Below are 57,671 nucleotides of genomic sequence, written 5' to 3'. Positions count from 1 at the left end.
GGTTTGGCCCGTCGCGGTGAATGCTTGTGTAAGGCATGCGCCACCAATTCTTTACCCGTACCGGATTCACCATTAATCAGGACAGTAATATGTGATTGCGACAAACGACCGATGGCACGGAACACTTCCTGCATGGCAGGCGATTCACCGATGATTTCGGTCGACTGCAATGGTGAAGCGGCTTTGGTGGCTTCTTGTTGCTGTAATTTATTAATGTGCAAAATGGCACGATTAACCAGCGCTAAGGCTTCATCAATATCAAAAGGCTTAGGTAAGTATTCAAATGCACCAGTTTGGTAACTTGAGACAGCAGACTCTAGATCTGAGTGTGCAGTCATGATAATGACGGGTAAGTCAGGATGGGTATTTTTAACCTTCGATAAGAAGGTTAGACCATCAATCCCTGGCATGCGAATGTCGGTCAAAATGACATCTGGCGCATCGTCATGTAAGCGTTCAAGTGCAGTTTGGGCTTCTTCAAAGTTGGTGACATCGAAACCTTCCTCTTTAAAGGTTTTCTCCAGTACCCAACGCATGGCACGATCGTCATCTATTACCCAAATTTTATTTCGTGACATGGTTTAACTCCCAAGGTAGATATAGGCTAAATACGGTTTTTCCTGGAACTGACTGACACTCAATCATTCCGTTGTGTTGATGCATAATATTTTGAGCAATACTGAGTCCCAGTCCTGTCCCTTTAGCACGCCCTGTGACTAATGGATAGAAAACCGATTCCAGAATACTTTCGGGTACTCCAGGGCCATTGTCTTCAATATCAATACGTACGGTTGAGCGATTGAGGACGCCGTTAATCGTGACTAGACGCTGGATGCGGGTTCTCAGCAGCAGTTCTGGTTCTGAGTCAGTAAAAAAGTCTTTATTTTCGGTCATGGCCTGTACGGCATTGACGCTAATATTCAGCATGACCTGAATCAGCTGATCACGATCAGCCATTACATCGGGTAAAGACAGGTCATAATCGCGGGTAATCTTGATTTTCTTTTTGGTCTGGTTGGCAATCAGCGAGCGAACACGTTCCAGAGGTTCATGTACATTGACATGTTCATAGCTCGGTAATTGACGTGAACCGAGCATGGTGTCTGCCAGATTGGTCAAACGATCGACTTCACTAATAATAATGTCAGTAAATTCGCCGTAACGGTCATCATTTAAGCTGCGTGCCAGTAACTGGGTTGCACCGCGGATGCCCGCTAATGGATTTTTGATCTCGTGCGCCACGCCACGGACCAGTTGACGTGCTACCTGATGTTGTTGTACCAGATTTTCTTCTTTGGAAATCTTTAACATGCGGTCAATCGGATTCAGTTCAATCAATAAAAGCGGGTGATAGCTTTTGCCTGCATTCAGTTGAGAAGCGGTATAATCCACATGAATCGCTTTAAAGTTTACATTGATGACAGCCTCACGTCGGGTATAGTGTTGGCCGCTTTCTAAAGTGTTTAATAACGCTTCATGTGTGTTGAAGGTATCGTCGTGTGCATGTAACAAGTTAAGAACAGGCTGGCCTGATGCGCGCAGCAGACTGATATCAAATAATGCTTCACAAGCAGAATTTAAATAAAAAATATTCAGCTGACTATCGACCAGTAAAATGGCAGTGCTCAAATTATCTACTAAGAGCCGATAGTCGATAATGTTCTGTTGATCCATTTGTGAATCATCCTGTTTTAAAATGGCGCAATAAATATAAATTTTAATGAATAGCCATTAACTTCTAAAATGTACTTTATGCAAAATACAAGCCAACTTTGTATTAATGAAATTTCAACAACTTAATTCTAGAAAAAGGGATTTATGCAGTATTTTTCACATACATGCAGTGATTTCAATAAATTATTATGTTCCAAAATAGTGCGCTTGTGGATTTTATTTAAAATTTTGGTCGTATTTTGGTGCATTACACAAAGAGATGGCTTTGCAGCTATGCGTAAGCCAAGAAAAGTCATACAATACGCCGATTCAAGTGGAGCGCAGATTCATGAAGACCCCCAAAGTCGGTTTTGTATCTTTAGGTTGTCCTAAGGCATTGGTAGATTCTGAACGAATTTTAACTCAGTTAAAGACTGAAGGTTATCAAGTTGCATCAGATTATGATGGTGCGGATCTGGTAGTTGTAAATACCTGTGGTTTTATTGAATCTGCAGTACAAGAGTCTTTAGACGCGATTGGCGAAGCCATGAGCGAAAATGGTCGAGTCATCGTTACAGGCTGTTTAGGTAAAGACGAAGATAAAATTCGCCAGATGCACCCAAATGTTCTTAAAGTTACAGGTGCAGCAGCCTATCAAGATGTAATGGAAGCGGTACATGAATATGTACCAGCACCCCCAAAACACAACCCATTTATTGACTTAGTCCCTGAGCAAGGTGTTCGTTTAACACCGAAGCATTATGCTTATTTAAAAATCTCGGAAGGCTGTAATCATCGTTGTACATTCTGCATTATCCCAAGTATGCGTGGCGACCTTGTGTCTCGTCCAGTCGGAAAAGTGCTGGATGAAGCTGCTGCATTAAAACGTGCTGGTGTAAAAGAAATTCTGGTCATTTCTCAGGATACCTCTGCTTATGGTGTAGATACCAAATATAAGCTGGATTTCTGGAATGGTCAGCCTGTTAAAACCAAATTCTATGACATGTGTGAAGCCCTAGGTCAGTTAGGCATCTGGGTGCGTTTACATTACGTTTATCCGTATCCACACGTTGATGCTGCGATTGATTTGATGGCGCAGGGCAAAATCCTGCCATATTTAGATATTCCTTTTCAGCATGCCAGTTCGCGCATCTTAAAATTGATGAAGCGACCAGCGCATAGTGAAAATACCTTAGAGCGCCTTAAATTGTGGCGTGAAAAATGCCCTGAATTGGTGATTCGTTCTACATTCGTGGTGGGTTTCCCGGGGGAAACTGAAGAAGATTTCCAAATCTTGCTGGAATGGTTAAAAGAAGCGCAGTTAGATCGTGTCGGCTGCTTTACCTATTCGCCAGTTGAAGGTGCAACCGCAAACGATCTTCCTGATCATGTACCAGAAGAGATCAAGCAAGAGCGTTATGAACGCTTCATGGAAGTGCAACAGGCCATTTCAGCAGCAAAGCTGCAAAAACGTATTGGTCAGAAAATGACAGTACTGGTGGATAGTCTGGAAGATGAGTTTCCAGTTGCAGTTGCCCGTTCTTATGCAGATGCCCCGGAAATTGATGGCAACGTTTTTGTTGAAGATATTGATAAGAGTGTGATTAAAGCAGGTGATCTGCTTGAAGTCGAAATTACCGATGCAGATGAATACGATTTATTTGCAAAGTTAATCCAGATTAAATCTGCTTGATGTTGAATTAAATTTAAGAAAATTTTGAGATTGGTCGGTTTGGAGTAAAAGTATGTCAGCTTCTAAAAATCCACGTTATGCACGAATCTTGCTCAAGCTTTCTGGTGAAGCTTTAGCAGGTAATAAAGATATGGGTATTGATGCCCAAGTATTAGATCAGATGTCACTTTCAATTGCGCACCTGGTTGGTTTGGGCGTGCAGGTCGGTATCGTTGTCGGCGGTGGTAACTTATACCGTGGTAGCCAGCTTCAAAAAGACGGTCTGGTTGGACGTGTAACTGGTGACCAGATGGGTATGTTGGCAACTGTGATGAACGGTTTGGCAATGCGTGACGCATTGGTGCGTCGCAATATCAAAACTCGTTTAATGTCGGCGTTATCCATTGGTACAGTGGTTGAGCCATACTCAAGCCGTGACGCAATTCGTCATTTAAGCCAGGGTGAAGTGTGTGTGTTTGTTGCGGGTACAGGCAATCCATTCTTTACCACAGATACTGCAGCATGTTTGCGTGGTATCGAGATTGAAGCGAACCTGATCTTGAAAGCGACTAAAGTTGATGGCGTTTATAATAAAGATCCAAGCAAATACGATGATGCAGTTAAATATGACAATTTAACTTTCGACCAGGTGCTTGATGAAAAACTTGGTGTAATGGATCTTACGGCAATTTGTTTGTGCCGTGACCACAATGTGCCATTACAAGTTTTTGATATGAACAAATCTGGCGCATTACTTTCTGTCGTCATGGGCGAAAAAGAGGGTACTCACGTAACGAATTAATGTACGTGAGCCAGAAAGCTCTTTATACTATTGTTTAAATATTTTGTAATACCTAATGAATAAGTAAGGAAGATCATATGATTAACGATCTCAAACAAGATAGCGAACAGCGCATGCAGAAGTCGCTTGACTCTCTAGAGTTAGGCTTTGCCAAAGTTCGTACAGGTCGTGCGCACCCATCTATTTTAAATGGTGTGATGGTTTCTTACTACGGCTCTGATGTTCCATTGAATCAAGTGGCAAATATCGGGCTTGAAGATTCACGTACACTGTTGGTTCAACCATTTGAACGTTCAATGGTTGCTGCGATAGATAAAGCGATTCGTGAAGCAGGTTTGGGCTTGAATCCTATTACTGCTGATGCAATCCGTGTACCAATGGCTGCGTTAACAGAAGAAACTCGCCGTGATATGCAGAAAGTTGCGCGCGCCGAAGCTGAAAATGCCAAAGTTGCGATTCGTAATATTCGTCGCGATGTATTAGGTGATCTCAAAGCATTGTTGAAAGAAAAAGAAATTTCTGAAGATGATGATCGCCGTGCATCGGATGATATCCAGAAAATTACTGATAAATATGTTGCAGAAGTTGATAAACGTCTTGCAGCAAAAGAAGCAGAATTGATGAAGGTCTGATTTTATGACCTCGCAAGAAGAACAGCTTCTTCCTCAACATGTTGCCATCATCATGGATGGCAACAATCGTTTTGCCAAAAAAAATCAAATGCAAAAAGGCGATGGGCATCGTGAAGGCAAGAATGTCTTGGATCCGATTGTCGAGCATTGCAAGAAAGTTGGCATTCGCGCTTTAACCGTTTTTGCATTTTCAAGTGAAAACTGGAACCGTCCTCAATACGAAGTAGATTTGTTAATGAAATTGTTGGAAGAAACAATTCATGAGCAACTGCCGCGTATGGAAAAGTTCAATATTGCACTGCGCTTTATTGGTGACCGTTCTCGGTTATCCAGCCAACTACGTGATCTGATGCAATATGCTGAGCAAAAAACTGCAGCCTATGGCTCCATGACCCTGACCATTGCGATTAGTTATGGTGGAATGTGGGATATGGCGCAAGCTGCGAAAATGATTGCTCAGGATGCGCTTGCAGGAAAGCTTCAAGCAGATCAGATAAATGTTGATTTATTTGATAAATATGTCAGTCTAAATGATCTTCCAGCGGTGGATTTATTGATCCGTACCGGTGGGGATTATCGTTTGTCTAACTTCTTACTCTGGCAAGCTGCTTATGCAGAACTGTATTTTACCGATACTTTATGGCCAGAATTTAGCATAGAAGAGCTAGATCATGCCTTTCGTGTTTTTTCAGGACGTGAACGACGCTTTGGCAAGACATCAGAACAGATTCAACAAGCGAAAATAGAGAATTAATAATGTTAGAGCGGATTATTACCGCATTGGTGTTAGTTGCTGTTGTTTTAAGTTGCATGTTTGCAACGCAATCACATTATCCAATGTTTATGCTTATGATTTTAGCTGCAGGGGTTGCAGGCTACGAATGGTTTAAGCTTATGCCACGTAGTGTAACCGCTGTTTCAAAGCCGAAGGCTTGGGTATATGGGGGCTGTGTTGCAGCAGTATCAACACTGGCATTATTTTTTGATGATGTTGCGCTTTTACTTTGGGCAGCATCGATTCTCACATGGCTGGGAAGCATCTATTGGGTCAAGAACTATCCTGAATCGGATAACTGGTACAACCCGTCTCTACATCTGATTGGATTTATCCTGATTTCTGCTGCCGTCACTTCACTCTATGCAGTCTGGCATAGTTCGCCTTGGTGGCTCATGTATCTATTCCTGCTGGTATGGGGTGCGGACAGTGGTGCTTACTTTGTTGGACGTAAGTTTGGCAAGAAAAAACTTGCTCCTTCTGTGAGCCCGAATAAATCGGTTGAAGGCTTTTATGGTGGTGTGGCAACAACCGTGATTATTATGCTGGTTGTGCAATATTTCTATTTAAACTTAACCGCAATACAGCTAATCTTATTCTTAATTCTTTCGATCATTACCGTGTTCGCATCTGTGCTGGGCGATTTGTTTGAGTCCATGATTAAGCGCCGCGCTGGAATTAAAGATTCTGGTCGCGTACTTCCAGGACATGGTGGTGTGCTTGATCGTATTGATTCTTTACTTGCTGCTGCACCGATCTTTGCAACAGGTATGTATATATTAAAACTTATTGGTGTAGATCTTTAAATGACTCAAGCTGTTTGTATATTGGGTGTTACTGGTTCAATTGGTCAAAGTACGTTAAAGGTGTTGGAACAGCACCCAGACCAATACACCGTATTTGCAGTCTCTGCATATAGTCGTTTAGATGAACTTTTAGAAATTTGTAAAAAATATCATCCAAAAATTGTTGTTGTGCCCAATGAAAAAGCACTGGAGTTGCAACAACGTCTCAAACAAGAAAAATTAAACCATATTGAAATCCTCACAGATGAGGCTGGCCTAATCGCAATTGCCGAACATGCTGATGTTGATATCGTCATGGCTGCTATTGTAGGTGCGGCCGGTTTGTTACCGACGTTGGCAGCAGTAAAAGCGGGTAAACGTGTCTTATTGGCCAATAAAGAATCATTGGTGATGTCGGGTGACATCATGATGCAGGCAGCACGTGAGCATAATGCGCTATTGTTGCCGGTGGATTCTGAACATAATGCGATTTTCCAGTCTCTACCGCATGACTATCTCAATGCAGAACGGACGGGGCAGCCACAATTAGGCGTGTCCCGTATTTTATTGACGGCATCAGGCGGACCTTTTCTCAATCATTCTTTGGCACAATTGCATGAGGTTACACCACAACAGGCATGCAAGCACCCAAACTGGTCAATGGGACAAAAAATCTCGGTTGATTCGGCGACCTTAATGAATAAAGGTCTGGAATTGATCGAAGCTTGCCATTTGTTTTCAATATCAGAACATTTTGTTACAGTTGTTGTTCACCCACAAAGTATCATTCATTCCATGGTGCAATATGTGGATGGATCAACTTTGGCACAAATGGGTAACCCAGATATGTGTACGCCGATTGCACATGCATTGGCATGGCCAAAACGGTTGGCAACAGATGTGCCTGCACTCGATTTATTTGAGACGGCTCAACTGAATTTTCAGCAACCGGATATTGTCAAGTTTCCGGCATTGGACCTGGCGCGTCAGGCTATGCGGGCCGGTGGTTTGGCACCGACGGTATTAAATGCGGCCAATGAAATTGCAGTTGCTGCATTCTTGCAACAACAGATCCGATTCACTGAGATTCCTCAAGTGGTGGATCATACTTTGCAAGCTGTACAAAATGCTAAAGCAGAAAACATAGACATCATTTTACAGACTGATATGATCGCTAGACAGATTGCAGAAAAGTATATTGTGAGTAAGGGAGGCTAAATCGTATGAATGCACTATTTATGATTGTTGCAGCGATTTTATTGCTTGGTCCTTTAATTGCAATTCACGAATTTGGTCATTATTGGGTGGCACGTAAACTTGGTGTCAAGGTTCTGGTCTATTCAATTGGTTTTGGTCCAACTTTATTAAAATGGCAGTCTAAAAAATCAGGGATTCAATACCAGCTTTCTGCTTTGCCACTTGGTGGCTATGTCAAGATGCTGGATGAGCGTGAAGGTAATGTTGCTGAGCAAGATTTACCTTATGCCTTTAACCGGCAGTCTCCGTGGAAACGCATCGCCATTGTTGCTGCGGGCCCATTAATTAATCTGTTTTTTGCAGTGTTCCTGTATTGGATTTTATTTTTGCCGGCACAAGAGCAGCTGAACACCCGTATTGGTAAAATTATGCCAAATACACCGGCTGCTCAAGTTGATTTGAAGGTGGGTGACAAGATTGTCAATGTTGATGGACAAACAACGCCAACATGGGAAAAACTGAATTATGCGCTGGTAAATCGTGTCGGTGAAACCGGGCGAGTTTCGATCATCGTTGATCGTGCGGGCTCTGAAAAGCAGGTGAGTCTACCGATTAAAGATTTCCTGAAAGATCAAAGTCAGTCTCCTTTGGATGTGCTAGGTTTGTTGCCTTACCGTCCGGTTATCCCGGCTAAAGTCAAAGAACTGAGTGCAGATGGTGCAGCAGTACGTCAAGGCATGAAAGTGGGTGATCAGATCGTTGCAATCGATAATGTTGCAATGAAAGACTGGTTTGATGTGGTGAATGTGGTGCAAAAATCACCAGAGAAGCTTTTAAATATTGAGGTGATGCGTCAAGGTCAATTGGTCCATCTACAAGTGATGCCTCAAGGGCAACGCGATAATATGGGCAATACCACGGGTGTACTGGGTGTGAAGAGTGATGCAGGCAAGATCACGATTCCAGCTGAATATAAACAAACCATTCAATACTCACCGATTGAAGCTTTAGGTGTTGCCGTCGATAAGACCACTCAGCTCTCAGGCATGATTTTTAATTCAATTATCAAGATGCTACGTGGCTTAATTGGATTGGATAATCTATCTGGCCCGGTTACGATCGCAAAAATGGCTGGTCAAAGTGCGGAAATGGGATGGCAGACCTTTATCTCGTTTATGGCGTTGATGAGTGTCAGTCTGGGAATCCTGAATTTGTTGCCGATTCCGATGCTGGATGGTGGTCACCTCGTGTATTACTTTATCGAAGCAATTCGTGGTAAACCTGTTTCTGAACAAATACAGATGTTTGGTCTAAAAGTTGGTATGGTACTGCTCGGTAGCATGATGCTTTTGGCTTTATTTAACGACTTCATGCGTTTATAACAACGCAAATGGAATTTAACTTACTGGAAAATATATGGGCATGCGTCACACACATTTATTAATGCCTTTGGCACTGGTTAGTGCGATGGCAGTGGTACAACAAGCATACGCTGCAGATGAGTTTCTTGCGCAAGATATACGAATTGATGGCTTAGTGCGTTTAACACCTGCAAGTATCTATTCTATGTTACCAATAAATAGTGGCGATAGAGTAAGTGATCCGATGATTGCTGAGGCAATTCGCACTTTGTATGCTTCTGGTTTATTTGATGACATTAAAACTTATAAAGAAAATAATGTTTTAGTCTTTAAAGTTGTTGAACGTCCAGTAATTTCAAAGCTGGAGTTCAAAGGCAATAAACTGATTCCTAAAGAAGCCTTGGAACAAGGCTTGAAGAAAATGGGAATCGCGGAAGGTGAAGTCTTCAAAAAATCTGCCTTACAGATTATTGAAACTGAGCTGGAGCAGCAATACACCCAGCAAGGTCGTTATGATGCTGACGTCACCGTTGAAACAGTTGCACGTCCAAATAACCGTGTCGAGTTGAAGTTAAACTTTAACGAAGGTACTGCGGCAAAAGTTTTTGATATTAACATCATCGGTAATACCGTATTTAGCGACAGTGATATCAAGCAGGCTTTTGCAGTGAAAGAAAGCGGCTGGGCTTCTGTCGTGACCCGTAATGACCGTTATGCACGTGAGAAAATGGCTGCCAGTCTGGAAGCTTTACGTGCTTTATACCTAAATAAAGGTTATATCAACTTTAATATTATCAATTCACAACTCAACATCAGCGAAGATAAAAAACATATCTTTATCGAAGTATCCGTTGATGAAGGTAGTCAGTTCAAGTTTGGTGAAACCAAATTCTTGGGTGATGCACTTTATAAACCAGAAGAGCTCACGGCACTTAAACTGTATAAAGATGGTGAAACCTATTCACAAGAAAAAGTAAATGCGGTTAAACAGCTTCTGCTGCGTAAATATGGTAATGCGGGTTATTACTATGCAGAAGTCAATGTTGTACCTGAAATCAATAATGAAACAGGTATTGTTAACCTGAATTATTATATCAACCCAGGTCAGCAAGTGACGGTACGTCGTATCAACTTCACAGGTAACAGCAAAACTGCAGATGAAGTGTTGCGTCGTGAAATGCGTCAAATGGAAGGTGCGTTGGCGAGCAATGAGAAAATTGATCTTTCTAAAGTTCGTTTAGAACGTACCGGCTTCTTTAAAACGGTTGATGTCAAACCTGTTCGTGTACCAAACTCTCCTGACGAAGTCGATTTAAACGTCAATGTTGAAGAGCAACATTCTGGTACAACAACGTTGGCAGTTGGTTACTCACAAAATGGTGGTGTAACATTCCAGGCAGGTTTGAGTCAAACCAACTTTATGGGTACAGGTAATCGTGTCGCGATTGATCTGTCTCGTTCAGAAACTCAAGATTACTATAACTTAAGTGTGACAGATCCTTACTTCACCATTGATGGGGTGAGTCGTGGTTATAACGTCTATTATCGTAAAACCAAGTTAAATGAAGACTATAACGTTAATAACTATGTAACGGATAGTATTGGTGGTAGTTTAAGTTTCGGTTACCCGATTGATGAAAACCAAAGTTTAAGTGCATCTCTAGGGGTTGATCAGACTAAAGTTCGGACAGGTCCAAGCGTTTCGACTTATATTCGTGATTATTTGTTGGCTAATGGTGGTAAAGAGACACACCGTTCAGCAGATCGCTGTAAAGTAGATTTAGTTCCAATTACAGATCCAGAAACTGGTGATGTTACGGGTTATGAACCATGCCCTGAAGATCAGGTTTACTCATTTGGAGATCAGTTTGAAGGTAAATATCTTACTTATAACCTAAACTTAGGTTGGTCTTATAATACCTTAAACCGTCCAATTTTCCCAACGTCGGGTATGTCACATCGTGTGGGTCTAGAAATTGGTCTACCGGGTAGTGATGTTGACTATCAAAAGATGACTTATGATGCGCAAGCCTTTAAATCACTTGGTGCAGGCTTCGTACTGCGTGGTTATGGTAAGCTCGGCTATGGTAATGACCTACCGTTCTATAAAAACTTCTATGCGGGTGGTTATGGTTCGGTCCGTGGTTATGACAACAGTACCCTAGGTCCGAAATATCCAAGCGTTATTTTCCAGGAAACTGGACAGAATGATCCAGATCCTGAAGAAGTCGGTGGTAATGCACTGGTTCAGTTCGGTACGGAATTGGCGTTGCCTTTACCATTTAAAGGCGATTGGGCACGTCAGGTTCGTCCAGTGTTATTTGCCGAAGGTGCACAGGTCTTCGATACACAATGTGATGTGCCAAAAGGTAAGGTCCGTATTGATGGTCAAGATGTAGATATCAAACAATATTGTAAAGATAACTATAATTTTGATTTCGGCAATATGCGTTATAGCGTCGGTGTCGGTTTTACCTGGATTACCATGATTGGACCATTGTCGCTTAGCTATGCATATCCGCTGAATGATAAGAAAGGCGACGACACTAAATCGATCCAATTTGAAATCGGTCGTACTTTCTAAGTACGGCCTCGCTTACGCTGTAAAATATATAAAGGATGCAATAATGAAAACATTAACAAAGCTGATCTTAGGTTTGGGATTAACGGTTTCTGCAACAGTAAATGCTGCAGGATTGGCTGTAGTTGATTTGGCTAAGGTTGTAGAAAGTAGTACTTATCTTAAGCAACAAAATGCAAGTTTGAGCCAGTCGGTCAAACCGACCTCAACTCGTCTTGAGCAATTGGGTAAAGAGCTGGAGTCTTTACAACAAAAAGCACAGACTGAAGGCCAAAAAATGAATCAGGCTGATATTCAGAAGTTAACTGCTCAATATCAGTCAAAATTAAGTGAATTCAATTCAACTCAGCAAGGTTTGCAAACCAAAGTTCAGTCGAGTTTGCAGGCGATGAACACAACTTTTGAAACACGTGTGAAGCAAGCTGCTGAACAATTGCGTAAAGAGAACAACTTAGACTTTATTTTGAATAAAAATTCTACGATTGCCTCTGACGCTCAGTATGATTTAACTGATAAAATGATTCAAAAGGTTAATTCAATTAAATAATCAATGAATAGACGTAGTTATCGTTTAGAAGAAATTGCTCACCTTGTCAAAGGTGAGTATTTCGGTGCACAAGATTTTCAGATCTCGGGCTTGGCAAGTTTAGAACATGCGCAAGAAAATCAGATCTGTTTCGTGAATGGCGAAAAATATCTCGTACAGGCAGAAGCCAGTCAAGCGGGTGCCTATATCGTCACAGCCTCGCTGAAATCACAACTGATCGATAAACAAAACTTTATTGTTGTCGATAATCCTTATCTCGCATTTGCGACTTTAACGCATATATTTGAAAAAAAGATTGCTCTACGTGGTATTGAAAGTACTGCCAAAATTCATCCCTCTGCAATGATTGCCGATGATGTATATATTGGCCACTATGTTGTAATTGGTGAGAACTGTGTGGTGGGTAACAATACGATTATTCAGGCACATGCTTTTATTGATGATGAAGTCGAGATTGGGCAAGACTGTTTTATTGATGCACATGTCACCATTACCGGTGCTGCAAAACTGAAAGATCGCGTGCGTATTCATGCCAATACGGTGATTGGTACAGAAGGTTTTGGCTTTGCACCGTATCAAGGTAAGTGGCATCGTATTGCACAACTGGGTTCGGTTCGGATCGGAAATGATGTACGAATCGGTTCAAATTGCAGTATTGATCGTGGTGCACTGGATGATACAGTCCTCGAAGATGGTGTCATTATTGATAACCTTGTGCAAGTTGCTCACAATGTGCATATTGGTGAAAATACCGCCATCGCAGCGAACTGTGGAATCGCAGGCAGTGCACGGATTGGCAAAAACTGTATCATGGGCGGCGCCTCAGGGGTGGTTGGACACCTTACAATTGCAGATAATGTGACACTTACTGCAATGTCAATGGTCACAAGAAATATTTCTGAGCCTGGAACGTATTCTTCTGGCATGGGACTTTTTGAAAATAGTCACTGGAAAAAGACGATTGTGCGTCTCAGACAATTAGCAGATGTGCCATTGACCCAAATCACTAAAAGGCTTGATCATATGCAAGCTCAATTAGAGTCCCTTGAATCAACCTTTAAGTTACGTAAATAATTTATTATGACTGAGTCTACATCTCCAGCATTTACGATGCCTGAATTACCCATGGATATTCTTACCATTCGTGAATATTTACCCCATCGTTATCCATTTTTATTAGTTGATCGCGTTACGGAAATAACTGAGAACAGTATTGTCGGTTATAAGAACGTCTCGATTAATGAAGAGTTTTTCCAAGGGCATTTCCCGACTTATCCAATTATGCCTGGTGTTCTAATGATTGAAGCATTAGCACAGGTTTCTGGAATCTTGGGTTTTGTCTTAACTAATCAAAAGCCGAAAGCAGGTTCACTGTTTTTATTCGCAGGTGCAGAAAAAATCAGATTTAAAAAACAGGTTGTTGCAGGTGACCAGCTTGTCTTAAAATCTGAACTTGTGATGCAAAAACGTGGCATTTACAAGTACAATTGTACTGCTAGCGTTGATGGCATTGTTGCTGCAACGGCAGAGATTATTATTTCACACCAGAAAATAGAGCAGACATGAGTAGTCAAAATTTAATACATCCCACAGCAATTATTGACCCGTCTGCAGAAATCGCATCTGATGTACAAATTGGTCCGTATTGCGTTGTGGGTCCAAATGTAAGTATTGACTCTGGTACAAAATTACATTCACACGTTGTTATTGGCGGTTTTACGAGAATTGGTAAAAATAACGATATTTTCCAGTTCTCGAGTATTGGGGAAATTTGTCAGGATTTAAAATATCAGGGCGAAGAAACCTGGTTAGAAATCGGTGACCATAACTCGATTCGCGAACATTGTACCTTGCATCGCGGTACGGCTCAGGATCATGGCCTGACCAAAATTGGTAGCCATAACCTGTTAATGGTAAACACGCATATCGCGCATGACTGTGTGATTGGTAACCATAATATTTTTGCCAATAATGTTGGTGTTGCCGGACATGTCCATGTTGGTGATCATGTGATTGTCGGCGGTAATGCGGGCATTCACCAATTCTGCAAAATCGATTCATATAGCATGATCGGCGGCGCAGCGCTCATTCTTAAAGATGTACCGGCTTATATCATGGCTTCTGGTAATCCAGCGCGTGCTTACGGTATGAATATCGAAGGAATGCGTCGTAAAGGATGGTCTCGTGATACGATTCAGGGTTTACGAGAAGCTTATAAACTGATTTATAAATCGGGCTTAACCACTGAACAGGCGATTGAACAGATTCGTAATGAAATTCTGCTCAAAACACCTGAAGCCCAGCTGTTCATTGATTCATTGGAACAATCCACACGCGGTATCGTGCGTTAATCAATGATGAGAAGGAAAAAAGACACATGAGTGTCTTTTTTTATGCCTGATTTTCTTCCTCAACAAATAACTGCCGATACTGTTTTGGCGAATGTTCGAAAGTACGTTTAAAGGCCTGACTAAACGCAGTTTCTGAGGAGTAACCGACTTTATTGGCAATCTGCTGAATTGAGTAGTTACTTTTACGTAGGTATTGGCTGGCTAGACGCATACGATGTTGCTGCAAATAGGCCAGAGGTGATTCACCAATTACCTCATGGAATAAGCTGGCAAACTTGGAACGTGACATACAGCATTGTTCTGCCAGTGATTCCACTGTCCAGGCATCCTCAGGATGGTTGTGGATTGCCGCCAGACTATTACTGAGTTCTGGGTGATTTAATGCACTAAGCCAGCCATGCTGGCTTGAGATTTGCTGGATATGATCGCGGATACATTTAATGAGCAGTATATTGACTAGGTGATCGATAATAATATCGCGACCGGCCTGAATATTCTGTGTTTCTAAAGCCAGGAAATGTAAGCCAATTTGTAGCCATTCCGGTGCATTGGTATCTCCATGTTGCAGATGGATGATTGGAGGTAAAGCCTGAATAAAAGGACGTGCCATGATGGTATCAATCTGGCAGCGTACTGTCAGAATGAGATTTTTCTCAGATGAATGAGTACCGAATTCAATCGCTTCTTCTTGATGCCCATCAAACAATTTTGAAATATCTACCGCATCAACCAGTTTGGTAATCGCATTGTCTGCACCGGTATGGGCTTTTCCGGATGGAATAACCACAATTTCGCCTGCATGGGCAGTTAAACTATTTTGTGCATCAATTTGAATAAAAACAGAACCTACCAGAACAATATGAACAAGCAAAGCCGTTTGATCTTGGCAAATGAAACTCCATTCTCCTTGAGTTTTCAAGTAGATATATTCAGTGTGGTTTAAATGAATATCCGCGAATATTTTACTTAAAGCGTCCATATGAGTTTTTAACGATGTATTCATTTAAATTATAGTGAGCTGTGCCAATAACTCAATATGTGTTTATAGGACAAAAACAGGGGGGATGATGCCAAAGACTTTGACATAGCTTTTTTGGACGCTTGCAACTGTCATGAATTCCATAATTCATCAAAATATACTTATATATACAAAGACATGGATAAGATGATGAATGCGCCAGTAAATGTTGAGCAAGAACTTACGCCAGTAAGCATTCCAAAGTCAAAAACTCAGTTGGATCGTAAACGTTATTTATGGGCGATTAGCCCGGCTCTACCTGCCATTGGGATTGGTATTTTAGCAGGTTATCAATTTGCACCACGTCCATTGAAAAAAATCTTTGCTTTAGGTGGTCCAATTGTTTTACACATTGTGATTCCAACGATTGATACGATTATTGGAAAAGATGCAAATAATCCAACAGATGAAGATATTAAACTGCTGGAAAAAGACCCGTATTATTCTCGTTTGGTGAAAAGCTTTATTCCCTTACAATATGCCGCCAATGTCTATGCCTGTTATTTAACCAGCCGTAAAGAAACTTCCTTCTTAGACAAAATCTTATTGGGCATCTCAATGGGAGCCGTCAACGGGATTGCAATTAATACCGCACATGAGCTGAGTCATAAACATGATCGTATTGATCATATCTTGTCACATCTTGCATTGGTGCCAACGGGTTACAACCATTTCCGTATTGAACATCCTTATGGTCACCATAAGCGTGCTGCTACGCCTGAGGATCCAGCATCTTCACAAATGGGTGAAACCTTCTATGAGTTTTGGCCGCGTACCGTAATCGGATCTTTCAAATCGGCAATCGAGATTGAAACCACACGTTTAAAACGTAAGGGCAAAGAATTCTGGTCAACTGAAAATGAATTGCTCCAAGGCTGGGGCATGAGTGCTGCATTTCATGGTTCAATGATTGGTTTGTTTGGTAAGGGGGTAATTCCTTATCTGGCAGCCCAGTCTTTCTATGGGATTAGCTTGTTCGAGATTATTAACTATATTGAACACTACGGTCTAAAACGCCAAAAAGACAAGAATGGTAAATATGAACGTACCATGCCTGAGCATAGCTGGAACAATAATAATATTGTGACCAACCTGTTCCTGTATCAATTGCAGCGTCATTCAGATCATCATGCTTATCCAACCCGTCCATTCCAAGCGTTACGTCATTTTGATGAGGCCCCAGAGTTGCCAAGTGGTTATGCGAGTATGCTATTGCCTGCTTTGATTCCACCACTATGGTCAAAAATGATGGATAAGCGCGTATTTGATCATTATAAAGGTGATTTGAATAAAGCGAATATTTATCCAAAGCGTCGTGCCAAACTGTTTAAAAAATTTGGTGTAGTGGATCAATCTCTACAACAAACTTCGGTTGCGACTGAAACGACTGAATAATTTATAAAAGCATGTTCAAAGCAGGGCACTGGTGAGTCATCATCAGTGCCTTTTTATTTTCTTGTATTAAAACTTTAAACAAGTACGGATTTTGCATATTCTTGCTGTATATCTATGTATAACTTAAAAATAATCTTATCAGCGATGTATGAGGCAAAGATGACAAAACATTATGATTATATTGCGATTGGTGCTGGAAGTGGCGGAATTGCCTCGGTAAATCGTGCGGCCATGTACGGAAAAAAATGTGCCTTAATTGAAAAAGCCGAGCTTGGGGGAACCTGTGTCAATGTAGGCTGTGTACCTAAAAAAGTGATGTGGTATGCGGCGCATGTAGCTGAGGCCATTCATAAATATGGTCCAGATTACGGTTTTAACAGTAAGGTTGAATCTTTCGACTGGCACACCTTAATTAAAAATAGACAAGCGTATATCGATCGTATTCATCAATCCTATCAAAATAGCCTAAGCAAGAATAAGGTTGATCTTATTCATGGCACGGCCCAATTTGTTGATAAAAATACCATTGAAGTCAACGGTGAGCGATTTACTGCCGATCATATCCTGATTGCAACAGGCACTCAGCCATCATTACCCAATATTGAAGGGGTTGAATATGGTATTGATTCCAATGGATTCTTCGAACTGACCGCTTTACCAAAGACCACTGCGGTGATCGGTTCGGGCTATATTGCGGTTGAGCTGGCAGGTGTACTCAATGCTTTGGGCTCACACGTCGGATTGTTTATTCGTAAGGATTTACCCGTAAGACGTTTTGATGCATTTGTGAGTGAAACCCTGATCGAAGTTATGCAAACAGATGGCATTGCGGTTCATACCCAAGCTGTGCCAACGAAAATCACAAAAAATGCCGATGATTCCGTTACCTTATATTTAGAAAATGGTGAAAGCCATACGGTGGATTGCTTGATCTGGGCAACTGGACGGGAACCGAATACGACCAGTTTGAATCTGGAGAATGCCAATGTGCTGCTGGATGATCGCGGCTATATTCAAGTCGACAAATACCAGAATACCTCACAGCAAGGAATTTATGCGGTGGGTGATATTACGGGGAAAATGGAGCTGACTCCGGTTGCTGTGGCTGCGGGGCGTAGATTGTCTGAACGGTTATTCAATCATAAACCGGATGAGCACTTAGATTATGACAATATTCCGACCGTGGTGTTTAGCCATCCACCCATCGGCACAGTAGGAATGACTGAAAAAGAGGCGATTGAACAATACGGTCAACAAGCGGTTAAAGTGTACAATTCATCTTTCACTGCGATGTACAGTGCCATTACCCAGCATCGTCAGCCAACCAGAATGAAACTGGTTTGTGTCGGTGACAATGAAAAAATTGTCGGTATTCACGGGATCGGCTTTGGCATGGATGAGATTTTACAAGGTTTTGCTGTGGCTTTAAAAATGGGTGCCACCAAGCAAGATTTTGATAATACGGTTGCGATCCATCCTACCTCGGCAGAAGAGTTTGTGACGATGCGGTAATAGAAATCTTATTCATTAAAATAAAAAGGACATGATCAACATGTCCTTTTTATTTTGATTATTTAGATGAAACAGCAATTACTTCAATTCACTGGATGATTTACCTAATTCACGACGGGCAATGATCAATTGCTGGATCTGTTGTGTACCTTCAAAAATATCCAGAATTTTTGAGTCACGTGCCCATTTTTCCAGCAATTCATCTTCGCCATAACCGACACTGGCAGCCAACTCGACACATTTCAGCGTAATTTCATTGCCTACACGGCCTGCTTTGGCTTTGGCAATCGATGCTTCCTTGGAATTTGGCTTTTTATTGTCTGCCATCCAGGTTGCCTTGATCATCAATAAGCGCGCAGCTTCCCACTCGGCTTCCATACGATAGATTTGTGCAGCCAAGTTTGAGGTTTGTAAGTAGGGTGTTGCATAGTCAGGATCAAGCTGATCTTTAAAAATTTCCTTGATACGCTCTAAAGAGGCTTTGGCACATCCTATTGCCATTGCAGCGACCAGTGGGCGGGTATTGTCAAAGGTTTCCATGACGCCTGCAAAACCTTTAGCCACGTCAATTTCTGGATTCCCCAATAAATTGGCAGCAGGAACACGGCAGTCAATAAAGCTGATCACCGCAGTATCAGAGGCTTTAATGCCCAGTTTATGTTCCAGACGCTCGACCTTCATTCCTGGCGTACCTTTGGGTACCACGAAAGATTTAATGGCAGCACGCCCTAACTTTTTATCTAATGTTGCCCACACCACCACAGAGTCAGCACGTTCTCCTGAGGTGACAAAGATTTTTTCACCATTCAGGATATAGTCATTGCCATCTTTGGTCGCCGTGGTCCGGATCGCAGCAGAGTCAGAACCACAACCCGGCTCGGTAATCGCCATTGCTGCCCAGGTTCCTTTGAAGCGTTCAAGTTGTTCATCATTGGCGACTGCCGCGATAGCAGAGTTCCCCAAGCCTTGACGCGGCATACTCAGTAACAGGCCTGTATCGCCATAGCACATTTCAATAATGCCGAGCGCTGCTGACATATTGCCGCCATTCACCACCGTATCCGGGTTTACCGTACCACGTTTGCTGGCATTGGCTGCACCGACACCTTCACCACTTTCATTCATACCATCCAGTAAAGCCGCCAGCATATCCAGCTCTTGGGGATAGGCGTGTTCAGCTTTGTCATATTTACGTGAAATAGGGCGTAAAACATTCAGCGCAGTTTCGTGTGCCTGATCCACCAGCATTTTGAATTTTTTCGGATTTTGTAAATTCATTATTGTTCTCCAAAATTAAGCATGTAAGCCAGAATGCAGGATTGCAGTCGCACGCAGGTCACGATACCAACGTTCAACAGGATGCTCTTTGGTAAAGCCATGACCCCCCAGAATTTGTACGCCATCCGTTCCGATTTTCATTGATTTTTCAGCACAGAGCAGACGTGCCAGGTAGGCTTCACGATGGAAGGGCTGTCCGGCTTCTGCCAAGCTTGCAGCATTGAGCACCAGCATGCGCATGGCATCAATTTCTATCGCCATATCTGCGATCATAAAGGCCACACTTTGACGATGCGAAATAGGTTCGCCAAAAGCTGTACGTTCATTGGCATATTTAATACAGTACGCTTTAATCGCTTCGCATGTGCCAATCGCCATGGCACACCACATCAGGTTGCCCAAATCGACAAAAGCAGTGTAATCAAAATCAGCATCGCCTAAGCGTAAGGCTGGCGTTTGATTAAATTGAAGGGTCACCGTTTCAGCGGCTTTTAGGCCCATCGCTGGATTGGCTTTGATGGCAATACTTTCATTGGATTGCACCACGAAAATATCAGGCTGACCGTTAAATTCTGCACTAACCAGAAAGACATCCGCGGTATCGCCTAAAATTACTAAGGTTTTTTCACCAGTAATATAGAATTGTCCATTGGCTTCAGTGGCTTTGGTCTTTAACTGAAAAGGGTTAAAGGCGGGTGTTGCTTCCTGAAATGCGAAAGTTGCCGTAACATCAGTATCTTCTGCAAACACAGGTAAGTACATCGATTGCACTTGGGTTGAGCCCCAGCGTGTCATTGCATTGATAACACTAAAAGTACTGAGCAAACCTGCGGTTAAACTGAAATCACCTTTAGCCAGATTTTCTGCGATCAGGATATTGCTGACAATATTTTGTTCTGCTGCCACACCGCCCAATGCCTCTGGCAAAGCATAATAGTTAAGTCCCAAATCAACCAGATGTTGCCATAACTGTTCAGGGAGCTGGGCCTGATGATCCGCATCGTGTGCCAAGCTGTATAGGACCTCTTCAGCAAATTGTGACATCGCGTCAACCGTCATTTGTTGTTCTTCAGTCAGACTCAGATCAAACAGATTCTTGTTGGTCTGGGTGGGAAGACGCTGTTTGTCGATCGGTTGTGGCTTAAATGCTTTTTGTGTTTTATTCAGTACCTTAAAGCCTGTTTTTGAACCCTGATATAATGATTTTTCTACAAATTTTCTTAATTTGAGTTGATCAAGCATTTCGCTTCCTGCGAGTTTGGTGATCAAAGATAGCCCAAACCCTTGAGCCTTATTCATCATGTTTGACATGGTTATATCCTGGAGGATGGTTGTAAATTTATGCTGACATGCTCCTGATCAAAAGACTATGTCCTGTTTGACATGCAGAATGGAGAAAGATAAAGGGTAAAATGCCTATTTAAAGTTTTATAGGTTTTTGTTTTTTATGTATTTAAAAAAATATCAAAAAAATAATTTTTTAAAAAATTGACCAAAATGACAAAGTTTAAGTTTAGCTGATTGAAAGTTGGCAAAAGTTCCAGTCTGGAATCATTTAGTTAGATGGATTCGCCAGTCAAATTTTTTATTCAGATTTAGAAATATGTTATTCCAGATAGCGTTTTTATTTGAGCACTTAGATTCAAGCCTTCCTTAAACTACAAATAAGAAAGGCTTGAACTAGACTGTTTTAATTCAGTTTTTCAAGCAGGATGCTTTCCCGATAATATTTGCATCCTTTAAACAGCAAGAAAACACCAATTATTCCTGCAATCGCATTCACAATCGAAATGGAGTTTCCAACCATCAGTGTATTTTCAAAATATTTATCAGTTAATAACGCGACTGCTGTTGTGCCAACACCTAATGCAATTAGATTAGAGATAAGCAAAAATTTGGCTGAAACCTGAGCGCGTAATTGATTTGGAGTGAGCATTTGGGTGGCCGCTGCCGAGGCGGGAATTGGAAAAGTTGAGAAGAACATGGCGATAAAAATTAGGCCAAAGGATAGATACATATTGTCAACTTGAGTGAATATAACACTTGGTAGTACAAGCGCGGCACAGCCGATCATACCTGCTCGAATGGCAGCATCGCTATATCCTTTTTTAGAAAAGTAATCGATGAGCCATCCACAAAATAATGCGCCCGCAGTGTTGGCAATTAAAATGATACTCCCGAGAATATAACCTGTTTGGCTGGCATCTAAACCAAAGTGGCGCATATAGAATGCAGGCGCCCAGCCAAGCAGTGAGTACAGCATCATGGTATAGAAAGAAAAACCAATAAAATGACAAAAGAAGGTTTTTTTGTGAGTTTTAATAAATGCAATGGAGTTTTTAAAGGACGCCTGTATGACCTGTCCATTCTGATCCAGCTTTAAACCTTTACGTTTAGGTTCTTTCACCGTCAGAATCATGACTAAAGCCAGTAAAACACCTGGTAATCCTACAATGAAAAAGGTGAGTTGCCATGTTTTTAATTGTCCGATCACAGGCAAAACCACCATATCTATATTTTTTAATAGGCTAATCACATAACCGCCAATCAGAAAGGCCAGACCTGAACCAATGAATGCCCCAATCGCATATAAACCTAGAGCACGTCCCAGTTTTTCCTTGGGGAATAGGTCTGTAACAATCGAATAAAATGCTGGCGATAAAGCGGCTTCGCCCGCACCGACACTTAATCGGGCAATAAACATCTGGATAAAGTTTTTACTCAAGCCACATGCTGCTGTAGCAAGACTCCAGAAGGCGATGCCAATAGAAATAATTTTGATTCGTGATTTTTTGTCTGCAAGCGCAGCAATCGGAATGCCCATAAAAGCATAAAATAAAGAGAAAGCCAGACCTTGTAATAAGCTGAACTGCGTGTCAGTTAACATGAGATCTTGTTTAATCGGTTCGATCATCAAGGACAGAATCTGGCGATCTACAAAAGAAAGAATATACGCCACCATACAGATCACGACGACATACCATTGATAGCCGAAGCTTTCTTGAGTATGAAGTTCCTGCTCTTTCTGTACCATGTGCTCGGGTGAGTGGTTGGTTTCGTGCTCATTCCTGCCGAGCACATTCTCTAGGTTGTTATCATTCATTTGCATCTTCCTATGATGACTGGGATTTTAAACTTGATACTTTTTTATTGGATTATTTGTTTTTTAGTATCGTCTTTTTATTTATATAAAGTTTTAATTAATCAAGCAATACACAATTAGAATAAAAGTGAAAATTAATCGAAAGAATAAAGAAAATGGATAAATATTTTATAAATATGAAGGTTGAGGAAATAGTTTTATACAAAATAGAATTTATTTATTAAAGGTTTATCATAGGGTAGTGGGTTTAATACTTTGTTGTTATTATGAGTTTTAAAATAACTGTATTATGAATTTTGCTATATTTTTATTATGATGCATACAATCTAACTCCTCCCGTCTATAATAAAAGAAGGATAATTAAAAATATGATTCTATTTCTAAATTTTAGATAATTTTTTAGTTTTATAATTAAATCAGCTTAAACCTTCTGTCAAAATCACAATATATTCACCTGCCAAATCACGATGCTTTTTGGCTTGCTGATAGGCATCGCTGTGATACCAGTCCTGTGCTTCCTGCATACTGCTGAATTTAATGATGGCAACGCCGTCGCTTTCAATATTTTCCAGAGCAATCGATTGTCCATAAAAAACAATCGGTTCAGCTGAAAAACCTTGACTGGCCTGACGTGCCAAAGTGGTGTAGGTTTTCATTTCATCTTTATTTTTTAATTCTTTACGAATCAGAATGATATAAGCGCTCATGGATTTTCCTGCATTAAACTGAGGGTAAACACAGCCTATTTTGAATGGGCTTGATGGATCGTTAAGGGTATCCATCAAGCATTAATTTTAAGCTGCGCGGGCAACCAAAGTTAAAATATCATAGGTTGCCACCAATTCATCTCGTTGATTTTTTACCTTAATATCCCAAACCACCACACCGTGTTCAGGTTGAGATGGGTCTTTTTGCGGTTTAGGTGTTTTCTGCTTACAGGTCAGTTCAACACGAATCGAATCACCAATTTTAACCGGCTCAACAAAACGTAAGTTGTCCATACCATAATTGGCAATCACAGGGCCTTGGGCTGCATCGACAAATAATCCCGCTGCTGCCGAGACAATGAAATAACCATGGGCGACACGCTCACCAAAGAACGAATCAGCTGCAGCGATTTTATCGGTATGCGCATAAAAATAGTCACCGCTGAGGCAGGCAAAATTGACAATATCTGCCTCGGTCACGGTACGGCGTGCAGTCAGTAAACGCTCACCAATGACCAACTCATCAAATGATTTTTTAAATGGATGAACGCGGTCTTGATTGATATTTGCACCTGCAGTCCATGAATGGGTGACTTGCGTCAGGCTGTTGGGAGAACCTTGAATTGCGGTACGTTGCATATAGTGTTTGACTGCACGAATGCCACCCAGTTCTTCACCACCACCGGCACGACCAGGTCCACCGTGAACGAGATGCGGCAGTGGAGAACCATGTCCGGTACTTTCTTTGGCAGATTCTTCATCCAGAATATGGACACGACCGTGCCAAGGGGCAATTTTCTGGATGATCTGTTCAATATTTTCATCCGCATTTTTCACCACGGAGGCCACCAGACTACCTTCACCTCGTGCCACCAGATCAGCCAGTTCATCGATGGATTGATAAGGCATCAAGGTACATACCGGGCCGAATGCTTCCGTGGTATGCACTGAGACGGCTTTTAATGGTTTTTCGCATCGTAAAAGTGTTGGTGGAAAGAAGGCACCTTTTTCTGGATGGTCCGCATTAAATTTGAATGCGCTATCTCCACCAAATACAATTTGGGCTTCTTTTGCCAGTTCAGCTACTTTGGCGGCCACATCCAGCTTTTGTTTTGGGCTGGCCAATGCGCCCATCGTCGTATCCGGTTTTTGTGGATCACCCACCACGACTTTTGCCAGTTTAGCGCTCAGTTTTTGCTGGACCTGTTCAAGTAACGCCTGAGGTACAAAGGCACGGCGAATGGAGGTACATTTTTGTCCAGCTTTGGTAGTCATTTCACGGAACACTTCGCGTACAAACAGGTCTAGGGTTGCTTCATTCGCTTCTGGACTGAGAATCGCGCTATTGACTGAATCCGCTTCCATGCTGAATGGAATTGAATATTTGTTTAAATGCGGATGATTACGCAGCTTTTGCCCGGTATAGGCCGAGCCGGTAAAGGTCACACAGTCCTGCGGACCTAAATAATCAAGCAGATCATTAATTTGACCACAGATCAGTTGTAGTGAACCTTTCGGTAAGATACCTGTTGCAACAATCGCCTCAACAACCGCTTGGGTCAGTTGGGCACCCTCAGTCGCGGGTTTGACAATACATGGCACGCCAGCCAATAAGGTTGGTGCAATTTTTTCCAGCATGCCCCAGATCGGGAAGTTAAAGGCATCGATATGCACAGCAACACCAGCTTTAGGGCTTAAAATATGCTTGGCACCAAAAGTGCCGTTTTTAGAGAGCTGAATCCAGCTATCTTCAGTAATGATTTTTTCATCATTGAGTTCACGGCGCACTAGGCTTGAATAGGCGAATAATGTTTGAATCCCGCCTTCGATATCAATCCAGGCATCTTTACGGGTTGCACCAGTGGCATGCGCCAGGCCGTAGAACTGTTCTTTTTGTTCAAGTAAATGCTGGGCAATTTGTTTTAAGGCATGGGCACGTTGATGAAAAGTCCAGTTGGCCAGTTCAGTACCATTTTGCTTGGCATACTTGACCACTTGCTGCATGTCGATGCCATGACTGCTGACGGTATAGATCGGCGCACCTGTAATCGCATGGACAACAGTACGCGTATCTTCATGGCTGGAATGCCAGGTTCCATAGACATAAGACGCCAGTCTGGTTAATGGCTGGCTTGAGCTTTGTTCATCAATATCCTTGGCTGTTTCTTCTTGGTGTGCTTGTTCAAGCATGATCAAACTCCATTTTTATGTGATACATCAATTCTAGAAATAGTAAAAATATGATTCATAATTTCATATTGAATGCGTTAAAAGTCAACCTTATTTTGTTTTTCAGTCGAAATAAAATTTTTAATAATTTAATTAAAATTAAATAAATCAATATTTTGTATCCTATTTTTTGGTTAATTTTAATTTGATACAAAAATATTGATTGACTTTGTTTTGTGTGTATCGAAAAATAGATTCATGGATGAAATCCTCAAGGAATTGACACATGGAAAATAATTATCAGAAATTTGAGCACAATATTGCCAATGACATCACCATCGAAGCCAAGGATGCAATGCCTGAGGCCTATCGTAAAACCTTGATTCGCCAGATTGGACAACACGGTCATTCGGAAATTGTCGGCATGCTGCCAGAAGGTAACTGGATTACTCGTGCACCGACCTTAAAACGTAAAGCGGTATTACTGGCGAAAGTTCAGGATGAGGCAGGACATGGTCTCTATCTTTACAGTGCGGCTGAAACCCTGGGTGCAGACCGTGATGAGATGATAGAAAAACTGATTGATGGGAAAATGAAATATTCATCGATCTTTAATTATCCAACGGTGAGCTGGGCTGATGTCGCGGCGATTGGCTGGTTGGTGGATGGTGCTGCAATTGTCAATCAGGTGGCCCTATGTCGTACTTCTTATGGGCCGTATGCGCGTGCCATGGTGCGAATCTGTAAAGAAGAAAGTTTCCATCAGCGTCAGGGTTTTGAAGCCATGATGGCATTGGCCGCTGGTTCACCAGAACAAAAACAAATGGCGCAAGATGCGGTGAACCGTTTCTGGTGGCCAGCTTTAATGATGTTTGGTCCAAGTGATGAGCATTCCCCAAACAGTGCGCAAAGCATGGCCTGGGGAATCAAGCGTTTCAGTAATGATGAATTGCGCCAGAAGTTTGTCGATAACACCGTGCCACAAGTATTACAGCTTGGCCTAACGGTGCCTGATCCTGACTTGAAATGGAATGAAGCAACCGGTCATTACAACTATGGCGAGATTGACTGGCAAGAATTTAATGAAGTGATTGCGGGTCGCGGGCCTTGCAACCATGAACGGATCGAGGCACGCCGCAAGGCTTGGGAAAATGGCAAGTGGGTGCGTGACGCGGCCGTGGTCTATGCCAAAAAACAGCACAGCCAAGTTGGCAAAGTCGCTTAAAACAGCATTGATGGAAAAATTTAAGGATATCGCAATGGAAAATAAGAACAACTGGTCGCTTTATGAAGTGTTTGTGCGGAGTAAACAGGGTTTGAGCCATCGTCATGTGGGCAGTTTACGTGCACCGGATGACGAGATCGCACTGCAACATGCCCGTGACGTCTATACCCGTCGCAATGAAGGCATCAGTATCTGGGTGGTTCGTTCAGAACTGATCAAATCATCACAACCGGATGAAAAAGCCGAGTTTTTTGAACCTGCACTGGACAAAGTCTATCGTCATCCGACGTTCTACCATATCCCTGATGGCATTGAGCACATGTAAGGGAGTATGCAAATGAACAATATCGCTTTATCTAAGTTTTTATTACATATCGGCGACAGCCAACTGGTGTTGGCACAACGTCTAGCCGAGTGGTGTGGTCATGCGCCAGAGCTGGAGATTGATATTGCATTGGCCAATATTGGTCTGGATTTGCTCGGTCAATCCCGAAATTTCCTGACCTTGGCAGGGCAATATGAAGCCGAAAAGCGTGATGAAGACCAGTTGGCCTATTTCCGTAATGAACGTGAGTTTCTGAACTTACTATTATGCGAACAACCGAATGGTGATTTTGCGCAAACCATCGTGCGTCAATGGTTAATGGATCATTACCATGTGCTGTTATTAACCGCTTTAGCTGAATCGGCAACGCCAGAAGTTGCTGCATTGGCGGTGAAATCCTTAAAAGAAGCCAAGTATCACATTCGTTTCTCCACCAGCTGGATGGAGCGTTTAAGTCTCAGCACAGCAGAGGCGCATCAACGTGTACAACAGGCATTAGACAACTTGTGGCGCTTTAGCGCTGAACTGTTCGAACTCACGGCGGAAGAACAGGTACTGGTTGAACAAGGCATCATTCCTGATGTATCCAGTGAAAAAGCGCAATGGGATCAGGTCGTCGCAGCGGAACTGAAGCGTTTTGAATTGAGCATTCCTGCAAATGGTGCCTACCGCCGTGGAGCCAAGCAGGGCTTGCATACCGAGCATCTGGGTTATCTATTGGCTGAAATGCAATCCATTCAACGCAGTTATCCTGAAATGACCTGGTAAGGCAAGGAGTGTCGCCATGCATATGATTCGTCATTGTATTGACCAATGTTGGGATGTTTTACACAAGGTCAGCGACCCAGAGATTCCAGTGCTGTCAGTGGTGGATTTGGGCATGATCCGTGGGGTGGAGTTGAATGAACAACAAGAAATTATTGTTCGATTGACACCAACTTATAGCGGTTGTCCAGCTACTGACCTGTTAAAAGCACAGATTGTCGAAGCACTGACAGCAGAAGATTTGCTTCCCGCAAAAGTCATCATTGATCTATCAGAAGCATGGACCACGGACTGGATGTCGGACGCCGGCAAACAGAAACTGCAAGCCTATGGCATTGCGCCACCAGAAGGTACGGCACAACAGTGCGGAACCCACGTGCATCTGAGCGATGGTGTGGTTTGTCCTCATTGCAAGAGTCGAAAAACCCGACTGTTAACCGAGTTCAGCTCCACCGCTTGCAAAGCCTTGTACAAATGTCAGGACTGCCTTGAACCCTTTGATTATTTTAAATGTATTTAAAGTCTTGGATAAGGAAATCAGCCATGAGCCAATTTATTCCATTAAAAGTAAAAACAATTACACCACAGACCGATCAGGCGATTTGCATTGCCTTTGATCTGGCCGTAGAACAACAGCAACAGTTTCAGTTTCAGCCAGGACAGCATCTCACTATTCGCCATTTAACCGAAGCAGGGGAAATTCGCCGTTGTTATTCAATCTGTAGCTATGCGCCAAAAGAAGACATCAGTATTGCGGTGAAAAAGATTGAGCAGGGTCAATTTTCCAACTGGGCCAATGAACATTTAAAAGTAGGTGATGTGCTGGAAGTGATGCCACCGCAAGGGGTGTTTTTTCAGAAAGCGGCACGAACCGGCGGTCAGGCGTATTTAGGTATTGCTGCGGGCAGTGGCATTACTCCGATCCTGTCAATTATCAAACAGGTGCTGTTCGAGCAAGACTCGGCGAATTTCACCTTGTTATATGGCAACCGTTCGTGGAAACAGACCATGTTTTCCGAGCAGATCATGGACCTGAAAGACCAGTTTAAAGAACGTTTTCAGCTCATCAATATTTTCTCTCGGGAATTCAATGACAGCGAGTTACTGAATGGCCGGATTGATGAAGACAAGCTCAAGCAGTTATTTGAACATCAGGTATTAGAATCCAACTTTGATCATGTCTTTGCCTGTGGTCCTGATGAAATGATGGACACGGTTGAACGCCTGTTACCGGATTACGGGGTGGCTAAAGAGCGCATTCATACCGAGCGTTTCAATACCGGGCATGTCCGTAAACGATCAGCGGAAGCCGATGCCAATCGTAAGGAAGAAAAAGTCAATATCGTACTCGATGGACGAGAGTTGATTGTTGCGGTTGGACAAGAAGACGAAAGTATTCTGGATGCTGCCTTACGTGCAGGTGCAGATTTGCCTTATGCCTGTAAAGGTGGCGTCTGCGCAACCTGTCGCTGCAAGGTACTGTCAGGTGAAGTAGATATGTTCCTGAATTATAGCCTTGAACAGGATGAGGTGGAAAAAGGCTATGTGCTGAGCTGCCAGACCTTACCCAAAGGCGCGAATGTGCGTTTAAGTTTTGATGAGTAGAGAAACAGCGATGCAAACATTGATTCAGGTTGAAACACCACTTGAGGGTGTCATGCTGCTGAGCTTAAACCGTCCAGAAAAACGCAATGCCTTGAACAATGCCACCTTACAGCATCTATGTGATTTGCTGGAACAGGCTGAACACCATGCTCAAGTAAAAGTGGTTGTGCTAACCGGCAATAGTAATTGCTTTGCTGCGGGTGCAGATCTGAGCGAGTTGGCGGCAATGGATGCGGTGTCCTTACAACTCGATATTCGTCCAAAGCTGTGGCAAAAAATTGACAGCTTTAGCAAACCTATCATTGCAGCAGTGAATGGTTATGCCTTGGGTGCAGGATTTGAACTGGTTCTACATTCGGACATGGTGATTTGTGGAGATAATGCCAAATTTGCCTTGCCGGAAATTGGTTTAGGCATGTTACCCGGTGCGGGCGGAACACAGCGTTTAGCCCGTCTGGTGGGACAGCAACTGACCATGCGCTGGGCCATGACGGGTGAAATGATTTCAGCTCAGCAGGCACAGCAACATGGCATCTGTAGTGAAGTGGTACCGGCTGCGCTCACCGTGGAATATGCCATTCAACTGGCAAGCAAGATTGCCAAACAGGCGCCTTTGGCAATTCGGGTGATCAAGCAATCGATCAAAAGTATCCATGAAACCACATTAAGTCAGGGCCTGAAATCCGAACGGCAAAACTTTGTCTGGTTGGCAGCCACCAAAGATCGAAATGAAGGCATTAATGCATTTTTTGAAAAAAGAAAACCAGTTTTTAGAGGTGAGTGATGGACTATAACAATATTATCGTGGAAGAAAAAAATGCGGTGGGTTACTTAACCTTTAACCGTCCACAGGCCTTGAATAGCTTTAATGTCGACATGCACCGAGAAGTCGCAGAAGTTTTGAATCTCTGGGCTAAAAAAACGGAAGTGCGCTGTATCGTGATCAGCGGCGAAGGCCGTGGTTTCTGCGCAGGACAGGATTTGAGTGATCGTGTCGTTGATCCGAACGCTGCGGCACCCGATCTGGGATATTCGATTGAAACTTACTATAACCCGTTGATTAGAACCCTTGTGAATATGCCGAAGCCCGTGATTTGTGCGGTGAACGGAGTAGCTGCAGGGGCAGGTGCCAATATTGCCTTGGCCTGTGATCTGGTGATTGCCGCCAAATCTGCCAACTTTGTGCAAGCCTTTTGCCGTTTAGGTCTGGTACCTGATTCGGGCGGAACTTGGTTCCTGCCACGTGCAGTCGGTCATGCGCGTGCTATGGGGCTCGCGTTGCTGGGTGATAAATTGCCTGCTGAAACTGCCAAAGAATGGGGCATGATCTGGGATGTGGCTGAAGATAGTGAATTGAAATCCAAGGTTACAGAACTGGCGGAACGTCTTGCCAAGCAACCGACTTTTGGTCTGTCACTGATTAAAAAAGCCCTTCATCAATCCAGTAATCATAGTTTTGATGAACAGATGCATTTAGAACGCGATTTTCAGCGTATTGCGGGCCGTTCAGAAGATTATCGTGAAGGAGTCCAAGCCTTTATGAATAAGCGCGAGCCAAACTTTCAGGGGCGTTAAGCATGATGAGTTTCGATTTATCCCATGCCAAAATCGCCGTGATTGGCTCGGGGACCATGGGAATTGGGATTGCCCAGTTGGCGATCATTAATGGTCACGCTACGATTCTGTATGATCTTGATCGTGAAAAGGCTCAGCAGGCGGTTGAGGGATTACATCAGACTTTTGCCAAACTGGTTGAAAAAGGCAAGATAACGCATGAGCAGGTTCAGCAGGCATGTTCCCGTTTAAGCATTGCCAACGGTATAGACGATTTAGCAGATGTGGATTTAGTGATTGAGGCGGTGGTTGAAAAACTGCAAGTAAAGCAGTCTTTGTTTCAACAGCTTGCAAGCATTTGTAGTGAACAAACTGTTTTTGCCACTAATACATCTTCAATCTCAGTCACTGCCATTGCAGCAGGGATTCCACAGCCTGAACGTGTGGTGGGTTTACATTTTTTCAATCCTGCACCAGTAATGAAGTTGGTCGAAATTGTCCAAGGTTTAAAAACGCCAGTTGCCTTATGTCAGGCCTTAAAAGCCTTGATGCTGGTTTGGAAAAAAATCCCTGTACTAACCAAATCGACACCTGGTTTTATTGTGAACCGGATTGCCCGTCCATTTTATGCAGAAGCGTTTCGTGCCTTGCAAGAACAGGTCACCAGCTATGATCAGCTGGACTATGCCTTAAAGCAATGTGGTGGTTTTGCCATGGGGCCATGTGAGTTAACCGATTTGATTGGGCAGGATGTGAATTTTTCTGTGACCCAAAGTGTTTATGAAGCATTCTTTTATGAGCCACGCTACCGTCCGAGTCTGGTGCAGAAGGAACTGGTCGATGCTGGCGCATGGGGACGCAAATCAAAACAAGGTTTCTATCACTATGATGCAAGAAACCAGTATTCGACATTTCAACCTCAAGCCCTGAGCACCAAGCCTTTTCAAGCACAGATACAGGTTAAAGGTACATGGTCTCAGTTACCTGAGTTACTCACACGCCTGGCACTCAATAGCAGGACTGAACATGAAGAAAATATCATTCAGATAGACGATATTGATTTGCGTTTAAGTCAGGGTGAATCTGCCCACCTGAACTATTTAAGCCGTAAAACGGTATTGATGGACTGGCATCATGATTTTGTACAGGCGCAAGCGGTGGTACTGAGTCATAACCCGTTATGCCAAGCCGATGATCTGGCAAAAGTTGAGGCATTTTTTGCCCAATATCAGATTCATGTGATCTGGATTAAAGACCATCCTGCACTATTAACCTTGAGAACTATTGTCCTGTTGATCAATGAAGCGTGTGAGGCCAGCCTGCACGGGATTGCCAGTATGGAAGATATTGATAATGCCATGCGATATGGTGTCAATTATCCTAAGGGGCCGTATCAATGGATGATGCAACTGGGCGCAGCGTATGTGCTGCAAACCCTCAATAATTTATATGCCATTTATGGCGAAGAAAAGTATCGTGCAAGCCTATATCTCAAGCAATACGTGGCAAAGCAACAAAGCATGGCGCTCGATGATTCAAAAGATTTAACCGCATGTGCATAAAAAGGAGTGATCATGGAAGACGTGTTAATTTGTGATTTTATTCGCACCCCGATTGGCCGCTATGCTGGTGCGCTCAGCTCGGTGCGAACGGATGATCTTGCGGCATTGCCTATCAAACATTTAAAAGAAAAACATGCGCATCTGCCGTGGCAAGATTTAGATGAAGTCTATTTGGGCTGTGCCAATCAGGCGGGTGAAGATAACCGTAATGTGGCACGCATGGCAACCTTGTTAGCGGGTTTACCAGAGGCAGTTCCTGCCATGACCGTGAATCGTCTTTGTGCTTCAGGGCTGGATGCAGTGGGTTTGGCGGCACGGTCGATCAAATCGGGCGAATCACAATTTGTACTGGCGGGCGGGGTCGAGTCGATGAGTCGGGCACCTTTTGTGCAAGCCAAGCCAACCGAGGCTTTTGGACGTAACCCTGAAATTTTTGATACCACCATTGGCTGGCGTTTCATTAATAAAAAGATGAAAGCTGACTATGGAACGGACAGCATGCCTGAAACCGCTGAGCATGTGGCTGAAAAGTACCAGATCAGTCGTCAGGATCAGGATGCATTTGCGCTTCGGAGTCAAAAAAAAGTGGCTGCGGCACAACAGGCCGGCTTTTTCGAGGGCGAAATACTGCCTGTAGAACTGGCCGATCGTAAAAAGAAGATCACTGTCTTTTCACAGGATGAGCATCCGCGTGCCGATACCAGTCTGGAGAGCTTGGCAAAACTGAAAGCTCCATTCCGTAAAGAAGGTGGTTCGGTGACGGCGGGTAATGCATCGGGTGTCAACGATGGCTCGGCGTGTGTGTTGCTCACCAATCGTCAGTTTGCCGATACATATGGCTTAAAGCCCTTGGCACGTGTGGTGGCGATGAGCAGTGCCGGGGTTGAACCAAAATATATGGGTATTGGACCAGTGCCTGCAGTACATAAATTGTTGAAACAAACGGGTCTGAGTCTGGATCAAATGGATGTGATTGAGCTGAACGAAGCTTTTGCTGCCCAGTCATTAGCTTGTATGCGTGAGTTAGGTCTTCAGGATGATGATATACGTGTTAACCCCAATGGTGGTGCGATTGCACTCGGCCATCCGCTTGGGATGAGTGGCACGCGTTTGGTGATGACCGCAACCAGAGAACTGAAAAGACGCCAAGGTAAATACGCGCTTTGTACCATGTGTGTCGGTGTTGGGCAAGGCGTCGCCCTGATTTTAGAAAATATAGCTTAATTCAATTGAAACGAAACGGTTCGAATAATATAACGAAATAGGAGAGACGGCAGTGGATAGCCTCATCATAGAAGACGTAGAAAAAATGACGCTTGCGGAGTTGCGAGCGCTTCAAACCCAACGCTTAAAACAGACATTGACTTATGTTTATGCCAATAGTCCGGTGTATAAGAAAAAGTTTGATGATGCAGGTGTGCATCCCGATGATTTCGTGACACTGGATGATCTGGCCAAGTTTCCATTTACCACCAAACAGGATTTACGTGACAACTATCCCTTTGGCATGTTTGCAGTTCCGCAAGAGCAGATTGTGCGTTTACACGCATCTTCAGGTACGACAGGAAAGCCAACAGTCGTGGGTTATACCCAAAAGGACATCAATACCTGGTCGGATATTGTGGCGCGTTGTTTGCGTATGGCGGGCTTGAGTGCCAAGGACATGATTCAGGTGGCGTATGGTTATGGCCTGTTTACCGGTGGTTTAGGTGCACATTATGGTGCTGAACGCTTGGGTGCCACCGTGATTCCGATGTCAGGTGGTCAGACTGAGAAACAGGTACAACTGATTCAGGACTTTAAGCCAACCGCGATCATGGTCACACCATCGTATTGTGTCAGTATTATTGAAAAACTTGAGCAGCAGTTAGGCAGTGCGCGTAATACCTCGTTAAAGGTGGGCATTTTTGGTGCAGAACCCTGGTCGAAAGAGTTACGCCGTGAGATCGAAGAGCGCCTGAATATCAAGGCACTGGATATTTATGGCCTGTCAGAAATTATGGGGCCAGGTGTCGCCATGCAATGCCTGGATGAAGGCGAAGGGCTGACCATCTGGGAAGATCATTTTTATCCTGAAATCATCAATCCTGAAACCGGTGAAGTATGTAAGGATGGCGAACTGGGTGAACTGGTATTTACCACCATTACCAAAGAAGGTTTGCCGATTATCCGTTACCGTACCCGTGATTTGACCCGTTTGCTGGCAGGTCAGAATCTGGCGATGCGCCGTATGGATAAAATTGTAGGACGCAGCGACGACATGCTGATTATTCGTGGCGTAAATGTATTCCCGACCCAGATTGAAGAGCAGATTTTGCAAGTCCCAAGTCTGGTACCGAACTATGAAATTCTGGTGGCAAAGAAAGGCCATATGGATACCTTGCATATTCGTACCGAGATGTGCCATAACTGCGACTTGCAGGCGCAACAACTGGCTCAGCAACTGATGCAGCGGATTAAAACCATGATTGGTATTTCCGTGACAGTGGAAGTGGTGAATGAACTGACTTTGCCGCGCTCGGAAGGGAAGGCAAAACGGGTCATTGATATGCGTCAGATTGCTTAACATTATGAACATTCAGGGTATAGTATCGTCTATATCCTGAATCTAAACGCCAAGATAAACCTATGAGTGTAAAGTTACAGCAAATTATTGATTCGATCATCCAGAACGAAACCTTAAGTGGTACGTCTCTGATTACAACCATTTTTGGGGATTCAATCCTGCATCGTGGCGGTAATATTAGTCTTGCCAGCTTGATCCAGTTGATGGAGCTGTTCAATTTTAATGATCGTGCTGTCAGGACTTCGGTTTTTCGTTTGGTCAAAAATGAATGGTTGGGTTCAGATAAAATTGGTAGAACCAGTTTTTACCGGATTACAGATGCCAGCCGTTTCAAATACTTACAGGCTGAGCAACGGATTTATAATGACCAGATGAAAGAGTGGGATCATTGTTGGGATCTGATCCTGATGTCGAGTCTGGATACCGACAATAAGGCTTTTCTCAAGAAAGAACTGGAATGGCTGGGCTTTGCCAATATTTCGACCAACCTGATGGCGTACCCGGGTTCGAATCGACTGCAATTGCAAAAACTGCTGGTTGATCTCAACATGAGCGAGCAGGTGGTGGTGTTTAAGGCTGAGACCTTACAGCTGTTTAATAACTCGACTGACACCATCAGCCGTATGTTGGAGACCAACTGGCCGATTGATGAGCTGCGGCAACGTTATCTGCAATTTCTGGATATGTTTCGGGAGATTGGTGCAATCTTGATGCAAGAGGATGAACGTATTGAACCGATTCAAGCCTTTCAGATCCGGACCTTGCTGATTCATTATTATCGCCGGATTTTACTTAAAGATCCTGCTTTGCCGTTAGAGCTGTTGTCGACAGACTGGCCTGCAGTCAAGGCACGAACTTTGTCCATGAATATTTATAAAAAAGTCTTTGAAGCTGCAGATGATTATTTCCTGTCGGTTGCGGCAACCTCGGAAGGGCCTATGCCCAATGCGACTGCACATTTTTGGCGGCGTTTTGGTGGCTTGAGCCAAAATAATGAGAGAGTGGCTGATGCCTTGTTACAGTATTGATGGAGTGATTCCTGTCGTTCATCCTGATGCATTTGTTCATCCGACGGCAGTGTTGATTGGTGATGTCATCATTGAAGCCGGCGTCTATGTTGGTCCTTTTGCCTCTTTACGTGCTGATTTTGGCCGGATCCATATTAAGCAGAATGCCAATGTCCAGGACAATTGTATCATTCATGGTTTTCCGCAAAGCGTCACCCTGATTGAAGAAATGGGACATATTGGACATGCTACGACCTTGCATGGCTGCCGTATCGGCAAGAATGCCTTGATTGGCATGAACAGTGTGATACTGGACTATGCCGAGATTGGCGAAAACAGCATTATCGGTGCAAACAGTCTGGTGAAAACCAAGGATCATATTCCAGCCAATGTACTGGCCATGGGGAGCCCTGCAAAGGTTGCGCGTGATTTATCAGAACAGGAACGTGCATGGAAAATCAAAGGTACGCAAGAATATATCCAGCTGACACAGCGCTGTTTAGACAGCATGGCCGAGGTTATGCCCTTAACAGCCGATTCATCTGAACGTAAAACCTATCAGAATTTTCAGTCGGAGCATCAGATTAAACCCGGTACCTAAGTCATTAGCTTGAGTTTAAGGTATTCAGATGTTTTTATCTTAAAGATCAGCGAATCATGAATTCTCCAGATTAGCTTGATCAGGGTCCATAAATTGTATGCAAATATAAATGGTATTTCAGCAAAAAGTTACCGAGTCTATCAGTAACTTTTTAGCTCCTTCGTCATATTGAATAGGTCATTTTAAGATCTAAAGTTGATATTCAATATGCATTGCTTAAGCGAATCTTTTGTTTTCTGAGAACTTTGTAAATAAACAGAAAAACACCCATTGCTAACCAGAAACTGCCAAATTTTAAGGCGGATGAATCAAGGTTAATCCACAGACAGGCAATGCTAATGACCGAGAGTAGTGGTAGGAAAAGATTGAAAAATTTATTTCTAAATCCTGAACGCTGTCTTTCTTTAATGTAAAACCTGACAAAGACTGACAAATTAACAGCGGTAAAGGCAACCAGAGCACCAAAGCTGATCAGGCTGATCACTTGAGCCAGGTTCAAAAACATGGCACTTAAAGAAATAAATCCAACAAATAACACCGAGAAAAATGGAGTGCCAAGTGAGCCATGCAGCGTGCCAAAATACTTTTTAGGGAAAATATTATCTTTACCCATGATGTAGAGTAAGCGAGAGGCGCTGGCATGTGAGGCAAGACCAGAAGCCAGCGTATTCATAATCTGTCCGCACAGGAAAATTGACTGAAATAGTGCACCGCCGACATAAAGGACGATTTCTGGCAATGCTTCTGACGGATGTTGGAAACGTGCATTGGTAGGATAATACAGTTGAATGAACCAGGAAGCGCTAAAGAAGATCATGCCACCAAAAAGTGTGGTCAGGAGAACCGCATAAGGAATCGTCTTGGTGGGATTCTTGGTTTCATTTGATAGCGTGGTCACCGCATCAAAACCGAGAAAAGAAAAACACAGTACCGATGCGCCTGCAACCAGCGGCAATAACTCCTGTGGACCTGTCCATAAAGGATTTAAGGTCAGTACATATTCATAACCTTGCGTGCTTCCAATCCCTTGAATCACCAGATACACAAAAATGATCATCAGGATAATCGGTGCAAACACAAAAATCAGACTGAGGTTGGCGAGTAAACGAATCCTGAAGCAATTGACTAAGGTGACCAGACCAGCCGAGACCATGACCCAACACCAGTACGGGACACCAGGAATGAGGGCGGTTAAATAAAGGGCTGCCAGCAAGACATTGATTAAAGGCAATAATAAATAGTCGAGTAAGGTACACCAGCCGACAAATAAACCACTTTTCGGTCCTATGCTTTCCGCGGTGTAGGTATAGGCAGAACCTGCTTTTTCAGAGTGTTTGCTAAATCGTGCATAACTAAAAGCTGTCAGCAGCATGGTGGTCAATGCCAATAAATAAGCCAAGGGCACATGGCCATGAGTGATGCCTGACACAATGCCAAAGGTATCAAATACTGTCATCGGGGTCATATAAGCAATGCCGATCACAGTCACTTGCCATAATGAGAGTTTTTTAAATGAAGCAGATTGTTGTTCCATAATGTTGCAACCTGATCTATTGTTGTTTTCTATCCAGAAAAGCACATGTAATTTTTAGGCAAAAAAATCCCCTGGCTCGTTGTAGCAAGCCAAAAAATTAGAGATTTAGAGGAACGTGGGCGTTAAACCTTGAATTGAGGTTTGATTAACGCTAAATCATGACTAACTGGAGCGACTGACTCGGTAAGCTATTTAAAGACATATGAGTCAGGTTCTTGAGAAGTGTTCCAGTTCTGATGCTGATGTCATTTGAGGTGATGACGCGGGCAATATTATTGGTAATGGCGGCTTTTTGTTTGATATTTTTTAGTTTTGGAAGCAGCACTTTTTCCAGTGCAGAAACCAGTACATCAATTGCAATAACACCAACGAACTGATCCTGTATCATCACAGGATGAGCCATGGTAATGGTATAAGCGCCATTGCAGATATAGTCGACATAAGGCCCATAAGTACAGGGTTGTTTATTTTTCGCAGGTTGCTGGAACCATTCAAAAGTACGGAAATCCAGAAAACGTTGGGCATTCTGGTAGTTTTCAAGCTGTGCTTGCTGTAATTGATTTTCTTTTTTATACCACCATTCCAGTGTCCAGTATTCCTGCTCGGTGCTTGTTGCGGGACTATAGCTGGCAAAGCCCATACCTTGACTATACTGGCTTTGATGCAGGGCAAGCTTGATTTCCTGCTGCAGTTGTTTACGTTCAGTGGTAGACAGTTTGATGTCTTTAAGCTTTGCTGTTTTATCTTTGGCTAGAATTTGACTTGCTTTGTTGGCAAGACGTTCTGCCAGAGTAGAAGTCTCTTGAGTGACTTGCTCAAGCAGCGTTTGAAGCTCTTGTATTGGTGTCTGTTGGGTCATTCCGATAACTCCTAAAATTCCATATTTTTTGAGATCTATGCTTTTTAGATATCCCTTTTTTTATTGTTTTTAATTGATTGATAACTTGTATTGGAGCATTTGATCCGTTTGCATGGTGATGATTTTTCTCGCCTGGAGAACTGCTTCATCCTCATTTCCCTGAGTAAATGATGACAAAATTTTATGGTATTGATCTACAACTTTTTGGTGAAAGACATCATCTTGGTACAAAACAGCAATAAGTGGGGCCCATTCTGCCTGTATCGAAAGTTCCTGATTGGCCAGTCGCGCTGATTGGGCAAATGAGGTCAGGGTGAGCAGACAGCGTAAATCCAGTTGCGCTCGTATGTCTGCTTCGCTGGCCTGATGAAATTGTTCAACCATTTCCTTGATTTTAGCCAGCTCATCTTCGGTGGTTCTTTGTGAGGCCAGATAAGCACTATGACTTAAAATCGCACTATGAAATTCACCAAGATCAGCCAGATATTCACTGGAGGCCTGACGTAAAGGATGTAGGCTTAGACGTAAATCAGCAGGTAATTCACACACAAAACTTCCGCCATTTCGGCCACGTCGTGTATCAATTAAGCCTTTTACCCGCAAGGTCGTGAGCGCTTCACGTACCGTGATCGGCGAAACGCCCATTAAACGAGCTAGGTCAGCTTCATTCGGAAGCTGTTCCTGACTTTTGAGCAGTCCAGAGATAATCGCATTCTCCAAACGTTCAACCACCTGTTCAGAACGGGTCGATTGTGTGATTGGTGCAAAGATTATCGTATATGCTGACATAGCTAGTTCTCTAAAAGCGAAGCTGAATGACTTCGCTTAATGATACGGATCATGAATTAAAACACGCCAAAGCTGTGTATTGCCTTTTCATCTTCTGGAACAGCAGGAATTGCATCCCAAAGTTCCGCAATTTTGCCATTTTCGAGACGCCACAATTCAAAATAGGCATGTCGGTTTCCTGCAATACTACCTTCTGAATGAGTCAGCACAAACTGACCATCGGCAATGCTTCGGTGCGTTTTGGAGTATACCAAACCTTCACCTTGATTACGGATTTTGTTCAGGAAATCAATGACTGAATTTACCCCGTCACCAATATCAGGGCTATGTTGCAGGAAATGATCGCCGTCCGTATAGGTTCTGAATGCTTCATAGTCCCCATCAATCAAGGCCTTTTGAAAAAAATCTCGGATGATTTTACGGTTTGCTTCACGGTCGGCATGGTGATCCATCTGGGTTGGGCCATCCAGTTGGGTACGTCCGCTGATATTGGGCTGTGCTTCAGGCACCAAACCGTCCCAATGCTCAACGATCTTGCCATCTTTAACCCGATAGATGTCAAAACCGACCAAAGGTGTTTCATCTAGACCATGAAAGCGACCGTGAATTGCCACCAAATCACCGTCACCCAATACACGAATCGGTTCGTGGCGAATGTCTGGACAATCCTGAATCAGTTGACGAAGACCGGACAGGCCATCTGCAACCAATGGTGAATGCTCGATAAAGTCTTTAGAAAAATAACGATCTAAAGCACGAGGATCATGTAAATTAAACAAGACATGATGAGCCTGACTAACAAAGCGTTTGGCTTCCTGAATATCCATTCTATGCTCCTATCTGTAGCTTGTGTCTTAGTCATTTGAACTCATAACATGTTTGATACGCGTGTATTCTTCAAACCCATAACCTGACAAGTCTTTGCCATAGCCAGATTTCTTGAAACCACCGTGTGGCATTTCAGCAGTTAAAGGGATATGGGTATTGATCCAGACTGTACCAAAATCTAACTCGCGTGATAGACGGGTTGCGCGGGCATGGTTGGTGGTCCAGACACTTGATGCAAGGCCATAGTCAATATCATTGGCTTTATCAATGGCATCCGCTTCATCTTTAAATTTCTGCACCGTGATGACAGGGCCAAAGATTTCATTTTGAACGGCTTCATCTTGTTGCTGTAAACCGCTAATTACAGTGGCTTCGAAATAGAAACCTGGACGATCGGCATGTTTACCGCCAGTTTCTACTTTTGCGTGTCTAGGTAGTTTTTCAATAAATGACTGCACATTTTTAAGTTGATTGGCGTTATTTAATGGGCCATAAAGTGCATCTTGGTCATCAGGCTCACCAAAACGTGTATTTTTTGCTGCTTCGACCAGTTTTGCTAAAAATTCATCATGCACAGATTCTTCCACGATCACACGTGTCGCTGCGGTGCAGTCTTGACCCGCATTAAAGAAACCTGTCATGGCAATCATTTCTACTGCTTTATCAATATCTGCATCGGCAAATACGAGGACTGGTGCTTTCCCGCCCAGTTCAAGATGTGCTTTGGCTAAGTTGGCAGCGGCAGAAGCAGCAACTTGTAATCCAGCGCGTACCGAACCTGTAATTGAAACCAGAGCAGGGGTTTTGTGTGAAACCACTTTAGCGCCAACATTGGCTTGACCTAAGAGTACGTTGAATGCACCTTGCGGGAAAAATGGCGCTGCAATTTCTGCCAGAAGCAGGGTGCTTTCAGGTGTGGTGTCGCTTGGTTTCAACACCACAGTATTACCAGCCGCCAAAGCAGGCGCAATTTTCCAGACCGCCATCATTAATGGATAATTCCAAGGCGTTACCTGACCCACCACACCGACAGGTTCACGACGGATACTTGAGGTCAAGCCTTCTAAATATTCACCTGTTGCTGAACCATTGAGTAGACGAGCAGCACCTGCAAAAAAACGAATCTGATTTGCACAAATTGCCACTTCCTCAGAGGCAATCAAATGCTTGAGTTGTCCAGTATTGCGGCTTTGCGCTTCGATTAAACGTTCTGCATTTGCTTCCACCGCATCTGCTAAATCAAGTAAAGCCTTTTGACGAACAGCGGGCGTACTGCGACCCCAGATTTTAAAGGCCTGTTTTGCTGCTGCATAAGCAGCATCGACTTCTGCGTCAGTTGCATTGGGTGATGCAGCATAAACTTGACCTGTTACCGGACTGATGAGATCGAAATAATCCGTTCCTTTTGCTTCTACATATTCGCCGTTAATAAAATGTTTGAGTTGAATTTTAGACATCTGTCGTTCCTTGTCTTTAGGTTTTAAAATATAACATATAAAACTATATGTATTATGTTTTAAAATTTCTGTCAATTTTTTTTATGCATGGAATTTGAGCAAAGATTGAGATTTTAAAAAATGAGAATGCTAAGCAACTGATATTTATTTAAATCTAGCTTGGTGATTTTTTTTACTAAAAATGGACGCTTTCCCATTTTGTTTAAAAAGGCTTGATTTGATGAGTGAGCAATATTTAGACAAGATTGATGATTCCCAAAAAACTTGATTGGGTTTTTTGTGAGTAAACAAAGAAGGGGGTAAGGATTTGATTTTTATATTACATTGCGCAGCTCATTGGCAGTATTACGTAACAAAGGTAGAATTTGCTGAACCAGATAATCCTCTTGCACCCGATTGGTTTGTGACATGCAGTTAAGCGCCGCAATGGCTTGACCTTGGGCATTCAGTACCGGTACTGCAATCGCAATCACACCCAGCTCATGCTCTTCTTTTGATAAACAATAGTCCGACAATGAAATGCTTTTCAGCACCTCTATAAACGTAGTTTCATCGATAATGGTGAAAGGGGTTAAACGCTTTAAGCCATAGTTTTTGACCCAATCGCGCTGAGCCTGCTCAGACAATGCTGCCAATAACACCTTTCCTGTCGAGGTGGCATGTGCGGGTAGGCGGTTGCCTAGATGCATGCCATAAGGACTGACCCGCAGGTTGTCATGTTGGGGAAGATAGCTACGGGCAATAGGGACTACTTCATTGTCATCCAAAACGACCAAAGAAAAAGTCAAAGAAGTCTGGGCACATAAAAGATTCAGAAAAGACTGGGCAATTTTAGGCAGATAGGCAGAACTCAGATAAGAGCTGGAAAAACGTAATACCCGATGGGTCAACCAGAAATAATGCTCATCGGTATCTAAATAGCCTAAGTACTTTAAGGTCTTTAAATATCTACGTGCGGCTGTTCGGCTAATGCCAGTACGTTCAGCCACTTGAGTAACATTCAAACGTTGGCGATCAATGCCAAAGGCTTCAAGTAAAGCCAGACCTTTGGCCAAACCCGCAATATAGTCTTCCTGACGAATACGTTCATGAGAACTCGGGTGTTCTAAAAAAGCATCGGTAGAGGACATTCTTTCTTCCTTGTTATTTTGTATGTTTTGTCCGCTAATCGGACAAGTTGAATGATAAACGGTTCTTTTTGATTTGCATACATCGTATCCCTCATTAAAAAGCAGTAGTTTAAAAGTCAGGACATATAACAAGGAAGATGTAATGGATATTTTAAAGACGCAAGTTGCAATTATCGGTTCTGGCCCAGCGGGTTTGTTGCTGGGACAACTGTTATATAAAGCTGGTATTGAACATGTCATCATTGAGCAACGTAGTGCTGAATATGTGGCTTCACGCATACGTGCAGGCATTTTAGAGCAGGTATCGGTTGACTTACTGAAACAGGCAGGCGTCGATCAACATTTAAAAGAGAAAGGCTTACCGCATTCAGGGATTGAGATCCTCACCAATGGGCAGAAACATCGTGTTGATTTGTCTGCATTGACAGGCGGTAAACAAGTCACGGTTTATGGACAGACCGAAGTCACCAAAGACCTGATGGCTGCGCGTGAAGCTGCACAACTGACATCGTTCTATGAAGCGGAAAATGTGCAAGTCAAAGATTTTTATGACGCACCGCAAGTACATTTTGACTATCAGGGCAAAACCTTTCAAATCCAATGTGATTTTATAGCCGGTTGCGATGGCTATCACGGTATTTGTCGAGCCAGTGTGCCTGAGGACAAGATTAAAACCTTTGAAAAAGTCTATCCATTTGGCTGGTTAGGCGTATTGGCTGATGTACCGCCAGTGGCAGATGAGTTGATCTATGTACAGTCAGAACGGGGTTTCGCGTTATGTAGTATGCGTTCAGAAACCCGTAGCCGTTATTATTTACAGGTGCCATTGACGGATCATGTCAAAGACTGGTCAGATGAGCGATTCTGGGAAGAATTGAAATGTCGTCTAGATCCCGAAAGCCGTCAACATTTGGTCACGGGTGCATCTATCGAAAAAAGTATTGCGCCGTTACGTAGTTTTGTCACTGAACCGATGCGTTTTGGTAAAATGTTCTTAGCTGGAGATGCGGCGCATATTGTTCCGCCAACCGGGGCCAAGGGTCTTAATCTGGCTGCTTCGGATATTGCTTATCTATCGAATGCATTGATTGAGTATTACACCGAGGGTTCAAGTCAGGGCATTGATGAATATTCGGAAAAATGTCTACAACGGGTCTGGAAGGCCGAGCGCTTTTCCTGGTGGATGACGCATTTGCTGCATCGTTTTGAAACCGAAAGTGAGTTTGACCATAAAATCAAGCAGGCTGAACTCAGTTATATTTTAGGATCGACAGCGGGCAGAACCACTTTGGCAGAGAACTATGTAGGACTGCCTTATGAAATTAAAAAAGTAGTAGAAACCTGTGCTTAGCAGCATAACTTTCTGATCAATAGAGATTAAAAAAGCCTGTGCATAAGAATGGACAGGCTTTCTATCATGTCACTGGAAATGATCGATCACGTAAATTGACGAATCATTTTGCGGACATTGGTTTTTGCATCAATCACAGTCATAAAGGTGTAGGCACCAATGAATTTACGGCTAATGAACATAAACTCTTTCGGTGGAACCGAGAAATAACGGGATGCCATCGATTGCCCAGCCTGTTGCATCACACGGCTATGCAACTGACTTTTTTTCCAGTCATAACGGTCTTGATCATCCATAATCCCCGCAGGCATATCTGGATTATTTTCTGGACAGCTAAAAGCTTCCGTGGCAATTAGGAATACATCTGCCATACCCGGTTTAACACTTTCTGGCATACCATCAAAGAATTCATAACCCTTCATGGCTTTGACCATCGCGGTCTTATCGTGATCATAACCCGCCTGAATCAGGTTGCGCGCCACAGTCAATAAATTATTGTCAAACTGACGAATTGCACCGAAGTCGAGTAAAACGATTTTATCGTTAATCTCATTGCCATCACCTAAACGAACCAGATAATTACCAAAGTTCGGATCGGTTTGCATTTCACCCCATTCAAACAATTCACGCACTGCAATTTCTAGAGAAGCTTCACCCAACTGGTTGCGGCGTTCTTGTGGAAGAGAAAGCATGACAGGACTATTTACCGGAACACCACGTTCAAAGGTCATGCAAAGTACTTTTTCAGCGCAGAACTCATCCACAATTTGTGGAACAATATAACGCGGATCATCTTTCAAACGCTCAGCGAAACGACGTGTGGTTGCAGCTTCAATCGCATAATCCACTTCACGATGCATCATGTCACGGACTTCATCAAACCATTGATCAAACTCACGGGTTTGCGGCACCATTCGTGTCAGTTTCAGCATATTCTTAAACAGATTCATATCTGAGTCGATTGCTTCAGCCACACCCGGATACTGGATTTTAAGCACCAGTTCCTGCCCATCTGACTTTCGGGTCGCGCGATGAACTTGAGCCAGTGAAGCTGTGCCAATCGGTTCATGATCGATAGTTAAATCGTCAAGTTTTGAACCTAACTGATCTTGCAAATGTGCTTTGATTGCAGGCCAGGCGAGGGCTACGGTCTGATTATTCAGGGTATTTAATGCTTGGGTAATTTCTTCAGGCAAGAAATGCTCGCCATATAGGGCCATCATCTGGCCAATCTTGACGATTGAACCTTTAAGTTTGCCGATTTCAGAAACCAAATAATGCGCCTGTTCAGCCATGGCTTTTTTACGTTTCTTCTCTTTTTCTTCTTCACTGGAGAAAAGAGAAGTTGCACTTGCAGTTGCCCAACGTGTTCCAGCAAGTAAAGATGCTTTTGCGATAGATAAGCGACGATCCACCGAGGAGGTTTTTAGATTCTTAAGCTTATCGTTCTGATCTGACATGAAAGAAAAATCCTATGCTGAAATCGGAGGGTTGAAAGCCGAGATATGAATTGTAGCGGATATTACCGCTTTTGAACGTATTAAAACAGTTCAATCTCTTGAATTATCAGTCTAAATTTGTGAAATAGGGTAATTGTATACAAATAGCCTAAGCATATATCTTATTCCTATTTGGTATTCATATACATATGTCCTAAATTTTAAACTGAATTTTTAATGTTGCCCGTTTCATCAGTGCGGCTCGATGGGTATGAATATGTTTAACCAGCATTCGTTTAACCTGACTGTTGTGAAAACCGAGTGCATACGCCTTCACAATAATAATACTGGGCAGAGTAAAGAAAAAATATCTGGTGTCATCTGGGGTTGCTTCTTTAAACACACCTTCTTCTATCAGTAAATCCTGCAAGAACTGTTTTTCAGTTTGCACAGTAGAAGAAGATTCGTCATCCCAATAATTCTGGCGCATCGCCATCAAATTGTTATGTTTATAACTCATGAATTATTTGAGCCTGTTCATTTCATCTTTAGCCAATATATGAGGTTGTCTCAGGATTTATCAAGAAGAGATTTATATCCAAAATAGCCTAAGCAAATTTAAACTTTTATTTTTAAAGTGCTACACTTATCCTACTTTTATTCCGAAAGCAAAAATACTGAATAGATATGACGCCCGCTTGTAAATTACTGGAAAAAAATAAAATACCATTCTCAATTCATGAATATGAGCATGATGTCAATGCAAAAAGTTTTGGACTAGAAGCCGCAGAGAAGTTAAATCTCAAAGTTGAAGAAGTATTTAAAACCTTAATGGTGACAGATGAAAAAAACTATTTCATCGCCATTTTACCGGTCCATCATCAACTTAATCTGAAAAAAGTAGCAGCAGCAGTCGGTTGTAAGAAACTGCAAATGGCAAATCCAAAAGATGCTGAACGTTTAACTGGCTATCTGGTCGGCGGGATTAGTCCTTTGGGGCAAAAGAAACGTCTTAAAACCGTGATCGATGCCACGGCGCAAAGTTTGGCTAAAATTTATGTCAGTGGGGGTAAAAGGGGACTGGATATTGGATTAAATCCTCAGGATCTGGCTAAGTTACTGGGCGCTGAATTTGCTGATATATTGGATGTTTAAAAATAAGGCCATTCGGAATTTAATCCTTAAACGGGCTCATGCTTGAAACAACGATAGATATCAGCCGATATCTATCGTATTTGATGTTGGAAATTACCACTTGTGCGTAAAAGAGACTTTCGCTGTTACGCCACTCGCTAATAGGTGGCTGGTGTTGTTGCTATTGCGCATGAGCTGGCTATAAAGCGGATAGTATTCACGATTGAACATATTTTCGATACCAATCGTCATCGTATCCTGTTTATTGATGGCAAAACTGCTGATTAAATCCGCTGTGGTATAGGATTTGACATCATAGCGTCCAAAACCATTGTTACCATTGAGACGGTAGTCTTGTGCACCAAAATACGTCGCCTGAATACGGTTGGTCCAGGTATCGGTCGGGCTATAGGAAATATAGGCGATCACTTTTAACGGCGGAATACGGAAACCTGTCATATCCTGTTCAGTATGACTATTTTGCGGGGTTTCACGTCCTTTCATCCAGGTTACACTTCCGCCAGCACCCCAGACTTTGGCATCTTCAAGATAATCCAGCGTCGCTTCTACACCTGTCACTTTTTCCTTGGTTCGGGTCAGAATTAACCCGTTACCAAACGATTGCACACCGCCAAGATCGGAAGTTGAGTGGAATACGGCCAGACTGGAACTGAAATTATTGAAATGACCATTCCAGCCCAGTTCATAATTATCCACTTTTACCGGTTCTAAGAATGACGAGCTTAAGTCAAAATCTTTTCCTGCATTACGAATAACCACACCCACATCAGGTAGCTGGAAGCCTTGATTAAATGAGGCATAAATCGAATGTTCATCGTTTGCTGCAAAGGTAAGATTGGCATTGTAGAGCCATGCATCCGCCTTTACTTTTCCACCCTGAACAGTATAAGGAACAGATTCTTTTAACTGGGACAAGGGTACAAAGCTGTTAATTTTGGCAAAACTGTCTTCATAGCGTGTGCCAACTTCAGCCGACCATTGATCGTTAAAACGATGCTTCAATTGCACAAATCCACCCACGCTCTGGGTGATGAGTTCAGGTAAATAAATCAGTTTTCCATTTTTGACGAATTCCAGCCCACCAGATTGATCATAGATATCTTGATCGAAAGTATCTAATGGCATTTCACTCTTTTCATGGCTAAAATCACCGCCCCAGACCAGTGAACTGTCACCCAGAAACTCAAGCGGTGTCGTGACGTTTAAGCGGCTACCCAGCACTTTATTGTTTTGGTAGACCTGATCGACCTGTCCTCCGCGGGTCGGTACTTCACGCGCATCAAAAGGTGCAAAGCGGGTGAAAAAGTCGCGGTAATAAATCTGGGCATCGAGTTTATGACCAAATAGATCTTTATGGCTATAGGTCAGATTATAAATCTGGTTTTCATTTTTATTTTGTTGTTTTAATTTCAATCCCTTAATGGCTTTTGCCGGGACGCTACCAGGCGGTAATTGGGCAACACTCGGATCCGAAGCATAGTCGGAATCCTGTTCGGCATTATAATAGTTTGCAGCCAGTTGTAGATACTGATTATCGTCCAGGTGATAGCCGAGTTTAGTACCGATACTATAGGCATCGGCATCAAACAGATCGCCCTGACTCGGTTCGGGTGCAACCCGTTTCCCTCTTGCATCATAGGGACTGCCAATTCTTTGATAGCCAAAATCCAGTGCATAATCGAAGTCATTCAGACTGCCTGAAAAATATTGATGAATATCGCCACTGAAAGCATCGGAACGGATATTGGTGAGCGGACTCTGTAAGCCGATCACGGTCTTAGCAGCAGGTTCACCGCCAGCCGCTTTCGTGGTGATTGAAATGGTGCCACCCGCTGCGCCGCTGCCATAAATTGCATTACTGCCGCGTATGACTTCAATACTACTGATACTTTGCGGATCAATCGCAGAAAGTCCTCTGGATGTGTCCCGCGTTAAATTCATCGGCACGCCATCGACCAGAATCAGTGCATTACGCCCACGTAAGGTTTGTCCGAAATCGGTAATGGTACGGCTTGAATCGGATAAGCCGGGGACTGCTTTAGCCAGCACAGTCGCGAGATTGCCCGATGAGGCATTTTTTAAAAGTTCAATTTGCTGTTCATCCAGTCGTGTGACTTGTTTGGCAGAAGAGGAGAGCTCATCGGAACGTGATGCTTGCACGGTAATGGTCGGTAGTTGCTCTGGTTTTTCGCCAGAGAGAGTTGCTTCAGTGGAAGCCGCTGCAAAAGATGCATTGGAAAATAAAATGAATCCCCCGATCGACAAAAAGGGAATAATACGTTTCACGTCTGCGTTTTTATCTAAACTTTTATAGCGCTTCATCATCGTTCCTGTGATCTCAGCCTGAGATTGTTTTTAAATTTTCGGCATTATAGTGGAGAGAATAGTGAACAGCGCAATAGGCGAAATCATCATTTTATTCTTTAACGTTGTCAGGGGGAGTTGTTGGATCTGCGGAACATAGTTTTTGATAATACAGGCACACAAATGCATCATTTTGGGCTATATTTATCTAATGTGCTGTAATTTAAGAAATTTTAAAATCATAAAAAACTATCAATATTGAGTGAGTCATCATTTTATTAAATGAAAACGATTATTATCTTTTTGTATCTGATTTCACTTGAGAATAATAAAAAGCAAATCATTTCAATGCATTGAATTGTTTTATAGCAGCAAAATATAGAATTGAAAATATAAATGATAATAATTATCATTAGCTACATCTTAAACGGACCTAAGTTCCGTTCTGGATATGTTTATGGCCTAAAACATTTCGAAAAATAAATCAGATCTCTGGATAGAGGAAACAATCGGATGCAATCACTTGCCAATCGGTTGGCGATACAACATTTCGTCAACGCCTACACGCAAGAAACAGGCAAAGGTCACTTGCTTAATAAAAATCAGCAGAGTCCACAACAGCAAGCGTTTAGCCAAGGTTTGACGCTGTTAACCATTCCGATCCACTCCATTCAAGCACAATGCTATTTCCCGTTGGCCTATGTCAGTCGAGTCGGGCGACATCGCTTGGCCGATTTTCCGCAAATTATTGTTCATGGACAAAGTAGAGCCTTCAGTCCCGTTGCCATTGTTGGCCTATTATTGGAAGAATTGGTTTTTGAGTCTGAGCTTGCATTAGATGCAGCTTCTCTAGTGGAAAAATGGATTCAGAGCCGCGATGCTTTACAGCAGTTTTTAGTCCAGCGTGAACATGACTTCGATGATCTGGTCAAGGCAGGTCAGAATTTCATTGAATCTGAACAGGCTTTAGTTCTTGGGCATAGCATGCATCCTGCACCAAAGAGCCGGACGGGTTTTGTACATGAGGACTGGTACAAGTTTTCTCCGGAAAATAAGGGACAAACTCAACTGCATTACTGGTTTGTGCATCAGGATTATATTGCTGAAGGTAGCGCGACTGATGAGGCTATTTCAGCCCAACTTAAAAGCGCGTTGCAATGGTATTTATCGGAACAGGATCTTAAGCTGCTCAATACCCATACCGAATATAAATTGCTGCCTTTACATCCATGGCAGGCACGTTATCTGCAAAGCAAGCCGTGGTTTGAGCGTTTGAAACAAACTGGACAACTGATTGATCTGGGTTTACGTGGCTGGCAATTTGCACCGACCACTTCAATTCGGACGCTGGCAAGTTTTAATGCGCCGTGGATGGTGAAACCGTCACTGTCGGTGATGATTACCAATTCAATCCGTGTCAATCTGGCAAAAGAATGTCACCGTGGTGAACTGACCCATCGTTTATGGCACAGTGAGTTTGGCCAGAATATCTTAAAAAACTGCCCAACTCTGAAAGCGGTCAATGATCCTGCATGGATGGCTTTGCAAATTGATGGTGAAGTGGTCAATGAAAGTATCTGTATTTTCCGTGATCAGCCTTTTAGTCCACAACAACAAGTCACCTGTATTGCCTCATTGTGTCAGGACCATCCGGGCAAGGCTTTAAATCGTTTTAATGCGCTTTTTGCAAACATTGCCAAAGCACATCCTGAAATGGATCTTTCTGAGATTGCACTGGACTGGTTTAACCGCTTCCTTGAGGTGAGTTTGCAGCCGTTGATGTATCTCTATCACCGTTATGGAATGGCATTCGAATCGCATCAGCAAAATGTGCTGCTGGAAATGGAGAATCATTTTCCCAAGACCCTGTGGTTACGTGATAATCAAGGCTTTTACTATATTGAAGAATTTGCTACTGAAATTTTAAAGGCCTTACCTGAACTAAAAGAAAAAGCATTTGCAGTGGGGCCGAAAGATTTCGTTGATGAGCGTTTCAGCTATTATTTCTTTGGCAACACCTTATTCGGCATTATTAACGCGATTGGTGCAACGGGCCATATGAGCGAAGATGTGCTGCTTGAGCATTTGAAGGTGTTCTTGCAGGATTTATTGCAGCAGTATCCTGACAGCACCTTGTTACAAGGCTTGTTGTTTAATGAAACCTTGCCATATAAAGGTAATTTGCTGACACGCTTGCATGAGCTGGATGAATTGATTGCGCCTGTTGAGCATCAATCTGTGTATGTGCAATTGCAAAATCCGCTGTTTATTGAGCAGAAGGATGTGAGTTATGCTTGATTTTATCGGCATTGGCTTGGGGCCTTTTAATTTAAGTCTGGCCAGTTTGCTGCAAAACAAAAGTGACCTTCAATATCGCTTTTTTGAGCAAAAGGATGGCTTTGACTGGCACGCGGGTATGCAGCTACCCAATGCTTTACTGCAAGTTCCGTTTATGGCGGATCTGGTCAGTCTGGTTGAACCGACCAGCCCTTATAGTTTTCTCAACTATTTAAAACATCAGCAGCGCTTATATAAGTTTTTTTTCCGTGAAAACTTATATATTCCACGTCAGGAATATAACCACTATTGTCAGTGGGTGGTGCAGCAGCTCGAGCATATCCGCTTCAACAGCCGTGTTCTGGATGTGCAACCGATCAAGGGCGGTTTTGAGGTCGAAGTTCTGGCGAATGGTGAACAGCAACGCTACCAGACACGTCAATTGGTACTGGGAATCGGCACAGTGCCACATTTACCTGAAAGTTTGCAGCAGGCCTATCCAAAAACAAAGCAGTGCTTACATTCGGCTGAGTATTTAAAGCACTGCCCAGCACAGTTAACAGGCAATGTAGTATTGATTGGTTCAGGCCAATCCGCTGCGGAAATTTTTATTGACCTGTTTGATCGTCAATATGCGCAAGGCAAAGCCACGCCTGATTTCCATTTGCATTGGCTGACACGCTCTGCGGGTTTTTTCCCGATGGAGAATACGCCATTAGGACTAGAGCATTTTAGTCCTGACTATATGCAGTATTTCTATCATTTACCTGCAGGATTAAAGGCTACATTACCTGCGCAACAAGCCAATCTGTATAAAGGCATCAGCAGTAAAACCATTCGTGATATTTACGAACGGCTGTATCACCGGAGTATAGGCGGTCAGCAGACTGATGTGACCTTGGCTGGACATCACCAGTTACAACATGCTGAAGTGCTGGAAAACCAGAAAATCCGTTTGCGTTTCGAGCACCAGCAGCAGGGTGAGCATTATGTACTGGATGCAGATAGTGTCATCGCGGCCACAGGTTATCGTTATCCTAAACCTGCTTTCCTGGACAACCTGCAAAACTTGATTCGCCTGGATCAAACCCAGCGTTGGCAAGTTAGTGCCGATTTTGAGGTGAACTATCAGGGCGATGGACGGATTTTCCTGCAAAATATGGAAGTTTTCCATCATGGTGTCGGGACGCCAGATCTGGGTTTGGGCGCGCATCGGGCCGCTACCATTGCCAATCAGTTATTAGGTGAAGAGCTGTTTAAGCTGGATCAGGCCCAGTCTTATCAGCAATTTGGTGTAGCACCTATTGCACAGTTAGATCAACCTGTGCGAAATCCTGTACAACTGGCCGATTCAGGATTAACCCGTGTTATGCATAAATCCGGTCAGCTTCGGCATACTTCTCCCGCTTTTTATGCACAAGTAAAGTTGTCAGAGCACATTGACTAAGGTCAACAGAGGAATCGCACACATGGAACGGTCTTCTGTACCCATCAATCAGGCGGCACACGCGGGCTTACAGCGTTATGTTTTACTCACGGTCATGTTAGGTACTGGTACCGTCAGTTTAAACAACAGTAGTTTTAATCCTGCCATACCTCAACTGATGCAGTATTTCCAGATTGGTGAAGTCTGGGCAAGTTGGGTGGTGGTCGCGTTTTTACTGGCCATGAGTATCAGCTTGCCACTGGCGGGGTATTTCAGCCAGCGTTTTGGCAAAAGGAAAACTTATCTAACGGCATTATTTTGTTTTGCCTTGGCATCAGCACTCGGCGGCTTATTCAACCAGTTTGAGTCGGTCCTGATTGCAAGAGCGCTGCAGGGCTTTTGTAGTGGCCTGATGATTCCATTGTCACTTGGGCTGATTTTTTCAGTCACACCAAGCGAACAACGGGGTGGGACCACAGGGCTATGGGGCGCCATGATCATGCTGACTTTGGCGATTGGGCCGATGTTAGGTGCACTGGTTCTGGTCTGGCTCGACTGGCAGGCTTTGTTCTTTATTAACCTGCCTGTTGCCTGTATCGCATTATGGCTGGGCTATCTGTACCTGCCTAAAGAACAAGGCGATATCAACCAGTCTTTTGACTGGATCGGTTTTGGTTGCCTAAGTCTGAGCATTATTTTGTTATTAGGTACTTTGAGTCAGATTCATCGACTTGAAGATATCGCACAGCCGTTCTATTGGTTATTACTTGCATTGAGCATCTTAACATTCTGGCTATTCGCCAGCAGGCAGAAAAATCAGACCAGTCCATTGATTGAGCCGGCATTGTTTGCGGCAACAGGTTTTCGATTCAGTTTGATGATCTGTGTGGCGCAAACGGTGGGCCTGTTTATTGGCATGTTGCTGGTGCCGTTGTGGATTCAGCAGCGTTTGCAACTTAGCCCACTCTGGACAGGGTTTGCCTTGATGAGCAGTGCCTTGGTCACCGGTTTATGCAGCCAGCCTGCAGGTAAATATCTCGATCGTTACGGCGCTGCAAAAATTATGAGCCTGGGCTTGCTCATTACCGCATTGGCTTTTGCCTTGCTGGCATGGGCGCCTGTGAAAAATGTCTGGTTTATTATCTTCTGCATGATGTTGCATGGTCTGGGTATGGGACTGTCCTATATGCCATCGACCACGGCAGGGCTCAACAGCTTACGTCAGCAACAACAGCATCTGGTTACTCAGGCGGCGGCCTTAAACAATCTGTTCCGTCGGATCTTTGCCGCAGTTGCCGTGGTACTTGCTGCACTATATCTGCAATTACGTCAGGATCTTTTTCAGGACAGTCCTCATACCGCACTGGATTCATTTAAGGGCATTCAGGACATCTTTATTTTTTGTACGGTCCTGATCCTGTGCGCTTTGCCCTATGCATGGCGCTTTCCAGATCAACACAAAATCAATGAATTCAATAATTAGGAAGACAAATATGGGACAATTACATCCAGTTTTATCCAATACACATATGCTTCAAAATACCTTTCAAGCTTGGCAACAACCACAACCGGAGCAGGTGAAAGAGGTTGAACAACGTGTGATCAAGCAACTGTTACAAGCTTTGATTTTTGAAGAAATTATTAGCGCTGAGCATGATGGTGACAATTTTGTGATTCAGGTACAGGATCGCCAACAGCAAGCGGTTCAGTATATTGCCAAAGGGCAACGTCAATACAGCTATAAGCTGGTGCGTCTGGCGCGTGATCAGGAGGTACTTCGTCAGGATGCCCAAGGCAATACACAGCCAGCACGTCTAAATCAGGTCATTGATGAGATCCTGCGCTCGATTGCCGATGCTGCCAAAGTCGAAGATTTTATTTTTGAATTAAAGCGTACCTATATTCATGACCTGCAATCACAAGTCTGTTTTGAAAACTACAGCTTGCCTGCAATTCAGTATCCATACGATATTCTGGAATCTTATTTGATGGATGGGCATCCTTATCATCCATGTTACAAATCCCGTGTCGGTTTTAGTCTGCAAGACAATGTCCGTTATGGGGTGGAGTTTGCCCAGCCGATGGCTTTGGTCTGGTTAGCCGTACACCAGAAGCTGGTTGCGCAAAACCATTCCAGTCACCTTGAAACAGAGGCATTTTTTAAAGAACAATTGAATGAATCGGACTTTATCCTGTTTCAGCAACAGCTGAATGAGCAAACCCAAAATGCCGCTGAATATGTCTGGATTCCGGTCCATCCTTGGCAATGGGAAAATCATCTGATCTCGATTTTTGCACAAGAAATTGCCGATCAGGACATCATTTATTTAGGGCATAGCCATGACCGCTATCTGGCACAGCAGTCATTGCGAACCGTCACCAATTTACAGCACCCAGAAAAACCATACATCAAGCTTTCCATGAGCTTGACCAATACCTCAAGTTCACGTGTATTGGCAAAACATACCGTGATGAACGGGCCCATCATTACCGACTGGCTGCAACGCCTGATTGATCACAGTGAAACGGCGCAACAACTGGATTTTGCGGTATTGCGTGAGGTTTACGGTCTGAGTGTAGATTTTACCCGTTTACCGGCTTCGCATGCCCAACAGGCCTATGGCACCATTGGTTGTTTATGGCGTGAAAGCGTGCATCAATATTTACGTGAAGGCGAAGATGCGATTCCACTGAATGGGGTGAGCCATATTCAAAAAGATGGACAGGCCCTTATTGCACCGTGGTTACAGCACTACGGGGTTGAGCAATGGACACGTCAATTGTTGAAAGTGGTCATTACACCATTGATTCATTTGCTGTTTGCCGAAGGGATTGCGACTGAATCACATGGGCAGAATATTATTCTGGTGCATCAACAAGGTTGGCCAACCCGGGTATTGCTTAAGGATTTCCATGATGGCGTACGTTATAGCCCGTCACATCTGGCTCATCCGGAACTGGCACCTGAACTGGATCAGTTACCACCTGAACATGCCAAAACCAATAGCATGTCCTTTATCTTGACGGATGATCTGGACGGGATTCGTGACTTTAGTTGCGCCTGCCTGTTCTTTGTGGCCTTGACTGATATTGCGATTTTTCTCAATCAGACCTACGCCATTGCTGAACAGGATTTCTGGCAATGGGCTGCCGAAGTCATTCTGGACTATCAACAACAACATCCTGAACATCATCAACGCTATCAAATCTTTGATGTCTTTGCCGAAAAGTTACGGATTGAATCCTTAACCAAACGCCGTTTGTTTGGTGATGGTCGTATGCAAATCAAGTTTGTGGATAACCCGTTGGCGCCGTTTAAAGCGCAGGGCAAGTGAGGTTATTGATGAATGCACTTCAACCTGTCTATCAATTGACTGACAGAACCATTTTACAAGACTTTGTAAATGCTTTACTGGTGGAAGCCCTGATTCCTGAACAGTATATTGTGGATGATTCAACCGCACAGTCCAAACTGGATGTATTCGATTTTGACTTAAAACAGCAGTTTAATCATAGGCCTGAGCAGCAGTACGTGGTGCTGTTGCCTGAGCAAACATCACACTACTGTGTTGTTTTTGCTGTACAGTCAGGCATTACCCAAGCGTGGTCTTTTGCGGCCGAGTCGGACATTTTACGAATTACAGCAGGCAATCAGCATACGCAAGTTCACCCGATTGAATTATTTGAGCTGTTTGAATGTCTGCAACAGATTGGGTTATTTCAACACTGTCAGGCCGACAAGCTTCAAATCTTTTCAGAGCAAATCCAGAAATGTTTAACGCAATATCGTTTGCTGCAACAGCATCAAGTCGATGCTCATGATCTGATTCATCAAAGCCCGGCGCAGGTGTTTCGTGTTTTAGAGCAATATGCGGGCTATCGGGATCGGCCTTATCATCCTTTATCCAAGTTAAAGGAAGGGCTGAGCCAGCAAGAGTATCTGCAATATTGTCCTGAATTTGCACAGGAACTGATTATTCACTGGGTAGCGGTGCATAAAGACAAAATGATGTTTGGTGCTGGTGTCGAGGATATTTTTACTCAGCAGCCGAGCCAGATTTTCATTAACCGTGCCGAGCGCTATCAACTGAAACAGGAAATGTTCCAGCGCGGATTGAGTGAAACGCATATCGCCATGCCTGTGCATCCGTGGCAGTTCCAGCATTTATTTCAGCAATTCTTTGCTGAGGATATTGCGTCAGGCATCTGTCAGCCTTTGAATTTTGTCTCAACAGGCATGTATGCCAGTGCTTCGATGCGTAGTCTTTTGTCTGAGGATATTCCACAGCAAAGCCTGAAACTGCCAATTGGCATTAAGGCATTAGGATCTCTGCGTTTTCTGCCGATTGTAAAAATGATTAATGGCGAAAAAAA

At 43.3% G+C, this 57,671-nt stretch carries 50 protein-coding genes (2 of these 50 only partly in view); 33 read left to right on the top strand and 17 right to left on the bottom strand.

Annotation, left to right across the window (positions count from 1 at the left end):
- Positions 1-578 carry the 5' portion of a nitrogen regulation protein NR(I) gene (glnG, locus tag MSG93_RS06210; protein WP_324620989.1) on the bottom strand. 916 nt of this gene lie to the left of the window's left edge, so the window shows 578 of its 1,494 coding nt (coding positions 1-578); it begins with the start codon at positions 576-578; its stop codon lies beyond the left edge, outside the window.
- The gene (gene glnL, locus MSG93_RS06205; protein ID WP_005230214.1) at positions 565-1,674 is read right to left on the bottom strand and encodes a nitrogen regulation protein NR(II); all 1,110 of its coding nucleotides are present in this window, start codon (positions 1,672-1,674) and stop codon (positions 565-567) included. The genes glnG and glnL overlap by 14 nt, the downstream gene beginning before the upstream one ends.
- 328 nt (positions 1,675-2,002) lie before the next feature.
- On the opposite strand from glnL, the gene rimO reads away from it, so the two are divergent.
- The 12 genes from rimO (at position 2,003) to lpxA (ending at position 14,356) form a co-directional block, all read left to right on the top strand.
- A complete protein-coding gene (gene rimO, locus MSG93_RS06200; RefSeq protein ID WP_324620987.1) occupies positions 2,003-3,346 on the top strand; it encodes a 30S ribosomal protein S12 methylthiotransferase RimO in 1,344 nt (447 codons plus the stop codon).
- 52 nt (positions 3,347-3,398) lie between these two features.
- Positions 3,399-4,127 (top strand): UMP kinase, encoded by a 729-nt coding sequence (gene pyrH, locus MSG93_RS06195; protein WP_004772000.1) that lies wholly within the window; start codon positions 3,399-3,401, stop codon positions 4,125-4,127.
- Between the two features lie 77 nt (positions 4,128-4,204).
- Positions 4,205-4,759, top strand: a complete 555-nt coding sequence (frr, locus tag MSG93_RS06190; RefSeq protein WP_004653307.1) for a ribosome recycling factor — start codon at positions 4,205-4,207, stop codon at positions 4,757-4,759.
- A 4-nt stretch (positions 4,760-4,763) separates the two neighbouring features.
- Positions 4,764-5,513 (top strand): polyprenyl diphosphate synthase, encoded by a 750-nt coding sequence (gene uppS / locus MSG93_RS06185; protein WP_005285589.1) that lies wholly within the window; start codon positions 4,764-4,766, stop codon positions 5,511-5,513.
- 2 nt (positions 5,514-5,515) lie between these two features.
- Positions 5,516-6,340, top strand: coding sequence for a phosphatidate cytidylyltransferase (locus tag MSG93_RS06180; RefSeq protein WP_005230217.1), 825 nt, complete (start codon positions 5,516-5,518; stop codon positions 6,338-6,340).
- Positions 6,341-7,537, top strand: coding sequence for a 1-deoxy-D-xylulose-5-phosphate reductoisomerase (ispC, locus tag MSG93_RS06175; protein ID WP_005230218.1), 1,197 nt, complete (start codon positions 6,341-6,343; stop codon positions 7,535-7,537).
- 5 nt (positions 7,538-7,542) lie between these two features.
- Positions 7,543-8,898: an RIP metalloprotease RseP gene (gene rseP / locus MSG93_RS06170; RefSeq protein ID WP_324620985.1), complete on the top strand. Its 1,356-nt coding sequence runs from the start codon at positions 7,543-7,545 to the stop codon at positions 8,896-8,898.
- Positions 8,899-8,932: 34 nt separating this feature from the next.
- On the top strand, positions 8,933-11,461 hold the full coding sequence (bamA, locus tag MSG93_RS06165) for an outer membrane protein assembly factor BamA (protein ID WP_324620983.1): 2,529 nt from the start codon (positions 8,933-8,935) through the stop codon (positions 11,459-11,461).
- A gap of 43 nt (positions 11,462-11,504) precedes the next feature.
- Positions 11,505-12,005 (top strand): OmpH family outer membrane protein, encoded by a 501-nt coding sequence (locus tag MSG93_RS06160; RefSeq protein WP_324620982.1) that lies wholly within the window; start codon positions 11,505-11,507, stop codon positions 12,003-12,005.
- Positions 12,006-12,008: 3 nt separating this feature from the next.
- The gene (gene lpxD / locus MSG93_RS06155; RefSeq protein WP_324620981.1) at positions 12,009-13,079 is read left to right on the top strand and encodes a UDP-3-O-(3-hydroxymyristoyl)glucosamine N-acyltransferase; all 1,071 of its coding nucleotides are present in this window, start codon (positions 12,009-12,011) and stop codon (positions 13,077-13,079) included.
- Between the two features lie 6 nt (positions 13,080-13,085).
- Positions 13,086-13,571, top strand: coding sequence for a 3-hydroxyacyl-ACP dehydratase FabZ (fabZ, locus tag MSG93_RS06150; RefSeq protein WP_004772011.1), 486 nt, complete (start codon positions 13,086-13,088; stop codon positions 13,569-13,571).
- Entirely contained in the window at positions 13,568-14,356 is a 789-nt protein-coding gene (gene lpxA / locus MSG93_RS06145; protein WP_009515668.1) for an acyl-ACP--UDP-N-acetylglucosamine O-acyltransferase, read from the top strand. Before fabZ ends, lpxA begins: the two co-directional genes overlap by 4 nt.
- A gap of 40 nt (positions 14,357-14,396) precedes the next feature.
- Here lpxA and MSG93_RS06140 read toward each other — a convergent pair whose 3' ends face one another.
- Positions 14,397-15,335: an AraC family transcriptional regulator gene (locus tag MSG93_RS06140; RefSeq protein ID WP_324621033.1), complete on the bottom strand. Its 939-nt coding sequence runs from the start codon at positions 15,333-15,335 to the stop codon at positions 14,397-14,399.
- Positions 15,336-15,524: 189 nt separating this feature from the next.
- Between MSG93_RS06140 and MSG93_RS06135 the strand changes: the two genes are divergently transcribed.
- On the top strand, positions 15,525-16,769 hold the full coding sequence (locus tag MSG93_RS06135; protein WP_005285605.1) for an alkane 1-monooxygenase: 1,245 nt from the start codon (positions 15,525-15,527) through the stop codon (positions 16,767-16,769).
- A 159-nt stretch (positions 16,770-16,928) separates the two neighbouring features.
- Positions 16,929-18,281 carry a glutathione-disulfide reductase gene (gorA, locus tag MSG93_RS06130; protein ID WP_324620978.1) on the top strand — a complete coding sequence of 451 codons (1,353 nt, stop codon included), beginning with the start codon at positions 16,929-16,931 and terminating at the stop codon, positions 18,279-18,281.
- Positions 18,282-18,359: 78 nt separating this feature from the next.
- Here the strand turns inward: gorA and MSG93_RS06125 are convergent, their stop codons facing one another.
- From MSG93_RS06125 to paaZ, 5 genes are all read right to left on the bottom strand, one after another.
- Complete coding sequence (locus tag MSG93_RS06125; RefSeq protein WP_324620976.1) at positions 18,360-19,559, bottom strand: acyl-CoA dehydrogenase family protein; 1,200 nt, start codon at positions 19,557-19,559, stop codon at positions 18,360-18,362.
- 15 nt (positions 19,560-19,574) lie between these two features.
- Entirely contained in the window at positions 19,575-20,861 is a 1,287-nt protein-coding gene (locus tag MSG93_RS06120; protein WP_324621032.1) for an acyl-CoA dehydrogenase family protein, read from the bottom strand.
- Between the two features lie 388 nt (positions 20,862-21,249).
- Positions 21,250-22,593, bottom strand: a complete 1,344-nt coding sequence (locus tag MSG93_RS06115) for a spinster family MFS transporter (protein WP_420714302.1) — start codon at positions 22,591-22,593, stop codon at positions 21,250-21,252.
- Positions 22,594-23,078: 485 nt separating this feature from the next.
- Complete coding sequence (locus tag MSG93_RS06110; RefSeq protein ID WP_324620974.1) at positions 23,079-23,369, bottom strand: DUF1330 domain-containing protein; 291 nt, start codon at positions 23,367-23,369, stop codon at positions 23,079-23,081.
- An 87-nt stretch (positions 23,370-23,456) separates the two neighbouring features.
- Positions 23,457-25,559 carry a phenylacetic acid degradation bifunctional protein PaaZ gene (gene paaZ / locus MSG93_RS06105; RefSeq protein WP_324620973.1) on the bottom strand — a complete coding sequence of 701 codons (2,103 nt, stop codon included), beginning with the start codon at positions 25,557-25,559 and terminating at the stop codon, positions 23,457-23,459.
- Between the two features lie 265 nt (positions 25,560-25,824).
- Between paaZ and paaA the strand changes: the two genes are divergently transcribed.
- From paaA to MSG93_RS06045, 12 genes are all read left to right on the top strand, one after another.
- Complete coding sequence (paaA, locus tag MSG93_RS06100; RefSeq protein WP_324620971.1) at positions 25,825-26,763, top strand: 1,2-phenylacetyl-CoA epoxidase subunit PaaA; 939 nt, start codon at positions 25,825-25,827, stop codon at positions 26,761-26,763.
- A 34-nt stretch (positions 26,764-26,797) separates the two neighbouring features.
- On the top strand, positions 26,798-27,088 hold the full coding sequence (gene paaB, locus MSG93_RS06095) for a 1,2-phenylacetyl-CoA epoxidase subunit PaaB (RefSeq protein WP_005230234.1): 291 nt from the start codon (positions 26,798-26,800) through the stop codon (positions 27,086-27,088).
- A 12-nt stretch (positions 27,089-27,100) separates the two neighbouring features.
- Positions 27,101-27,856 carry a 1,2-phenylacetyl-CoA epoxidase subunit PaaC gene (paaC, locus tag MSG93_RS06090; RefSeq protein ID WP_032869236.1) on the top strand — a complete coding sequence of 252 codons (756 nt, stop codon included), beginning with the start codon at positions 27,101-27,103 and terminating at the stop codon, positions 27,854-27,856.
- Between the two features lie 16 nt (positions 27,857-27,872).
- A complete protein-coding gene (paaD, locus tag MSG93_RS06085; RefSeq protein ID WP_324620969.1) occupies positions 27,873-28,373 on the top strand; it encodes a 1,2-phenylacetyl-CoA epoxidase subunit PaaD in 501 nt (166 codons plus the stop codon).
- A gap of 23 nt (positions 28,374-28,396) precedes the next feature.
- Positions 28,397-29,458, top strand: coding sequence for a 1,2-phenylacetyl-CoA epoxidase subunit PaaE (paaE, locus tag MSG93_RS06080; protein WP_324620968.1), 1,062 nt, complete (start codon positions 28,397-28,399; stop codon positions 29,456-29,458).
- 10 nt (positions 29,459-29,468) lie between these two features.
- The gene (locus MSG93_RS06075; RefSeq protein WP_324620966.1) at positions 29,469-30,242 is read left to right on the top strand and encodes an enoyl-CoA hydratase-related protein; all 774 of its coding nucleotides are present in this window, start codon (positions 29,469-29,471) and stop codon (positions 30,240-30,242) included.
- Positions 30,242-31,033, top strand: a complete 792-nt coding sequence (gene paaG, locus MSG93_RS06070; RefSeq protein ID WP_324620965.1) for a 2-(1,2-epoxy-1,2-dihydrophenyl)acetyl-CoA isomerase PaaG — start codon at positions 30,242-30,244, stop codon at positions 31,031-31,033. The genes MSG93_RS06075 and paaG overlap by 1 nt, the downstream gene beginning before the upstream one ends.
- A 2-nt stretch (positions 31,034-31,035) precedes the next feature.
- A complete protein-coding gene (locus tag MSG93_RS06065) occupies positions 31,036-32,574 on the top strand; it encodes a 3-hydroxyacyl-CoA dehydrogenase (protein ID WP_324620964.1) in 1,539 nt (512 codons plus the stop codon).
- Positions 32,575-32,586: 12 nt separating this feature from the next.
- The gene (pcaF, locus tag MSG93_RS06060; protein ID WP_324620962.1) at positions 32,587-33,798 is read left to right on the top strand and encodes a 3-oxoadipyl-CoA thiolase; all 1,212 of its coding nucleotides are present in this window, start codon (positions 32,587-32,589) and stop codon (positions 33,796-33,798) included.
- Between the two features lie 52 nt (positions 33,799-33,850).
- Complete coding sequence (gene paaK, locus MSG93_RS06055; RefSeq protein WP_324620961.1) at positions 33,851-35,140, top strand: phenylacetate--CoA ligase PaaK; 1,290 nt, start codon at positions 33,851-33,853, stop codon at positions 35,138-35,140.
- A gap of 62 nt (positions 35,141-35,202) precedes the next feature.
- Positions 35,203-36,168 carry a PaaX family transcriptional regulator C-terminal domain-containing protein gene (locus MSG93_RS06050; RefSeq protein ID WP_262753744.1) on the top strand — a complete coding sequence of 322 codons (966 nt, stop codon included), beginning with the start codon at positions 35,203-35,205 and terminating at the stop codon, positions 36,166-36,168.
- Positions 36,149-36,748 carry a gamma carbonic anhydrase family protein gene (locus MSG93_RS06045; RefSeq protein WP_324620960.1) on the top strand — a complete coding sequence of 200 codons (600 nt, stop codon included), beginning with the start codon at positions 36,149-36,151 and terminating at the stop codon, positions 36,746-36,748. The genes MSG93_RS06050 and MSG93_RS06045 overlap by 20 nt, the downstream gene beginning before the upstream one ends.
- Before the next feature lie 202 nt (positions 36,749-36,950).
- Here MSG93_RS06045 and MSG93_RS06040 read toward each other — a convergent pair whose 3' ends face one another.
- The 6 genes from MSG93_RS06040 to pobR form a co-directional block, all read right to left on the bottom strand.
- Complete coding sequence (locus MSG93_RS06040; RefSeq protein ID WP_324620959.1) at positions 36,951-38,282, bottom strand: APC family permease; 1,332 nt, start codon at positions 38,280-38,282, stop codon at positions 36,951-36,953.
- Between the two features lie 151 nt (positions 38,283-38,433).
- Positions 38,434-39,141, bottom strand: coding sequence for a cache domain-containing protein (locus tag MSG93_RS06035; RefSeq protein WP_005285648.1), 708 nt, complete (start codon positions 39,139-39,141; stop codon positions 38,434-38,436).
- Positions 39,142-39,210: 69 nt separating this feature from the next.
- A complete protein-coding gene (locus MSG93_RS06030; protein ID WP_005285650.1) occupies positions 39,211-39,930 on the bottom strand; it encodes a FadR/GntR family transcriptional regulator in 720 nt (239 codons plus the stop codon).
- Between the two features lie 56 nt (positions 39,931-39,986).
- The gene (locus tag MSG93_RS06025; RefSeq protein WP_126687313.1) at positions 39,987-40,757 is read right to left on the bottom strand and encodes a nuclear transport factor 2 family protein; all 771 of its coding nucleotides are present in this window, start codon (positions 40,755-40,757) and stop codon (positions 39,987-39,989) included.
- A gap of 27 nt (positions 40,758-40,784) precedes the next feature.
- Entirely contained in the window at positions 40,785-42,215 is a 1,431-nt protein-coding gene (locus MSG93_RS06020; RefSeq protein ID WP_324620958.1) for a gamma-aminobutyraldehyde dehydrogenase, read from the bottom strand.
- Positions 42,216-42,529: 314 nt separating this feature from the next.
- The gene (gene pobR / locus MSG93_RS06015) at positions 42,530-43,345 is read right to left on the bottom strand and encodes an IclR family transcriptional regulator PobR (protein WP_324620957.1); all 816 of its coding nucleotides are present in this window, start codon (positions 43,343-43,345) and stop codon (positions 42,530-42,532) included.
- Positions 43,346-43,487: 142 nt separating this feature from the next.
- On the opposite strand from pobR, the gene pobA reads away from it, so the two are divergent.
- A complete protein-coding gene (pobA, locus tag MSG93_RS06010; protein ID WP_324620956.1) occupies positions 43,488-44,696 on the top strand; it encodes a 4-hydroxybenzoate 3-monooxygenase in 1,209 nt (402 codons plus the stop codon).
- An 86-nt stretch (positions 44,697-44,782) separates the two neighbouring features.
- Here pobA and MSG93_RS06005 read toward each other — a convergent pair whose 3' ends face one another.
- Both MSG93_RS06005 and MSG93_RS06000 read right to left on the bottom strand, forming a co-directional pair.
- Positions 44,783-46,156: an AarF/ABC1/UbiB kinase family protein gene (locus MSG93_RS06005; protein WP_324620955.1), complete on the bottom strand. Its 1,374-nt coding sequence runs from the start codon at positions 46,154-46,156 to the stop codon at positions 44,783-44,785.
- Between the two features lie 193 nt (positions 46,157-46,349).
- The gene (locus MSG93_RS06000) at positions 46,350-46,655 is read right to left on the bottom strand and encodes a hypothetical protein (RefSeq protein ID WP_324620953.1); all 306 of its coding nucleotides are present in this window, start codon (positions 46,653-46,655) and stop codon (positions 46,350-46,352) included.
- 167 nt (positions 46,656-46,822) lie between these two features.
- Here MSG93_RS06000 and ybaK point away from each other — a divergent pair, with 167 nt between their 5' ends.
- Positions 46,823-47,290, top strand: coding sequence for a Cys-tRNA(Pro) deacylase (gene ybaK, locus MSG93_RS05995; RefSeq protein WP_009515382.1), 468 nt, complete (start codon positions 46,823-46,825; stop codon positions 47,288-47,290).
- 93 nt (positions 47,291-47,383) lie between these two features.
- On the opposite strand, the gene MSG93_RS05990 is transcribed toward ybaK, so the two are convergent.
- Positions 47,384-49,612, bottom strand: coding sequence for a TonB-dependent receptor (locus MSG93_RS05990; RefSeq protein ID WP_324621031.1), 2,229 nt, complete (start codon positions 49,610-49,612; stop codon positions 47,384-47,386).
- A 495-nt stretch (positions 49,613-50,107) separates the two neighbouring features.
- On the opposite strand from MSG93_RS05990, the gene MSG93_RS05985 reads away from it, so the two are divergent.
- The 5 genes in view from MSG93_RS05985 to MSG93_RS05965 are tightly spaced (at most 22 nt apart) and all read left to right on the top strand, a layout consistent with a single transcriptional unit that may run on beyond the window.
- On the top strand, positions 50,108-51,892 hold the full coding sequence (locus MSG93_RS05985; RefSeq protein WP_324620951.1) for an IucA/IucC family protein: 1,785 nt from the start codon (positions 50,108-50,110) through the stop codon (positions 51,890-51,892).
- The gene (locus MSG93_RS05980; RefSeq protein ID WP_324620949.1) at positions 51,885-53,318 is read left to right on the top strand and encodes a lysine N(6)-hydroxylase/L-ornithine N(5)-oxygenase family protein; all 1,434 of its coding nucleotides are present in this window, start codon (positions 51,885-51,887) and stop codon (positions 53,316-53,318) included. The genes MSG93_RS05985 and MSG93_RS05980 overlap by 8 nt, the downstream gene beginning before the upstream one ends.
- A 22-nt stretch (positions 53,319-53,340) precedes the next feature.
- Complete coding sequence (locus MSG93_RS05975) at positions 53,341-54,780, top strand: MFS transporter (RefSeq protein WP_324620948.1); 1,440 nt, start codon at positions 53,341-53,343, stop codon at positions 54,778-54,780.
- A gap of 10 nt (positions 54,781-54,790) precedes the next feature.
- A complete protein-coding gene (locus tag MSG93_RS05970; RefSeq protein WP_324620947.1) occupies positions 54,791-56,632 on the top strand; it encodes an IucA/IucC family protein in 1,842 nt (613 codons plus the stop codon).
- Positions 56,633-56,640: 8 nt separating this feature from the next.
- A protein-coding gene (locus tag MSG93_RS05965; protein ID WP_324620946.1) for an IucA/IucC family protein crosses the window boundary here: on the top strand, positions 56,641-57,671 show its 5' portion. Its footprint extends 886 nt past the window's final position; 1,031 of the gene's 1,917 nt are visible here — the first part of the coding sequence; its start codon is at positions 56,641-56,643; its stop codon lies off the right edge, out of view.

It is taken from the genome of Acinetobacter sp. IK40 (genome assembly GCF_035615075.1).
Lineage (GTDB): Bacteria > Pseudomonadota > Gammaproteobacteria > Pseudomonadales > Moraxellaceae > Acinetobacter > Acinetobacter courvalinii.
The sequence above is the reverse complement of the archived record's forward strand: the minus strand, read 5'-3'. Positions and strand labels throughout refer to the sequence as shown.

What these genes read in the sequence shown, in the direction of transcription:
- glnL (WP_005230214.1), bottom strand. Translation starts at nt 1,674, where the DNA reads ATGGATCAACAGAACATTATCGACTATCGGCTCTTAGTAGATAATTTG.
- rimO (WP_324620987.1), top strand. Translation starts at nt 2,003, where the DNA reads ATGAAGACCCCCAAAGTCGGTTTTGTATCTTTAGGTTGTCCTAAGGCA.
- pyrH (WP_004772000.1), top strand. Translation starts at nt 3,399, where the DNA reads ATGTCAGCTTCTAAAAATCCACGTTATGCACGAATCTTGCTCAAGCTT.
- frr (WP_004653307.1), top strand. Translation starts at nt 4,205, where the DNA reads ATGATTAACGATCTCAAACAAGATAGCGAACAGCGCATGCAGAAGTCG.
- uppS (WP_005285589.1), top strand. Translation starts at nt 4,764, where the DNA reads ATGACCTCGCAAGAAGAACAGCTTCTTCCTCAACATGTTGCCATCATC.
- MSG93_RS06180 (WP_005230217.1), top strand. Translation starts at nt 5,516, where the DNA reads ATGTTAGAGCGGATTATTACCGCATTGGTGTTAGTTGCTGTTGTTTTA.
- ispC (WP_005230218.1), top strand. Translation starts at nt 6,341, where the DNA reads ATGACTCAAGCTGTTTGTATATTGGGTGTTACTGGTTCAATTGGTCAA.
- rseP (WP_324620985.1), top strand. Translation starts at nt 7,543, where the DNA reads ATGAATGCACTATTTATGATTGTTGCAGCGATTTTATTGCTTGGTCCT.
- bamA (WP_324620983.1), top strand. Translation starts at nt 8,933, where the DNA reads ATGGGCATGCGTCACACACATTTATTAATGCCTTTGGCACTGGTTAGT.
- MSG93_RS06160 (WP_324620982.1), top strand. Translation starts at nt 11,505, where the DNA reads ATGAAAACATTAACAAAGCTGATCTTAGGTTTGGGATTAACGGTTTCT.
- lpxD (WP_324620981.1), top strand. Translation starts at nt 12,009, where the DNA reads ATGAATAGACGTAGTTATCGTTTAGAAGAAATTGCTCACCTTGTCAAA.
- fabZ (WP_004772011.1), top strand. Translation starts at nt 13,086, where the DNA reads ATGACTGAGTCTACATCTCCAGCATTTACGATGCCTGAATTACCCATG.
- lpxA (WP_009515668.1), top strand. Translation starts at nt 13,568, where the DNA reads ATGAGTAGTCAAAATTTAATACATCCCACAGCAATTATTGACCCGTCT.
- MSG93_RS06140 (WP_324621033.1), bottom strand. Translation starts at nt 15,335, where the DNA reads ATGGACGCTTTAAGTAAAATATTCGCGGATATTCATTTAAACCACACT.
- MSG93_RS06135 (WP_005285605.1), top strand. Translation starts at nt 15,525, where the DNA reads ATGAATGCGCCAGTAAATGTTGAGCAAGAACTTACGCCAGTAAGCATT.
- gorA (WP_324620978.1), top strand. Translation starts at nt 16,929, where the DNA reads ATGACAAAACATTATGATTATATTGCGATTGGTGCTGGAAGTGGCGGA.
- MSG93_RS06125 (WP_324620976.1), bottom strand. Translation starts at nt 19,559, where the DNA reads ATGAATTTACAAAATCCGAAAAAATTCAAAATGCTGGTGGATCAGGCA.
- MSG93_RS06120 (WP_324621032.1), bottom strand. Translation starts at nt 20,861, where the DNA reads ATGATGAATAAGGCTCAAGGGTTTGGGCTATCTTTGATCACCAAACTC.
- MSG93_RS06115 (WP_420714302.1), bottom strand. Translation starts at nt 22,593, where the DNA reads ATGGTACAGAAAGAGCAGGAACTTCATACTCAAGAAAGCTTCGGCTAT.
- MSG93_RS06110 (WP_324620974.1), bottom strand. Translation starts at nt 23,369, where the DNA reads ATGAGCGCTTATATCATTCTGATTCGTAAAGAATTAAAAAATAAAGAT.
- paaZ (WP_324620973.1), bottom strand. Translation starts at nt 25,559, where the DNA reads ATGCTTGAACAAGCACACCAAGAAGAAACAGCCAAGGATATTGATGAA.
- paaA (WP_324620971.1), top strand. Translation starts at nt 25,825, where the DNA reads ATGGAAAATAATTATCAGAAATTTGAGCACAATATTGCCAATGACATC.
- paaB (WP_005230234.1), top strand. Translation starts at nt 26,798, where the DNA reads ATGGAAAATAAGAACAACTGGTCGCTTTATGAAGTGTTTGTGCGGAGT.
- paaC (WP_032869236.1), top strand. Translation starts at nt 27,101, where the DNA reads ATGAACAATATCGCTTTATCTAAGTTTTTATTACATATCGGCGACAGC.
- paaD (WP_324620969.1), top strand. Translation starts at nt 27,873, where the DNA reads ATGCATATGATTCGTCATTGTATTGACCAATGTTGGGATGTTTTACAC.
- paaE (WP_324620968.1), top strand. Translation starts at nt 28,397, where the DNA reads ATGAGCCAATTTATTCCATTAAAAGTAAAAACAATTACACCACAGACC.
- MSG93_RS06075 (WP_324620966.1), top strand. Translation starts at nt 29,469, where the DNA reads ATGCAAACATTGATTCAGGTTGAAACACCACTTGAGGGTGTCATGCTG.
- paaG (WP_324620965.1), top strand. Translation starts at nt 30,242, where the DNA reads ATGGACTATAACAATATTATCGTGGAAGAAAAAAATGCGGTGGGTTAC.
- MSG93_RS06065 (WP_324620964.1), top strand. Translation starts at nt 31,036, where the DNA reads ATGATGAGTTTCGATTTATCCCATGCCAAAATCGCCGTGATTGGCTCG.
- pcaF (WP_324620962.1), top strand. Translation starts at nt 32,587, where the DNA reads ATGGAAGACGTGTTAATTTGTGATTTTATTCGCACCCCGATTGGCCGC.
- MSG93_RS06050 (WP_262753744.1), top strand. Translation starts at nt 35,203, where the DNA reads ATGAGTGTAAAGTTACAGCAAATTATTGATTCGATCATCCAGAACGAA.
- MSG93_RS06045 (WP_324620960.1), top strand. Translation starts at nt 36,149, where the DNA reads ATGCCTTGTTACAGTATTGATGGAGTGATTCCTGTCGTTCATCCTGAT.
- MSG93_RS06040 (WP_324620959.1), bottom strand. Translation starts at nt 38,282, where the DNA reads ATGGAACAACAATCTGCTTCATTTAAAAAACTCTCATTATGGCAAGTG.
- MSG93_RS06035 (WP_005285648.1), bottom strand. Translation starts at nt 39,141, where the DNA reads ATGACCCAACAGACACCAATACAAGAGCTTCAAACGCTGCTTGAGCAA.
- MSG93_RS06030 (WP_005285650.1), bottom strand. Translation starts at nt 39,930, where the DNA reads ATGTCAGCATATACGATAATCTTTGCACCAATCACACAATCGACCCGT.
- MSG93_RS06025 (WP_126687313.1), bottom strand. Translation starts at nt 40,757, where the DNA reads ATGGATATTCAGGAAGCCAAACGCTTTGTTAGTCAGGCTCATCATGTC.
- MSG93_RS06020 (WP_324620958.1), bottom strand. Translation starts at nt 42,215, where the DNA reads ATGTCTAAAATTCAACTCAAACATTTTATTAACGGCGAATATGTAGAA.
- pobR (WP_324620957.1), bottom strand. Translation starts at nt 43,345, where the DNA reads ATGTCCTCTACCGATGCTTTTTTAGAACACCCGAGTTCTCATGAACGT.
- pobA (WP_324620956.1), top strand. Translation starts at nt 43,488, where the DNA reads ATGGATATTTTAAAGACGCAAGTTGCAATTATCGGTTCTGGCCCAGCG.
- MSG93_RS06005 (WP_324620955.1), bottom strand. Translation starts at nt 46,156, where the DNA reads ATGTCAGATCAGAACGATAAGCTTAAGAATCTAAAAACCTCCTCGGTG.
- MSG93_RS06000 (WP_324620953.1), bottom strand. Translation starts at nt 46,655, where the DNA reads ATGAGTTATAAACATAACAATTTGATGGCGATGCGCCAGAATTATTGG.
- ybaK (WP_009515382.1), top strand. Translation starts at nt 46,823, where the DNA reads ATGACGCCCGCTTGTAAATTACTGGAAAAAAATAAAATACCATTCTCA.
- MSG93_RS05990 (WP_324621031.1), bottom strand. Translation starts at nt 49,612, where the DNA reads ATGAAGCGCTATAAAAGTTTAGATAAAAACGCAGACGTGAAACGTATT.
- MSG93_RS05985 (WP_324620951.1), top strand. Translation starts at nt 50,108, where the DNA reads ATGCAATCACTTGCCAATCGGTTGGCGATACAACATTTCGTCAACGCC.
- MSG93_RS05980 (WP_324620949.1), top strand. Translation starts at nt 51,885, where the DNA reads ATGCTTGATTTTATCGGCATTGGCTTGGGGCCTTTTAATTTAAGTCTG.
- MSG93_RS05975 (WP_324620948.1), top strand. Translation starts at nt 53,341, where the DNA reads ATGGAACGGTCTTCTGTACCCATCAATCAGGCGGCACACGCGGGCTTA.
- MSG93_RS05970 (WP_324620947.1), top strand. Translation starts at nt 54,791, where the DNA reads ATGGGACAATTACATCCAGTTTTATCCAATACACATATGCTTCAAAAT.